The following is a 56,139-nucleotide window of genomic DNA, read 5'->3' on the forward strand; positions in this document are numbered from 1 at the left end:
GGAGCGTTCAGAATGCATCTGACACCGCGAGAACTCGACAAGCTGACAATCCTCATGTTGGCGGATGTCGCACTGAGGCGAAAGGCAAAGGGGCTCAAACTCAATCACCCGGAGTCCGTCGCAGTTATCACTGCAGCCGCCCTGGAGGGAGCTCGGGAGGGCAAGACTCTCGAGGAGGTCATGGCCGACGCATCGCACGCCTTGACGGTCGACGACGTGATGGACGGTGTCGCGGAGATGATTCCACGTGTGCAGGTCGAGGCGGTGTTCCTCGACGGTAGCCGGCTCGTCACCGTGCACTCTCCGATCCAGTAGCCCGACCGAGATGTCAGGAGCACTCCAAGATGGCAAGCAAATCGACGAAGAAGGATTCCGGCGGCGAGAAGAAAGTGCCGGTCGGCGGATACGTGTTGCGGGACGAGCCGATCGAACTCAACGAGGGCCGTCCACGTTTGAAGTTGCGAGTCCGAAACACCGGTGACCGTCCCATCCAGGTGGGTTCGCACTACCACTTCATGGAAGTCAATCGCGCGTTGTCCTTCGATCGTGAACAGTCCTTCGGCTGGCGCCTCGACATTCCCGCGGGCACGGCGGTCAGGTTCGAGCCGGGCGACGAGAAGGAAGTGACGTTGGTGCCGTTCGGCGGCAAGCAACGAGTGCAAGGCTTCAACGGACTTGTCGACGGTTGGGCGCCGACCCACGCCGCCTACCGGCCTCGGCTTCCCGGAGCCGTCCAGCGTGCCGAAGAACTCGGCTTTCTGTCCGAACCTCAAACCGACTGATTCTCGTTCACGGCGGACGAAGGAGAGCAACACCCATGACAAGCATTTCGAGACAAGAGTATTCGGGTCTGTTCGGGGTCACCACGGGTGACCAGATCAGACTGGGCAATACCGACCTGTACATCGAGGTCGAGGAAGATCTTCGAACGATCGGCGACGAGTCGATCTACGGCGGCGGCAAGACGCTGCGCGACGGCATGGGCCAGGATCCGGAGTCATGCAGCATCGACGGTGCCCTCGACCTCGTGATCACCAACGTGGTCATCGTCGATGCAACCATCGGCGTCGTCAAGGCAGACGTGGGAATCAAGGACGGCAAGATCGTTGGCTGGGGCAAGGCGGGAAACTCCAGCACGATGGAAGGCGTCACCCCGGGGCTGACCACCGGTCCGGCGACCGACGCGATTTCCGGTGAGCAGATGATCCTCACTGCCGCCGGCATCGATCCACACGTTCACCTCGTGTCACCACAGCAGGCGTACCACGCACTCAGTGGGGGAGTGACGACGCTGATCGGTGGTGGTATCGGCCCGACCGACGGAACCAACGGCACCACCATCACTTCCGGTATCTGGAACATGGAGATGATGCTCAAGGCCAACGAGGGTTTGCCGGTCAACGTCTGCATGTTGGGCAAGGGGAACTCGTCCGGGCATCAGTCGCTGGTCGAACAGATCAAGGCCGGTGCGGCCGGTCTGAAGGTCCACGAGGACTGGGGCGCGACACCGGCCACAATTCGTGAGTCTCTGCGGGTGGCAGACGAAATGGACGTTCAGGTCGCCATTCACACGGATACCCTCAACGAGGCCGGATACGTCGAGGACACCATCGCGGCCTTCGAAGGCCGTACGATTCACACCTATCACAGCGAGGGTGCGGGCGGCGGTCACGCACCCGACATCCTGCGAGTGACGGGCGAGGACAACGTACTTCCGGCGTCGACCAATCCGACGTTGCCGTACGGCATCAACACTCAGGCCGAGCTCTTCGACATGATCATGGTCTGTCACAACCTCAATCCCAAAGTGCCCTCGGATGTTTCGTTTGCCGAGTCCCGCGTTCGCGCCGAGACGATCGGTGCCGAGAACGTACTGCAGGACATGGGCGTCATCTCGATGTTCTCGAGTGACTCACAGGCGATGGGCCGGGTTGGAGAAAACTGGCTACGCGCGATCCAAACAGCGGACTGCATGAAGCGGTCCCGCGGAAAGCTGCCCGAGGATTCACCGACGCACGACAACTTCCGCGTGTTGCGCTACGTCGCGAAGGTCACGATCAATCCCGCGTTGACGTTTGGTCTTTCGCATGTGGTCGGGTCGATCGGTGTCGGGAAGATGGCGGATCTTGTTCTCTGGGAGCCCGCATTTTTCGGTGCGAAGCCGAAGACGATCATCAAGAACGGTCTGATCAGTTGGCATGCCATGGGAGATCCGAATGCTTCACTCCCGACACCACAACCGGTGATCTACCGGCCGATGTTCGGTGGATTCGGCAAGGCGTTGCCGCAGAGTTCGGTCTCGTTCGTCTCGCGAGCGGCACTCGACGACGGCATCAAGGACCGGCTCGGTCTCGAACGTCAGGTTGTTGCTGTCGAGGGGACCAGAACAGTCACCAAGCGTGATCTGGTTCGCAACTCGGCCACTCCGGAAATCAAGGTGGACCCGGAGACCTTCGCGGTGACTGCGGACGGCGTCCACGCATACGTCGAACCTGCCGAATCCATTCGCTTGAACCAACTTTACTTCTTCAGTTAGGGGTCTCCAGTGTCGGGAACAATCACACACACGCACGGCGCCGATGCGACGCCACACACGCACGGCGAGATGACCGCGCCGAGCGGAAAGCCGACGCGAGTCGACGCGCTGCTCGGGAAGGAGACCGACGAGGAGTGGGCCGGTCGACTCGACAATGCGGTAGTCGACGTCTTGTCGCTCGATCAGTGGGAAGCGCAGAAGAGTCGGTTACGACGCACCACGATCGGTGGCCGTGAATTGGCCGTCTCGCTCGATCGGGGTATTCAGTTGCAGGACGGCGACATTCTGCTGTGGGACGAGCAGGCGAACACCGTCGTCGTGGCGAGGATCAACCTCAAGGACGTGTTGGAGATCGACCTGAGCGCACTGGTCGAGGTGACGCCCGAGAAGATGATTCAGACGTGCTTGGAGTTGGGACATGCCGTGGGTAACCAGCACTGGCCTGCGGTGGTGAAGGGAATGAAGGTCTACGTTCCGTTGACGGTCGACAAGGCGGTCATGGGCTCGGTGATGCGGACACATGCTTTCGAGGGCATCGAGTACACCTTCATCCCGGGCGCCGAGGTAATTCCCTACATCGCTCCACACGAGGCACGCCGTTTGTTCGGTGCGGCCGCGCGTGAGGGCGAGGGGCATACCCATGACCCTCTCGTCTGAGGGATCCGGGCTCAGCATCAACCGCGCGATGCGGATGATGCAGTTTTCCGATTCCATGTTCCCGGTCGGTTCCTTCTCGTTCTCCAACGGTTTGGAATCGGCCGTGGCGCAGGGAATTGTCACGGGTGGTCCGTCGCTGCGGGAGTTTGTGCTCTCGGCCGCCCATCAGGGCGCGACGTGCGACGGTATCGCCGTACTCGCGGCGCACCGGGGTGCGGCAGCCGGTGATTTCTCGGCGATCCTCGCCGCTGATCATGCAGTGATCGAACGCAAACTCAACGAAGAAGCACGCACGATGAGTACCCGCATGGGTAAGAAGTTGGCCGAACTCGGCGGGCGCTTGGCCGGTGAGACCCTGTTCAACAAGTGGTTGGCCGCGATCGCATCGGGGGAGACGCCGGGTACCTACCCCGTCGGCCTCGGAATTGCTTTCGCGGAGATGGGTTCTCCGGAAGAGGACGCTTTCACGGTCAATCAGTACGGTGTCGCGATGACGTTGCTCGGCGCTGCCCTTCGTATCGTCCGAGTCGATCACCTCACGACGCAAGAGATTCTGTTCGAGGTCAATCAGAGCGCCGGCCGTGAGTACGCCGCAGTGCGTGACTACGGACTCGACGACATGTCCAATTTCGCCCCGATGATCGACATTCTGGCTGCGGTTCACGTCAAGGCGCACGTCCGAATGTTCATGAACTAGAAGGAGAACGATGAAGAAGACAACGCGCATCGGAATCGGCGGACCCGTGGGTTCGGGTAAGACCGCACTCATCGAGGCGATCACGCCGGAGTTCATCAAGCGGGGCACCAGCGTTCTGATCATCACCAATGACGTGGTCACCACCGAAGATGCCAAGCATGTGCGCAAGGCTCTCAAAGGTGTTCTCGTGGAGGAACGTATCGTCGGCGTGGAGACGGGAGCCTGCCCACACACCGCCGTCCGCGAAGACCCGAGTATGAATCTCGCGGCGGTCGAGGACATGGAGAAGACGTTCCCGGACACCGACGTGGTGTTCATCGAAAGTGGTGGCGACAACCTCACACTGACGTTCAGTCCAGCTCTGGTCGACTTCTTCATCTACGTCATCGACGTAGCCGCAGGCGACAAGATTCCGCGCAAGAACGGTCCGGGAATCTCGCAGTCCGACATCCTGGTCATCAACAAGACCGATCTCGCACCGTACGTCAACGCCGATCTCGGAGTCATGGATCGCGACTCCAAGGGGATGCGCGGCGACAAGCCGTTCGTCTTCACCAATTGCATGACCGGGGAAGGCATCAAGGAAGTGGTGGACCTCATCGTGCACGGAGTCCTCTTCGACGAAGAGGAAGTGGGAGCGAGCGCACCGTGAGCGCAACGTCCGTCCCGGGAGCATCGCGGTCGCTCCCGGGGCCGATCCCGACCATCCCGGAACTCGACCAGTACCAGGACCAGCCGAAGCAGGCCCCGGCCGGCAAGGTCGGGAAGACCGGCGTTCTCGAGATGCGATTTGTCGACCGTGGCGACAAGACGATTCTGCGGGACATGTACCGCAAAACACCGCTGCTCGTTCAGCAGGCGCTGTACTGGGACGAAGCGTTGCCGACCATGCCGTGCGTCTACATGATCTCGACGTCCGGCAGTGTGTTGCAAGGCGATCGACTGTTCCTGACCATCGAAATGGAGCCAGGTTCCCTTGCACACGTGACCACCCAGTCGGCTACCAAAGTCCACCGGATGGATGCCAATCACGCGTCACAACTCCAGAAAGTGGTGCTGGCCGAGAATTCGTATCTCGAACTGATGCCGGGAGTGACGATCCCACACCGCAGCGCGAGGTACTACGCGCGCACCGACATCACGGTGGATCCGACTGCAACGCTGTTGTTCTCGGAGATCGTGATGCCGGGTCGCAAGTACCACGACGGCGGAGAGATGTTCGTCTACGACCTGTACTCCACCTTGATCAAGGCGAAGCGCCCGGACGGGAAGAATCTCTTCACCGAGAAGTTGGTGATCGAACCGGCACGCTTCCCCGTGCGATACGGCGGAATCATGGGCGACCACGACGTCTTCGGCAATGTCATCCTACTGACACCGAAGGAGCACGCAGACGCCATTCTCGAGGAGATAGTTCCGGGCCGTGACGGCAAGGTCGTCTCCGGGGCGAGCCGGCTACCGAACGACGCCGGTCTCATCTTCAAAGTCCTCGGTCCGGAGAGCGAACCCGTCAAGGCGAAGGTCCGTGATTTCTGGTCTCTGGTACGAAAGGCAGTTCTGGACACCACCATTCCGCCCGTCCCGCTGTGGGGATGACGCGGATCGTCGGAGAAGGATCGAGGGACGTGCGATGACCACCATCACCAAACCCTGGGACGACGTCGCGGACAAGAACGTCGTGCTCAGATTCATCGACACCAATCTCAAAGGCTCCGGGCAGGTGATGTTCCAGGGCAATGCGCTGACGGGCCTGCTGTTTCTGGTCGGTATCTTCTGGGGAGCGATAGCCGCGGACACGATCACCGTCGCAATTGGTGCCGTGGTGGGTCTGGTGGTATCCACCGTCACCGGCATGATGCTGCACTCCGACGACGATTCGATGCGTATCGGCCTGTACGGATACAACGGAGTTCTTGTGGGAGCTGCCTTTCCGACGTTCCTTGCCGGCGGTGTGATGCTGTGGATCTACCTCGTGGTGGGAGCTGCCGCGTCGACGATCGCGTTCCTGGCCGTTGCCAATGTCTTCAAGACGTGGGGCGTACCGGCGCTGACCTTTCCGTTCAACCTCGTCAACTGGTTCTTCCTCCTCGCGGCGTTCCAGTTCCTGCGGATCGAAACGTCGGACCTCAGCGCCGGCCAGTTTCCCCAGCACATCGGGGACGCGTCGGTTCATGCCGACATCACTTTCAACTTCCTGTGGGACACGCTGTTTCGCAACGTCTCCCAGATCTTTCTGATCAACAACACTGTCACCGGCATTATCTTCGTGATCGCGCTGCTGGTCGCGTCGCGTTGGGCGGCGTTGTTCGCGCTCATCGGTTCCGCGATAGCGATGGGTTCGGTACTGGCGCTGGGCGCAAACACCGTCGACATCGGCAATGGTCTCTACGGGCTCAGTTCGGTGCTGACGGCAATTGCTCTCGGATCGGTGTTCTACAACCCGTCGTGGCGTGTGTTCGTCTACACCGTCTTCGGAGTACTGGTGACTGTTGTCATCCACGGCACGCTGGTGTCTGCCTTTGCTCCGATCAGCCTGCCGGCCGGAACGGGCCCGTTCGTCTTCGCGACGTGGCTGTTCCTGCTGCCGAAGAAGAAGTTCGTTCCCATCCAGCACGACACCATCGAGGGTGGAGCGGCCGAGGGCAAGGATTCGATCGCAAAGGCGAACGGATAGGGCTCGAACGGGCAGAAGTTCCTAGATCGTTCCGCTATGGCACCCTCGCGAACCGGTATCACTCGAGTATTGTCTGGCCTTCGGTAGTCGGGCATGGTCGAAGCATGACCGTGCAGGTAGTTGTGATGGGTGTGGCCGGTGCTGGAAAAAGCACCGTGGCAGTGGGTCTCGCCACGTCTCTCGGGGCAGACTTCGTCGACGGTGACGATCTGCACCCCGAGTCCAATGTCGCCAAAATGCGTTCGGGGACACCGTTGACCGACGAAGACCGTGTGCCGTGGCTCGACGCGATCGCGGCCTGGCTTTCCGAGCGTGCCGATGCGGGACGAACAGGCGTCGTTGCCTGTTCGGCTCTGCGAAAGGACTATCGGGGCCGGTTGCGCCCGGACGGTCTCGACGTGCAGTTCGTCCACCTGGCCGGTGATTTCGAGACTATCTCCGCACGTATGCGTTTCCGCGCCGGGCACTTCATGCCGGAGAGTCTGCTCATCTCCCAGTTCGAGGCTCTCGAACCGCTTACAGACGACGAGCGCGGCATCACGCTGAATGTCGTCTCCGAACCGAGCACACTGGTGGGCGAGGCAGTCGACTACATCCATACATCTCAGAGGAGCGTCACAGCGTGAGTAGCACCGCAAGCCCCGGCCCGTTCGACATATCCGGGAAGGTCGCGCTGGTGACGGGTTCGAGCCGAGGCATCGGCTCGGCCCTCGCGACTGGTCTCGCCGAGGCGGGTGCGGTGGTGGTGCTCAACAGCCGAAATTCCGACGTGCTCGAAGCCGAGGGTCGACGCATCGCCGACGCGACCGGCGCAACGGTGCACGCATACGCGTTCGACGTCACCGATTCGGCCGCCGTCCGGGATGCGGCGACACGCATCGAGGCGGAGGTCGGCCCGGTCGAGATCGTTGTCAACAACACCGGCGTGCAGCACCGCGCCCCGCTTCTCGAGTTCGGCGACGACGACTTCCGGCGTGTCATGGACACCAACCTGACCAGTGCGTTCTACGTCGGACGTGAATTCGCCCGCGGCATGGTCGAGCGCGGACACGGGAAGATCGTCAACATCTGCTCGGTGCAGAGCGAACTCGGCCGAGCGGGAATCGCACCGTACGCGGCCAGCAAGGGCGGGCTCAAGATGCTCACCCGCGGAATGTGCGCCGACTGGGCACCCTTCGGTTTGCAGATCAACGCGATCGCACCGGGATACTTCGACACCGAACTGACCTCTGCGCTGGTCAACGATCCGGAGTTCACCGCGTGGCTTGCCAAGCGGACACCCGCCGGACGTTGGGGCCGTACCGAGGAGCTGATCGGGTCGCTACTGTTCTTGGCCTCCCCGGCTTCGGATTTCGTCAACGGTCAGATCCTCTACGTCGACGGCGGAATGACGGCCGTCGTCTGATTGTCCGCTGTTAGATCGTCCGCTACTCGAACAGAAAGCACCCACATGACAGACGCCAGCGCCCCTCGCATCCACCTCGGTCCCGTCGAGGATCCTCACGTCGCCGACGGAATACGCCGAGCCGGTGGAGTTCTCGTTCCACTGGCAGACGCCGAGGGCGTCGTGTGGGTACACGGGCCGGAGACGTTCCCGTCGTCGCTACCCGATTCGGTTCGCTGGGTGCAGTTGCCGTTCGCCGGCATCGAGCCCTGGTTCGACGCCGGGGTGATCGACGACAAGCGGGTCTGGACGTCTGCTGCCGGAGCGTACGCGGGCAATGTTGCCGAACATACGATGATGCTTCTCCTCGCCGGAGTTCGTTCTCTCCCTGAACAATTGGCGGCGCAGTCGTGGCGCAAGGAAGAGTTCGACCCGCGGGTGGGCACTTTGCAGGGCTCGACAGTGGCGATCATCGGTTGCGGCGGAATCGGCCGTGCGTTGATCCCGTACCTCGCCGCGTCCAAAGTCAAGGTCATCGCGATCACCCGCTCCGGGACTCCTGTCGAGGGTGCTTCCGAAACGCTCTCGGCCGACCGCACCGGCGAAATCTGGTCCAAGGCAGATCACTTCGTGATCGCAGCACCGTCGACATCCGCGACGCGGCATCTGGTCGGCAAGGCCGAACTGGACCAGATGTCGGAGTCGAGCTGGATCGTGAACATCGCGCGTGGCACCCTCGTCGACACGGACGCATTGGTCGACGCACTGGAAGCCGGTTCGATCGGCGGGGCGGCACTGGACGTCACCGATCCCGAGCCGTTGCCGGACGGGCATCGGTTGTGGAAGCTGCCCAACGCGATCATCACTCCACACGTCGCCAACCCGGCTACGACGCTCACCCGCGTCCTGGCAGATCACGTTGCAGCCAACGTCGCCCGATTCGCCGCAGGTGAGGACCTCGCCGCCGTGATCGATCCGTCGGCGGGCTACTGACCGCTCGCGTTGGTTCCCTTCACGTAATCGGCAACGACGGTGCGCAGAACATCGCGCACCGCCTCGGCCGGTTTGGAGAGGGGCTGATTGGCCGGGGTGCCAAGGGAGACATGCACTTCGATGCCCGGCTCGATGCGTCGTAGCTCGAGCGCTTCGACGTCCATGACCCTGCGGGCCACCGACCACGGCAGAACCGTCGCGCCCAATCCGGTGCGTACGGCCTCGGACAGCGTCATCACCGATTCCACTTCGGCCACGACGTTCGGTTGCTGCTCTGCACGGTCGAAAGCCTGCTCCACCACCTTGCGGATGGTGTGCATCCGACCCGGAAGCAATAGTGGCAGTTCGGCGATCTCGGGCAGGGAGATGTCGGATCCCGATTCGCCTGCCAGTCCGGTACCGAACGGCGCAACCACCACCAGCTCCTCGGTGAGCAAGCGTTCGAACGTCACACCCTTGATCGGGCCGGCGTCGTACAACAACGCCAGATCCATGCGACCGGTCATCATCGCTTCGCTGAGCACGCCACCGAAGTTCTCGTTGATGTGCAACAAGATATTCGGGTGCTGCTCGCGCACACGGGCCAAGAGCGGCAAGGCGATTGCCGTCGCGGTGCTGTACGGGGCGAGGCCGACCGAGACGCCACCCGCCAGCGCCCGTCCGACCACGGACACCTCGGCCTGGGCACTCTCCACCTGACGCAGAATCACCTGAGCATGCCGATAGAGTGCGTGCCCCGCATCGGTCGGCTCGACACCCTGTTTGCTGCGGATCAGAAGTTGCTGACCGAACTGCGTTTCCAGCGACGTCATCTGTTGGCTCAGGGCGGGTTGTGCGATGTGCAGGATGTCGGCGGCTCGGGTGATGCTGCCGGCATCGACAATTCGTACGAACGAGTAGAGCCTTCTCGTGTCCATGCTGTGCAAACTACCAGCTCAACGGACATATCGAATTCCGATCACCCCAACGCGAAACGGTATTAACAACCCTTTGGCGTTCCTGAGTAGCGTCCCAGAAACACCGAAGTCGACACACAGAACTTCGACAGTCGGACCAACCACGGGCAACGGCGCCCGTACGAACAAGTAAACGAACCGGAAGGACCGAAATGGCAACCAGCATCGATCTTGTCGCCGATCTCGGCGAAGGTTTCGGCACGTGGACCATGGGCGCCGACGATGCTCTGCTCGACACGCTGACTTCGGCCAACATCGCTTGCGGATTCCATGCAGGCGATCCACGAACCATGGATGCGACCGTGCGGGGGTGCGTATCGCGCGGTATCGGCATCGGCGCGCATCCGAGTTTTCCGGACCTCGCCGGATTCGGACGTCGCGCGATGGATCTCAGTGAGAACGAGGTCCGAACCGACGTGCTGTTCCAACTCGGCGCCCTTCACGCCTTTGCGGTCGCGAGCGGAACGTCGTTGTCGCACATCGCTCCCCACGGCAAGCTCGGGAATCTTGTTGCCGTACGCCAGGATTACGCGCGCGCCGTCGTCGATGCGGTCGCGGCCTTCGATCCGTCGTTGATCGTGCTCGCCCAGGACGGGGCGTTGGCCGACGAGGCGACTGCCCGCGGATTGAGCGTCGGCATCGTCGGAATCGCGGATCGCGCATACAACTCCGACGGAACTCTCGTGCCCCGCAGCGAGCCGGGAGCGGTGATTCACGACGTCGACGTTCTGGTCGAGCGGACCGTTCGGATGGTGGTCGAGGAAGTCGTCGAAGCTGTGGACGGCACGTTGATCCCGGTTGTCGCCGATACGGTCCTCGTGCACGGTGACAACCCCGGTGCCGTCGCGAACGCGAAGGCGATTCGCGCCGCGCTCGAGGCCGCCGGTGTCACCATTGCGCCGCTGACCCGGGTCGTGGCGTCACGGCGGGCCCGTGATGTCGGGTGTTCCGCGTGAAGACCTACGTCGCCGACTGCGGTGACGCCGCCGTTCGCGTCAGTGTCAGCGGCGGGACCGCCGAGCAGAACTGGAACACCGTTCGATCGATCGCTGCACGTTTCGATCTCGGTGCCGACGGCATCGTCAGCGTCATCCCGACATACGACGCCCTGCTGGTCGAGTTCGACAACCTCCTCACCGACCACGACGCCGTCCGCGGCCTGGTTCGCGAAGCAACGACTATCCCCCGACCGCTGGAAGGTGAACCTAGGACGTTCGAGATCCCCGTCGTCTACGGGGGCGAACACGGCCCGGACCTGGGTGATACAGCGCGGTTTCTCGGCGTCACCGAAGCCGAAGTGGTGCGCCTTCACTCCGCAGCCCCGTTGGTCATGCGTTGCTACGGCTCACCCGGCGGCGCCCCGATGCTCGACGGCCCGGCGTTCGGCCTTCCCATCCCGCGCCGATCGAGCCCGCGACCGCACGTCGCGGCCGGTTCCGTTGCGGTGGCCGGACGTCAGGCAGTCGTTTCGGCCAGGCCTGCGCCCGGCGGTTGGGCAGTGATCGGCCGGACCCCGCTCATCTTGGTCGATCCGGCGTCGGAGCAGATTTCTGCCTACCGCCCGGGCGATCTGTTCGTCTTCCGTGCGATCGACGCCGATCGCTGGGACGACTTCGACGGACGCTCGCTCCTGCCCTTAGGGGGTGATCCCCATGGCTGAGACCGTCACCGTCCTGACTCCCGGAATCAGCTCCGTCCAGGATTTGGGGCGTGGATCGGCGTCACAGTTCGGTCAGGCGACGGGCGGCGCAGCCGACCAGATCAGCGCGGAGATCGCCAACGCGTTGGTGGGTAGTAGGCGCGAGGCCCCGCTACTGGAGTTGACGGCCCTCGACTTTTCAGCGTCGGCGTCCACGGATCTGCTGATCGCCGTCACGGGTGCACCCGCAACGGTGACGGTGGACGGACATCGGCAACCGCAGTGGGAACCGATCGTCTGGCGAGCCGGTCAGCGGCTTGCCGTCACCGGAATCCACGACGGATTGCGCGTCTACGTCGCCGTCCACGGAGAGCTGACGGCCGACTACCTCCTGGGCAGCTGCGCTCCCGACCAGGTCCTCGGATTCGGCCGTCACTTGACCGCGGGGGAGACGCTGGTCGTCGACACCGACTGCCCGCCGATCGACCACCCGGTCTTCCGGCTACCGCTGTTCCGGTTGTTGCCCGACCGACCGTCCTTCGGCAACGTGTGGACGCTCGACGTGACCGACGGCCCCGACATCGACGACTTCGGGGAGAGTGCAGCCGCGCTGTTCGGCACCGAATTCGTGGTGGGCGATCAGAGCAATCACATCGGGCTTCGGCTGGCATCTACCGATGAGCAGCCGGTCCCACAGCGCACCGGCACCGGCGAGGTCCTCTCGCGCGGCGTCCCCATCGGCGCCGTCGAAGTACCCGCTGGCAACGAACTTCTGGTCCTGCATCGAGGTAGAGGCGTCACCGCCGGTTATCCGGTGCTGGCAGTCGTCACCACCGTTTCACTCTCACAGCTGGGACAGGCCCGACCCGGGCACCGCGTCCGATTCCGGAACTGCAGCGTCGCAACGGCGGTTGCAGAGCACCGCGAACAGCAGCACCGCATCGCCTTGCTGAGGCGGCGTGTGGAGAACGTATTCACCACCCTCCGGATACCTCTTCACACCTCGGAAGCCCGAGTACCGAGCCACGTCGGCACCACACGCCCCGCGAGCGCTCCGCGCCGCGCGTCTATTTTGGAGACAGCATGACCAACACCATCGAAGCGGTAGACGGCCAGGTAGCCGACCCGCGCAAGGTCCGGAAAGTCGTCGCAGCGGGCTGCGTCGGCATCTTCGTCGAGCTCTACGACAACGGTGTCTTCGCGTTCATGGCGACGGCACTGGCCATCGTGTTCTTCGACGTATCGAAGTCGAGCGACGCGCTGATGCTGGTGTTCGCCGGCTACGCGGTCTCGTTCTTCGTTCGACCCCTCGGCGCGGTGGTCTGCGGCATCCTCGGCGACCGGATCGGTCGACAGAAGATGTTGGTGTTCGTCATCATGCTGATCAGCGTGGCGACCGCCGGTATCGGCTTGCTGCCCACCTACGCGGCCATCGGTATCGCGGCACCGGCACTGCTGATCTTTCTGCGGATCGTGCAGGGATTCTCCGTCGGTGGTGAAGCTGCCGGCGCCATGACGTTCCTCGCCGAACACGCCCCGGAAGGCAAGCGCGGCTTGATCACGAGCTACGCGCAGATCGCGTCGTTCCTCGCACTGCTGACCGGAACGATGATCGCGTTTGCCATGTCGCCGTGGCTCAACGCCGACGCGATCAACGGCGGCGGACTCGCATCGTGGGCGTGGCGCATCCCGTTCCTCATGGCCATTCCGATGGGAATCATCGGCTGGTACATCCGCCGCGCGATCTCCGATACCCCGAACTTCGAGCGGCTCAAGGAATCCGGCGGTTTGTCGCGCAATCCGCTCAAGGAAGCATTCTCCACTCCCGAACACCGTCGCGCCATGATCCTCGCCCTGTTCATCCCCTTGATGAATGGTTCCGGCTACTACGTTCTGTTCTCGTACATGCCCACGTTCCTCAAAGGCGATCAGATCGGATTCTCGACCGGGACAGCGCTTCTCGTCACCGCATCCAGCCTGGTCGCGATCTGCTTCGCGATTCCGTTCATGGGTGCTCTCTCCGACCGGATCGGTCGCAAGAAGGTCATCGCCGGTGCAGCTGCGGCAATGGCGATCGGAGCGATCCCCTGCCATGCCATGATCGTGACCGGCAACGTCGGCCTCGCCGTTCTCGGTGCCTGCCTCATGGCAGTGATCTTCGCCGGGCACACAGCCGTCATCCACATCCTGATCGTCGAACTGTTCCCCACGCGGGTTCGCTACTCCGCCTACGGTTTGGGTTACAACATCTCGTCCGCACTCTTCGGTGGTACCGCACCGTTGTTGATGACCTGGTTGATCCCCGAATTCGGTATCTACGTTCCCGCCTTCTACGCGGTCATCACTGCAATCGGCACGCTGATCGCGGTCAGCACCATCACCGATCGCGCCCACGTTCCGCTACGCGACACTCTGTGACTTCTCGCGTGAGTCACTCCTGATCCGGCCCGGTGGCCGCCTGCAGTCCGCGGCGGCCGCCGGGTCATACCAATTTCTTCCTGTAGGAGCACACAATGCCTTTCTCCGATTACCGCACAGCTCTCGTCACCGGCGCCAACACCGGAATGGGTGCCGCCGTCACCGAGATGTTCACCAAGCGCGGACTGACGGTCTACGGCGTCGCCCGCAATGCCGACAAGCTCGGTGAGGTTGCCGATCGCACCGGAATGATCCCTCTGCCCGTGGACATCACCGACACCGCCGCGCTCGCCGAAGCTGTCGGCGGACTGGAGATCGACATCCTCGTCAACAACGCGGGGGTGTCCGCAACCGGAAACATTCTCGACGCCGAAGAAGCATCGGTCGACGCGATGGTGGACGTGAATCTTCGTGCAGTGCTGCACCTGTGCCGCATTCTGCTGCCGGGAATGGTGGAGCGCGATCTAGGTCATGTCGTCAACATCAGCTCCATCGCCGGCCTGTACAACTTCTACGGCCACACTGCCTACCACGCGACCAAGGCTGCGGTGCACCAGATTTCGCGCCAGCTGCGAAACGACTGCATCGGCAAGCGGATTCGAGTGACCGAGATCTGCCCTGGCCGGGTCGAGACCGAGATCTTCGGTCGCAACCTCGGCGGCACGCCCGAAGCCATGAAGGAAGCGTGGGAGACCTTCTACGAAGGCTACGAATCCATCACTACCAAGGACATCGCGGATACCATCGAGTTCGCGATCGACGCCCCTGGCCACGTCAATCTTGGTCTCATCGAGGTGCTCCCCACCTTCCAGGTGCCCGGTGGCCTCGACTTCATCCGTCGCAACGACTGAGAGAGCGCATCATGAGTTTTGTACTACCGGAAACGACGCTCGGAGTGGTGGCCCATGCGGCAGGTGACCTGCGGGTCGAGCATGTTGCGTTGACTGCGCCGACCGCCGAGCAGGCAGTGATCGAGATCGCTTACGGCGGTGTGTGTGGATCAGATCTGCACTACTGGACGCACGGCGCGGCGGGGGAGTCGATTCTGAAGGCACCGATGCTGCTCGGTCACGAGGTGGTCGGCACGGTCGTGACGGCCGCGGCGGACGGAACGGGGCCGGCAGTTGGAACTTCCGTGGCCGTACACCCCGCAACGCCCGGTGGGACCGCGCCTCGGTTCCCGAGCGATCGGCCCAACCTCTCGCCCTGCTGCACATACCTGGGAAGTGCAGCGCAGTACCCACACACCGAGGGCGCCTTCGTGAAATACGCAGTGCTCCCGACACGCATGCTCCGGGAACTGCCCGAGGGGTTGGACCTGCGGACTGCGTCGGTAGCCGAACCGGCAAGCGTTGCCTGGCACGCTGTTTCGCGAGCGGGAGACGTACGCGGGAAGAAGGCGCTGGTCGTCGGCTGCGGACCCATCGGCGCACTGGTCGTGGCTGTGCTCAGACGAGCAGGCGCGCAGTCGATCACCGCGGTCGACGTGCACGACGTTCCGCTGCAGATCGCGTCGACGCTCGGTGCGGATCGGGTTCTCGAGGCCACCGACGCCCAGGCAGTCGCCGCATCCGATGCCGACGTGGTCGTCGAGTGCACCGGCAATCATCGCGGGCTCGAATCCGCTATTCGCGGGGCGACGCGCGGTGGACGGGTGGTCATGCTCGGGCTTCTTCCGTCCGGACCTCAACCGGTACACATTTCGCTGGCGATCACGCGAGAGTTGGAGTTGGTGGGCTCATTCCGCTTCAACGACGAAATCGACGAGGTGCTGCTCGCCCTCGCCGACGGTTCGCTTGCTGTCGATGCTGTTCTCACACACGAATATCCGGTCGAGGAAGCTCTGGAAGCCTTCGCAGTCGCCAAGGATGCTTCGGTGTCGGGGAAGGTGCTGTTGCGGTTCTGAGTCCTTCGACCCTGTGCGCCTTTATTAACCGCGGGCGGTTAATAAAGGCGCACAGCAGGTTATTCGACCACCAGGCCCTTGGCTTCCAGCAGGGCAGTCAGATTGCTCACCTCGAGTGGGGTCTCGCCTCGCTTGTAACGCTCGATGTACCCGGCTTCGGCTTCGTCACGGGCACGCGAGAGTTCGATTGCCTCGGCAACCTCCTCGCGGCGGACCACGACAACGCCGTCGCAGTCACCCTTGACGACGTCACCGGGATAAATGACCTGTTCTCCGAAGACCAGGGGATGGTTGATCGGGCCGAGAGATTCCTTGACGGTTCCCTCGATGTACACGTGCTTGGAGAAGACGGGGAATCCGAGTTCGCGGATCTCCCGGGTATCGCGCACTCCGCCGTCGGTGACCAGTGCGGTAATGCCGCGCGCAACACAGGCATTGGCCAGAACATCGCCGAACTGGCCGGCGGCTTGATCACCTGAAGAGACGATCAGGACGTCACCCGGCTGTGCGTAGCTGATCGCAACCTGCAGCATGAGGTTGTCGCGGGGATGGCACTTGACTGTGAAAGCGGAGCCGCAGAACTTCATGTCGCGGTCGATCGGCTTGATCGCCGGATGCAGCGAGCCCTTACGTCCCTGTGCCTCGTGAATCGTGGCCGCGGAGAACGTCCCCAGTTCGGCAATCAGGTCCTTGTCCGCGCGATCAATTTTCGTCTTGACGTGAATCATCTTGTACTCCAGAAAGTATGAAAGATCAGGAAAGGCGTTCGACTGCCGCGGCGATCTGTGCCGCGGCCTTTTCGAGGACAGCCTCGGAGGTGGCGAAGGAGATACGGAAGTACGGCGATGCGCCGTAAGCCGAACCCTGAATGGTGGCAACCGACGCCTCGTCGAGGAGATAGAGGACGAGATCCTGGTCGGACTCGATCACGGTGCCATCCGGGGTCTGCTTGCCGATCAAGCCGGCACAGTTGACGAACAGGTAGAACGCACCCTGCGGCACGACGGGCTCGAGCCCGGGGACAACACTGAGGAGGTGAGCCGAGAGGTCGCGTCGTCGTCGGTAACTTCGTACGGATTCGGTGAGGAAACTCTGGTCGCCGGTGAGGGCTTCCACGGCTGCGGCCTGGCTGATCGAGGACGGGCAGGAAGAACTCTGACCCTGCAGTTTGTTGACGGCGCCGATCAATCCGGAATTTCCGAGTCCGTATCCGAGTCGCCACCCGGTCATGGCATGAGACTTGGAGACTCCGTTGGTGACCAGTACCTGATCACGGAGGTGCGGAGCGACCTGCAGCAGACTCGGGATCGGAGCGTCACCGAAGTTGATCTCGTCGTAGATCTCGTCGACCAACACACTGACATGGGGATTGGCCTCGATCACTTCGGCGAGGGCCTGCAGCTGCTCGCGGGTGTACACAGATCCGGTGGGGTTGCCCGGGGCATTGAGGATGACCCACTTGGTGTTCGAAGTGATTGCAGCGGATAGTGCTTCGGCTGTGAGAAGAAAGTTGTCGGACTCCTCGCACTGAACGATCACCGGAGTTCCGTCGTGAGCGAGGACCATATCCGGGTACGAAACCCAGTAAGGGGCGGGAACGATAACCTCGACGCCGGCTTCGACCGTCGCCATGAGAGCGAGGAAGATCACCTGTTTCGCGCCGCCGCCGACGGTGATCTGGTTGTCCGCGTACTGGATTCCGGTTCGCGAAGCCGCGCGTGCTGCGATTGCCTCGCGTAGAGCCGGGATGCCGTTGACTGCGGTGTACTTGGTCTGACCCGTGTTGATCGCAGTGATCGCCGCAGACTTGATGTTGTCGGGTGTGTCGAAATCGGGCTCCCCGACGGTCAGGTCGAGTATTTCACGGCCCTGGGCCTTCAGCTCGCGCACTCGTTGTGCGGCAGCCACACTCGGCGACTCCCTGATTCTGTCGACGCGCGCAGCCGGAACGAAAGTCGCCATGATGGTCTGCTCCTGGGTCCGGGGTGAGCGTGGATTCCCGTCGTCGACGAGCCACAGTTCTCACTCGGTGATCCGTTCGACCATAGGGTCCTACCAGGGCATCTGACCAAGACCGAACCGTTGTGGCCCGATAAGCAAACGTGATGGAGCGGCGACGGAATCAGACCGACAGAACGCGCAGATCCTCGAGACCGTCCACGACGGGAACTCGCCACGACGCAAGCTCTTCCGGTCCCTGCTCGTCCCACAGCTCGAACAGTTCCGAATCGGTCGATGCGATGGTGCGCTCCACCATTTCGATCAGCCAGGTGAGCCGTTCACTGGTCAGAGCCGAGGTGAAGGAGTCGAGATCGAGGTCCTGGGCGGCGGGGTCGCGTTTGCGATCGGCGCGCACGATCAGCACCAATTCGAGCAAGGCGATGGCGATTTGGCCGCCGTCCACCTCGAGGTAGTCGTCCTCGAATGCCCACTCCACCGATTCGAAGGTGAAGTCACCGTGCCCGATGGACGCGATCAAATCCCCTGCACCGTCGTTCTCGAACGGTCCCGATCCCCACGCGCCCACTGTCTACTCTTTTCCGATTGCCGTCTCAGCGCGCTTCGAGCGCGATCTTCGCTCCGAATCCTAGAAGAACTGTTCCGGTTATGCGCTCGAGTGCCTGTCGCACTCGGGGCTTCTCGAAGGTGCTACGCGCTCGCGAGAGAAGGACCACGTAGCCACTGAGCCACACGATGGTGATGGCTGCGTGGATGAGCACCAGCAATGCAAGCGACGGTCCCGTCGGCCACCCGGCCGGAACCAACTGCGGCAACAGTCCGGTGTAGAAGACGGCGATCTTGGGGTTGAGCAGGTTGGTGGTGAAGCCCGTCTTCCATGTCCCGGCCTTCTGCGATCGTGGAGCGTCGGCATTGTGTTGCATCCGCGACGTCCGGCTCTCCCACAGTGCTCGCACACCGAGATAGATCAGGTAAGCCGCGCCGGCGAGCTTGACCACCGTGTACGCCTCGGCCGACGCGGCGAGGATCGCCGAAAGCCCGAGGACGGTCAACAGACCCCACACCAGAAGGCCCGAGACGATGCCGGCCGCTACCCGGAAACCGGCAGATCTGCCCGCGCCGAGAGCAGCCTGCGTCACGACGGCCATGTCGGGCCCGGGGACCAGAGTCAGTAGGGCGAGCACAGCTGTGGCGGCGAGCAGAGCGGTCAGCATGCAACAAGTATGAAGTCGGGGTGGGGAGCATTGTCGGCCGGTGGTGTCGGGCCTGTGAACAAAGAGTGGCGCGGCGGTGTGAACTGCATGGACACGCCCGGAAACCGGCGTCTCGCGAGCCCTGTTCGACAGAGTTATGCACACTGTGGGGAAACGAATCGTTGCAGGTAGGAGGAATAACTCTGTTGTAATTCATCCTTTTGTCCACAGGTTATGCACAACTGGGAAGCGGATGTGAATGAAGTTATCCACACCTGTGTGTGCATCGGTGGAGAACTGTCCAACTCCATTGGATACCCGCGAGTAATAAATCCCAACCAGTGGGTTGACCCCGGGACGTTCGTCCTGTCCAATCGAGGGTCAGCGGTAGTCGTGCGATGCTCAGGGGGCGCTTGACGGATGCGGAGATTTGGGTTTGTCGGGATTGTGTTGGTCGTGCTCGCGCTTGTCGTGGGCGGAGTGGCGTATGCCGAACCGGCACCTGAAAACCCACCAGGAGATTCGGCCGGTCAGGCCGGGGCTCACATCAATCGCATAGAGCAGTTGTCGCCCACACGCAGTGCCGTGTTCGTCGAGTCGCCGGCCATGCGGCGCGAGGTGCAAGTGCAGGTTCTGCATCCAGCGTCGAGTGCCGGTTCGCGTCCGTCCTTCTACCTACTCGACGGCGTCAGTGCCGGTTCGGAATCCGGATACTCCGAAAGCACCTGGACTCAAAAGACCGACATCGAAGCGTTTTTCGCCGACAAGAACGTCAACGTCGTTCTCCCTGTTGGCGGTACCGGCAGTTTCTACACCAACTGGAAGAACGACGATCCGAACCTCGGTGTGAACAAGTGGGAATCGTTTCTCGCTGAAGAGCTTCCGGCGTTGATCGATTCTGCGTTTTCCGGAAATGGGACGAACGTGGTCGGCGGGGTGTCCATGGGTGCGCTCGGCGCGGCCAACCTCATCACACATCACCCGACGCTCTACACCGGATTGGCCTCGTACAGTGGCTGTCTCGACAACTCCGAATCGTCCTCGCAGGACTCCGTACGGCTCACCGTGGCCAGCAAGGCGGGCGACGCCACCAACATGTGGGGCCCGGCGTCGGACCCCGACTGGCAAAAGCACGACCCGTCCACCAACGCGGAAACGCTGCGTGGGAAGACGATCTACGTGTCCTCCGGTACAGGTGCGCCCGGAGAATACGACAACGTCTTCACCCCGAGTGGACTGCAGACTGCCATCGAAGGCGGACCGCTCGAGGCGCTCGCTAATACGTGCACACAACTGTTCGAAGCGAGGTTGGGCGAGTTGTCGATTCCCGCAGTGTTCGCGTATCGGAACGACGGCACCCATTCGTGGCCGTACTGGCAAGACGCGCTTCACGATTCCTGGCCGACGGTGAAGACGGCGCTGGGAATGTGAGCTGAGAACTACTCGGCCAGTGCCAGTTCGAGCAATTGGAGGGCGCCGTCACGGGTCTGCGCAGCCGCGATGAACCCGGCCTTGTGGCAGAAGACCGAACTGTCGACGCCCGTCTGGGCGGCAAGATCCGAGCCGTTCAGGCCGCGCCACGGCTCCGGCAACAGCTTTCGTGAACCGAACTTGGAGTCAGCAGGCTTGACCGTCTGAATCGACCAGCCGCCGTTGGTGTTCGGGAAGATGGTGAACAGCAGCTCTGGCTGGGCCGACGCGGCGCGGCCGTGGGGAACGAAGCGTTCCAGCACGACGAAGCGCGGATCCGTTGCTTTTTCGTAGGTCTCGGTGAACTCGCGCTCGGCCGCCGCGTCGCCGGCATACTTGGCGCGCAGGCGAATCAAGACCTGGGTTGCGAGAACGACGGCCAGCTCGAACTGGGTGTCGAACTCCTCGTCGGTGGACGAGATCGGATTGAAAAGGTCCAGCACGGACGACAGATCAAAAGGCTTGGTGCCGTAGTCGTTGAGGGTGTAGATCTCTTGGCCGTTGTCGACGGCGTCGATGCCCTCGACCAGTCGGCTGTCGATACGGCGGAACACGGAGGCGTCGCCTTCACAGAACTGCAGGCCGTATTCCTGCCAGAGCAGACCGAAGGCGGAGTACAGGATGCCGTTGCTGCGCTCGCCGGCATCACGCTGGTGATGGTCGAAGCGCCCCTCGGCCGGGTTGTAGCGACCGCCGACGTCGAGCACGATGTCCGCGCTGCCCAGGACGGACTCGTCACGGCTGCGAACGACGGTGGCGTCGGGGTACAGCTGCTTGAGCAGCGATACGCCGAAGACGTCGTCTGCATGGAACTTGCCGTTATGGGTCGCGATGATCACCCGTCGAGACTAGGCAATCGAGCGCGGGGATGCCTAGTCAGCCGATGGTGCGGATGCGGTCGGTGGCAGGTGGCGAGACCGGTGACCCGGCTGCGAACAGGGCGGTCAAGGCGTCGAGGTCGTTGCCCGCACCGGTCATCTGGGTGGAGTTCTTCAGTGCGGTGAAACCGTCCCCGCCCTCGGCGAGGAACTTGTTCACCACGACGCTGTAGACGCCGTCGGGGGCGATGTCCTGCCCGTTCAAGCGCATTTCCGAGATTCGCGAGCCCGGCGCTGCTCGCCGGTCCAGGGCGTAGGTGAAGCCCGCGGACGGGGAGAGGATGCGCTCGGTAGCGGTGCCGTCGAGGTCGATCTGGAATTGCTGTTCGAGAGCGTCCTTCAGCACCGCTCCTGTGACGGAGAGCACCTCGAGACTGTTGCCGAAGGGTTGCACACCGTAGGCCTGGCGGTAGGTGATCTGGCCGGAAGTGCCGAAGTCCAAGTCCTCGCGCATGCCGCCGGGGTTCGTCAACGCGAGTTGAGCGCCTCGTGTCGATCCGGCGGCGAGTTGAGCGTCGGCGACCAGGTTGCCGAGTGTCGATTCGCCGCTGGGTACCCGGTCCCGTGTCAGATCGGCGGTGATGGTCCCCACCGGTCGCTGAGCGCTTTCCGATGCCTCCGACCAGGCTCGGTCGGCGAGCGCCTGAATATCGGGATCCGGCGAAATATCGTGTGTCACTATCTGATTGAACGCGGACGTCTGATCGCGAACGACCTCGCGGGTGTTGCGATCGATGGTGACGTCTGCGACGGACACGATCCGGCCGTGCGAAGCGCCCTGCATCACGACTCTGGGATTGCCTGCGGGATCAGGGAATTCGCAGTTGTACTGCTGGTGGCTGTCGGCGGTGAAGATGACGTCCACCTTCGGTGACGCACGAAGGGCGATGTCGCGGGCCGGCCCGGACTCGACGTTGCAGTCGTTGGGCCCACCTTCGACGGCCGGTTCGTCCCCACGGTGCAGGAGGACGGTGATGGCTTTGACGCCGAAGAAATCGAGGACGTCGGCGGTGCGGTTGATCGCTTCGACCTCGTCGCCGAACTGCAGATCGGCGATCCCACCCGGTGTCACGATCTGCGACGTGTTGGCGGGGGATATCGCGATGACTCCGAGCGGAATGCCGTCGACCATGTTCACGGTGAAGGGCAGCGTGGCCGGGGTGCCGTTGGTGTACGTCATGTTCGCGGCCATCAGCGGGAAGTTGGCGCCGCCGAAGGACGGACTGAACGTGCACGCATCGACGGCGGAGCAACCGCCGGACTGCATGCGTCGGAACTCGGCGAGCCCTTTGTCCAGTTCGTGGTTGCCGATCGCGGAAGCGTCGATCTTCATCCGGTTCAGGAGTTCGACCGTCGGTTCGTCGTTGAACATCGCCGACTCGAGCGCCGACGATCCCCAGTTGTCACCGACCGAATACAGCAGCGAGTTGGTGGCCTGGCTGCGAAGTTGCGTCACGTAGGCCGCGAGATACGCCGCGCCACCTGCGGGAGTGAGCGAGCCGTCGGCCTGCCTGATCTCGCTGCGAACACCTTCCGGCGGGCGGAGACTGCCGTGCAGATCGTTGAACGCCAACAGACGTACCGACACCGTGTCCTGGGACTCTGCGTTGGCGACGCCACTCAGGGAGGTCGCGGTGGTGGCGAGAAGGGTCGTTGCGAGCACGGCACACGTTCGTGTCATGCGTCGCGTCATGCGTCGTGCTCCCTCACTCGGACCGGCCTCGAACCTCCCTGAGTGTGCCCGTCTGCCGAAACGAATTCCAGTCCTCGGCGTAACAGTTATGTATCGAGTGTCACGCGGTGACGCCGATGCCCGCGGCCTGCTTCGCGACGTCGGTGTTCGCGAAAGCGAGGAATGCGTCGTTCTCGTGTGGATCGCCGATGGTCATCCGGACGCCCTCGACGCCGTACTGGCGGATCAGAATGCCCGCTTCGGTACTCGCCTCGGCAAAAGCGGGAGAGAGTTCTCCGAGGGGGAGATAGACGAAGTTCGCCGACGACTCGGGGACGGTGTACCCGGCTTCGATCAGAGCGGTTCGAACTCGCGTCCGCTCGGCGATGACACCTTCGGTGCGGGCAAGCAGTTCGTCTGCTGCAGCCAGGGAAGCGATTGCGGCGGCCTGCGCAACGGCGCTCACGGTGAACGGGGTGTGCACCTTGCCGAGGGCCACGATGATCTCCGGATCCGCGACCGCGTAACCCACGCGGATTCCCGCGAGGCCGTACGCCTTCGAGAAGGTGCGCAGAACAACCACGTTGGGGCGGCTGCGGAACAGCTCGATGCCGTCGGCGTCCGAGCGTGAGTATTCGAAGTACGCCTCGTCGAGTGCGACGACGACGTGCGCCGGGACCGCGTCGAGGAAGCTCTCGAGCTCTGCCTTCGACAGTGCATTGCCGGTCGGGTTGTTGGGGTTGCATACGAAGATCAACCGCGTGCGATCCGTGATCGCGGCCAGCATCGCGTCGAGGTCGTGGCCGAAGTCCTCGGTCAGCGGAACCTTGACCGAGACGGCATGGCCGACCTGGGTGACCACGGGGTACGCCTCGAACGAACGCCACGCGTAGATGACCTCGTCACCCTGATCGCACGTGATCTGCACGAGTTCCTGGCACAGCGTCACGGAGCCGCAACCAGCGGCGACGTTGGCCGGCTCGACTTTCAAGAAGCTGGCCAGCGCCTCGATGAGTGCAACCGCGGCATTGTCCGGGTAGCGGTTGGCATTGGCGACCGCGTCGGCGACGGCGTCACGCACACCGGGCAACGGCCCTACGGTCGTTTCGTTGCTCGCCAGCTTGATCGCACCCGGAAAATTGCGTCCGGGAACGTAGGCGGGGATGGAGGCGAGGTCAGGGCGAATGTGTGCGGTCACGAGTCGATTATGCGCGCACTGATTTGGTGCGTAGCGGCCGTCTGCGTGTCAGAGTTAGAAGATGTCGGAAATCTTCCGAGCCACCGCGTATCTGCGCGGAGCCGAAGGGGAGGTCGCCACGGCTGTTCCGCTGACCGTGGTGGAGCCGGACGGCCCGACGCGGGGCGGGATCGTCGTCCTGCATGAAGCCCGGAAGTTCAGCCCGGCTCTGCTGAATCTGATGTGCGCGCTTGCCGGCGAAGGGTGGGTGAGCGTCGCACCTCACCTGTTTCACCGCGAACCCGAACACATGCAGGGTGAGGTGTTCGGTGACAACCTCTTCGCCGACTTCGACGCGACCCTCGATTGGCTCGTCGGACGCGAAGTTCTCGCAGACACCATCGGGGTGCTCGGATTCGACGACGCCGGTACCGCCGCGATGCTCGTGGCCACCAGCCGTCCCGTCGGCGCCGCGGTGAGCGTCGCCGCCCGGGGAATCGTCGAAGCCTTGTCGGTGGATGCTCAGGCGCTTGTCGACGCGGCCACTTCCCTGCAGGCGCCGTGGCTGGCGCTGTACGGCGAGGACGATCCCAGCACGCCTCGCGAACACGTGACTCTGCTCCGGGAAGCGACCGCGAAGGCCGACGTCGCGACACTGGTGGTCAGCTACGCCGGACTGGCTCACCGGGCGGACGAGCCGCCACAGCTGTCCGAGGACGCTGACCTCGACGACCCTGATTCGGCCTCGATCATCGAAGCTCAGACCCGGATCTTCGACTGGTTCGACAGCCACCTGCGGTAAGTCCACAAAACAGCCCGCTGACCACACGTTTTGCCTTTGGTGGCGAAGGGTGTGTAATCTTTCGATCCGGCGGTCCGAAAGGATCGGAACCCCCAGGGAGGCGTGCCAGAGCGGCCGAATGGGACTCACTGCTAATGAGTTGTCCCTTTTACGAGGGACCGGAGGTTCAAATCCTCTCGCCTCCGCCAAGCCGGTGATTTTGACCGGCGGGTTAGAAATGATAGAAATTACGACGGTAAGACACGCAAGACCAGCAAGACAACAGAACATGCGCCCGTAGCTCAACGGATAGAGCACTTGACTACGGATCAAGAGGTTAGGGGTTCGAATCCCTTCGGGCGCACAAGAAAGAAGGTCACAGACTTCAGGTCTGTGACCTTCTTTTTGTTGTGGTGCATACGCAATTCTTGAATGTGTGTGAGGTCACCTCGGCGATTTCGGGCGGTGATCCTCGCGATCGTGGGAACCGACAACCGATCCCCGCGACCTATGCTTTCTGCGGAGCAGCCACGCGAACCGAGGAGAACCCGTTGGAGACCGTCGACAGTCGGACGCTCCCGGTCTACTCGGCGGGGGCGGTCGAGGTGCCCTTTGTAATTGCGGGCATGGACGAACTTGTCTCCCGCGAGACCCGGTGGGATGCGCACTCGCACCCGACTCACGAATTGTTGTGGAACGAGCGGGGAGCGTCGAGCGCCACGGTGGGATCGCGCACGTGGACCATTACGCCGACCGTCGGTCTGTGGATGCCCGCCGGCGTCCTGCACTCGGCGATCGCGCCGGCTGGCACCTGGTATCGGGCCGCTCAGCTCGACATCGCGTCAGTTCCTTCTCTGTCCGACGTGCCGGTGGCGATCGAGGTCACTCCGCTGCTGCGGAACCTCCTCGAGCGACTGGCAGACGATTCACTCGGAGCTCCTTCGCGCTCGCTCACGGAGCAGATGGTGATCGACGTGCTGGCACCGTCGCCGAACGAGTTGCTGGTGCTGGTGCCGGACTCGCCACTTCTGCAACCCATCGTCGATGCGATCGGTGACGATCCGAGTGACATGCGAACGCTGTCCGACTGGGCAAGGCTCCTCGGTGCCAGCCCGCGAACCATCACCCGGGTATTTCGGTCGGAGACCGGGATGAGTTTCGGGCAGTGGGTCTCGGCTGTGCGCGCCCAACGAGCGGTGACCCTTCTTGCCCACGGCTTGGATCTACAAGAGGTTGCCGAGCGTGTGGGCTACCACTCGACCAGCGCATTCGGGGCGGCATTCCGACGCACTACAGGCGCTACGCCAGGGATGTTTCGGGCTAGCTAATCGGTCATCTCGCTCTGACTCGATCGCTACACGGGGTGTCCCAAACACGCGATTGCGCCACAATGCCCTCCCGTATACGGTTTAGGCAAACCTCACCTAAGTGCCTGATTGAGCCGGGTTGAGAGCCGTACCCCTTCTCGAGAGAGTTCTGTTTTCATGCGTTCAAAACGCTTCTTGGCGGTGGCCGCAGCAGCGGTCGCAGTCGCCCTCGGCATGACAGCTTGCAGTTCCGACTCCTCGGAGACCGCCGACGGCGGCAGCGCCGGAAGCGGATCCAGCTCCTTCCCTGTCACGATCGAGCACGCTTTCGGAACTACGACGATCGACGCCAAGCCGGAGCGAGTTGCCACTGTTGCCTGGGCCAATCACGAAGTGCCCCTTGCTCTCGGCGTGGTTCCCGTCGGAATGGCAGCGGCGACTTTCGGTGACGACAACGGCAACGGAATGCTGCCGTGGGTCGAGGAAAAGCTCGACGACCTCGGCGCGAAGCCGCCGGTGCTCTTCGACGAGACCGACGGCATCGACTTCGAAGCCGTCTCCGATACGAACCCTGACGTCATTCTTGCCGCATACTCCGGATTGACGCAGGAGGACTACGACACTCTCAGTGAGATCGCTCCGGTTGTGGCGTATCCCGAGGGGCCGTGGGCGACGTCGTGGCGTGACGTCATCAAGTTCAACAGCATGGGCCTCGGCATGGAATCCGAAGGGCAGGAACTGATCTCCACCATCGAGAAGGAGATCGCCGACGAGGTTGCCGCGCATCCGCAGCTTGCAGGCAAGGTAACCATGTTCCTGACGCACGTCGACACCGCTGATCTGAGCCAGGTCAGCTTCTACACGGCGAACGACACGCGCGCCGCGTTCTTCGAGGACCTCGGACTTTCGACGCCGAAGAGCGTTGCCGACGCCTCGACGGGTGGTGAGTTCTCGAAGAAGGTCAGTGCGGAGCGTGTGGACGTCTTCGACGACGTCGAACTGATCGTCACCTACGGTGACCAGGCACTTGTCGACGCACTCAAGGCTGACCCATTGCTCTCACAGATGCCTGCCGTCGCCAATAACGCGATCGTGTTCCTCAATGGAACCGGGCCGATGGGAACGGCGGCCAACCCGACTCCACTCGCAATTTCGTGGGTACTCGGCGACTACGTCGATCTGCTCGCCGGGGCCGCTGGAAAGTCGGAGTGACTGTAACCTCGCAGGATTCGACGTCGGGCGCTCGCGATACGCGGCGCCCGACGTTCGGCAATTCGCTGTGGCTGATCGCCCTTCTCGTTGTCCTCGCGGTGCTCATGTGCGCTTCGATCGTCATCGGCTCTCGTGACGTCGACTGGTCCGATATCTTTGCCGCACTGAGTGGTTCAACGGACAACATCGGTCAGGGCGCGATTGCCAAGCGCATTCCGCGGACGGTGCTCGCGATAATCGTGGGAGCTGCGCTCGGTCTTGCCGGCGCAGTGATGCAGGGGATCACCCGAAACCCTTTGGCGGATCCCGGAATCCTGGGCGTCAACATGGGCGCTTCGCTCGCCGTGGTGATCGGAATGGCGTGGTTCGGACTGTGGACCCAGACCAGCATGATCTGGGTGGCCGTACTCGGTGCAGCCGGGGCGGCGTTGTTCGTCTACGTGGTCGGGTCACTCGGGCGAGGTGGAGCCACGCCACTCAAGTTGGCTCTTGCCGGGGCCGCAACATCGGCTGCGTTTGCTTCGTTCATCACTGCGATCATGCTGCCGCGAAACGATATTGCGGGCAACATTCGTTCGTGGCAGATCGGCGGCGTCGGTGGCGCGAGTTTCGAGGTGATCCGGCAGGGTCTGCCTTTCCTCATTGTCGGCTTCGTGATCTGTCTGCTGTCAGCGCGCAGTCTCAACTCTCTTGCGCTCGGCGACGAGGTTGCATCAGGTCTCGGCGAACGCGTCGCGGTGGTTCGTGCAGTGGCAGCGCTCGGTGCAGTGTTGCTCTGCGGTGCAGCCACTGCCATTGCCGGACCGATCGGCTTCGTCGGTTTGGTTGTCCCGCATCTGTGCCGGTTGCTGATCGGGATTGACAACCGTTGGCTACTACCGTTTTCTGCGCTGACAGGTGCCGGCCTTCTCGTCGCCGCCGACATTCTCGGACGAATTGTCGCCCGGCCGAGCGAAATCGACGTCGGCATCATCACCGCGCTCATCGGAGCGCCCTTCTTCATTTACATAGTCCGCCGTCAGAAAATACGTGAGCTGTGACCACTACATTCGTTACTCCCGAAGTCGAGGTCGACCCAGTCGGAGCAAGCCGTATCCGACGAGGTAGACGCCGCCGCATCGTGATTGCCGTGCTGACGGTCCTCGCCGTCGCCTCTTTCGCGGTCACTCTGATGGTGGGAAAAACCTTCTACCCGCCGTCAGATGTGCTTCGCGTCGTGCTGGGGGAGAACGTGCCTGGTGCCTCGTTCACCGTCGGCCGCCTCCGTCTGCCCCGCGCTGTCCTCGCTGTGGTCGCCGGAATCTGTTTCGGCTTGGGCGGCATCACGTTCCAGACGATGCTGCGCAATCCGCTCGCGAGCCCCGACATCATCGGAATCAGCTCCGGTGCAAGCGCTGCAGCAGCTTTCGCGATCATCTCGCTTTCACTGGGCGGTTCACAGGTATCGGTTTTTGCTATCGCTGTCGGTCTGGGCGTCGCAGTCTTGATCTACGTTCTGTCTTTCCGGGACGGTGTGGCGGGCACTCGGCTGATCCTGATCGGTATCGGCATCGCCGCGATGCTCGACAGCGTCACCGCCTACCTGCTCAGTACCGCCGCCGCGTGGGATCTGCAGGAGACGATGCGTTGGCTCACCGGCAGTCTCAACGGTGCCAACTGGGGTTCGACGGTTCCCGTGGTCCTGGCGCTGGTTGTCCTCGGACCGGTGCTGCTGAGCCAATCGCGCAACCTTTCGACCATCCAGCTCGGTGACGACGCAGCACAAGCGCTCGGCGTCAGAGTGGAACGAATGCGCATTCTGTCGATCATTGCGGCCGTCGGACTCATCGCCTTTGCCACTGCCGCTGCGGGGCCCATCGCCTTCGTCGCATTTCTGTCAGGGCCCATCGCCGCCCGCATCGTCGGTCCGGGAACATCACTTTTGATTCCGTCGGCGCTGGTCGGAGCGCTGCTGGTGCTAGTTGCCGATTTCTGCGGACAGTACGCCTTCGGCACCCGCTACCCCGTTGGCGTGGTGACTGGCGCGCTGGGAGCGCCGTATCTCGTCTACCTCATCATTCGCTCCAACCGAACGGGAGGTTCGCTGTGACCGAATCCCATACTCTGACTGCCGAAAACCTCGAACTCGGTTACGGAGGACGGACCGTCGTCGAATCGCTCGACCTCGCGGTGCCGCCGGGAAAGATCACGACCATCGTGGGCGCCAACGCGTGCGGCAAATCGACACTGCTGCGGTCGATGTCGCGGCTACTCAGTCCCCGAAGCGGTCATGTTCTGTTGGACGGCAAGGATGTTCATCGCCTGCCTGCGAAGAAGCTCGCTCGCACGCTCGGTCTGCTGCCGCAGTCACCGATCGCACCGGAAGGGATAGTTGTCGCCGATCTCGTCGGCCGTGGTCGTCATCCACATCAGCGGGTGCTGTCGAGGTGGAGCCGCGAGGATGACGCAGCTGTCGCCGAGGCGCTTGCGGCCACGGACACAACCGGATTGGCCGAACGATCGGTGGACGAGCTTTCCGGTGGTCAGCGCCAACGTGTGTGGATTGCGATGGCGCTCGCCCAACAAACCGATCTGCTTCTACTCGACGAGCCGACCACCTTCTTGGACGTGAGCCACCAGGTTGAGGTCTTGGACCTGCTCACCGACCTGAACCGGACTCGGGGTACAACGATTGTCATGGTTCTGCACGATCTCAATCTCGCCGCCCGCTACGCCGACTACCTCGTCGCCATGGCCGATCGCCGGGTCTACGCGGCGGGTGATCCTGCCGAGGTGCTCACGAGCGACAACGTCCGCACCGTGTTCGGTCTCGAGAGCCGAATCATCCCCGACCCCATGTCGGGTAAGCCGTTGGTGTTGCCGCTCGGGCGCCACCACGTGCTCGACGACGTGTCGACGTGACGGCGTCGAACGCCCCGGGCGGGCGGATCGAATCCGTGGAACAACTCAATGCGATTCTCGGACAGCCCCATCCGACGATCATGGAGAAGCAGACCGCTCACACGACTCCGTTGATCCGTGAATTCATCGAGCAGGCACGGTTTTTTGTGCTCGCGACATCCGATGCGGCCGGAAATTGCGATTGCTCGCCGCGCGGAGACCTGGTCAGTCAGGTTCTGTTTCCCGACGAGAAGACGCTCGTGCTCCCGGATCGTCCGGGCAACCGGCGCGCTGACTCATACCGGAACATGATCGAGAATCCTCACGTGGGGATCCTCTTTCTCGCGCCCGGGCACGACGAGATCGTGCGCGTCAACGGCACGGCGACTCTGTCCACCGATCCTGATCTGTTGGATTCGATGGCGATGAACGGCAAGCCTGCACAGCTTGCGGTGATCGTGCAGATCGACGAGGCGTATCTGCATTGCGCGAGAGCAATTCTGCGGGCGAAGCTGTGGGATCCGTCGACGTGGCCCGCATCCGATGACGTACCGAGTCTGCGCGACATGATGGCCGAGCAGCACAGCCTGCTGGTCGAGGATCTGGAGCCGGCTCGGCAGGAGGCGTACCGCAAGTACCTGTACTGAGCGCAGATCCGTCACCTATGTCCGATAATGATCCGTGCCTTCAATTGCCTCCTCGCTGTTCTGGATTGCGCTGATCGCGGCCATTGCGCCGATAGTCGCGGGCCTGATCCCGCGTCGACTGGTTCCCGAAGTGGTGTTGCTACTGGTCGCGGGCGCAGTGGTCGGGCCGTTCGCCCTCAACATCGCAGCTGACAGCGAAGCGGTCGGCATCCTGCGCGAACTCGGCCTCGGCATGCTGTTCCTGCTCGCCGGCTACGAGATCGACCGACAGGAACTCAGTGGGCGCGGCGGACGTCGAGCGCTCTACACGTGGCTGTTCTGCCTCGCGCTGGCGTTCACGGTGGTCGCGCTGCTTGGCATGAGGAACGTGATCTCCGCCGAAGCCGCTGTTGCCATCGCGATGACGTCGACCGCTCTGGGCACGCTGCTGCCGATCCTCAAGGACAACAAACTCCTCGACACACGCTTGGGTAAGACCGTCCTCAACCACGGGGCCGTCGGCGAGCTCGGGCCGGTCGTCGCGATGGCGGTGCTGCTGAGTGCCCGTGGTGCCGTACTGTCGCTGATCGTTCTTGCCGTCTTCGCCTTGATCGCTGTCATCGTTGCGGTGCTGCCCGGCAAGCTGATTCACGAAGGCTCGTGGACACATCGCCTGGTGCGGGCAGGGGCGGACACGACGGCGCAGACGACGGTCCGCCTCACCGTTCTGTTGTTGGTCAGCCTCGGAGTGCTGTCGGCCGTGTTCTCACTCGACGTCATTCTCGGTGCATTTGCGGCCGGCTTCATCCTGCGGCGATTGATGCCAGAGGGCGACGAGCGCCTCGAGATCAAGCTCGACGGGATCGCCTTCGGGTTCCTCATCCCGATTTTCTTCATCACTTCAGGCATGGCGATCGACGTCTCGGCGGTCGCCGCCAGTCCCGGCATACTGATTGCGTTTTTGATCCTGATCGTTGTAGTCCGCGGCGTGCCGGTGTTCTTCGTGACCAAGTTCGAGAAGGTCGAACCACCCTTCACCACGCGCGAAAGTGCGCAAGTCGCGTTGTACGGGGCTACCGGCCTGCCCATGATCGTGGCGGTCACGGGCGCGGCCGTCGACGCGCATCAGATGTCCTCGGACAACGCGTCGATTCTTGTCGCGGCCGGGGCGATCACGGTTCTATTGCTGCCGATGCTCGCCACTCTCTTGACGAAAAAGGAGAAAGTGTCCTGATTCAGAGATCCAACTGCTCGTCGAGCCAGTCGAACATCCGCTGATCAGTCAGACGCCTCGCCATGGGCTGGCAGTGGAAGTTCGCGCCCTCGGCAGCGGTGAAGGGAACCACCGTCGTCGGTCCGCCGGATAGGGCGGCAAGCCGCTTGGATTGACCGGGCCAGAATTGCTCGTCTTCCGGATCGGTGATGAGCAGGGGAGTGGAGATCGAGCCGGCGACGTGTTCGAGGTGGTACTTCCGAACCTCGGCGAGAGTGTTGTAGTAGCCGTCGGCGAGGTACGGACGCGCTCGGAAACGCCAGATTCGGGCGCTGTCCTTGGAGAATTTCATTCCCAGCCCTATCGCCATGTCGCGGTCGAAGGCCTCCGACTTTCCCTCGTCGAGTAGCTTCTGCATGTTCTTGGGGATATGGGCGAGCCACGACGCGGCCACGTCCACGACCCCCGGATCGGCGATCGCTGCCGCGATCCGATGCTCGAACGCCAACGACTGGGGCACCCAGTACCCGCCCTGACTGATCCCGTACATCGCCAGCTTCGACGCATCGACGTCCGGCCGGTCCACGAGATAGTCGACGACGGGCGTGATGACGGCTTCCCAGTCGTGACGGAACGGGATGTTGCGCTCGAAGAGCATCGACTGCTGACCGGGACCGTCGAACATCAACACGTTGTAGCCCCGCTCGAGCGCCCCGGCACCGCCGCTGCCCCACAGCCCGCTGATCGGGCCGTCGCTACCGTTCACCATGATCAAAGTCGGCCGTCGCACGTCCCCGGGCGGCCGGAAGAAGTACCCGGGCAGGTAGGTGTCCTCGTAAGGGATCCGGACGCGTTCGACGGGCTGGGCGGTGGTGTCGACGAAGCGGTCCCACGCCTGTCGGTGACGTTTGAAAGTGGGGACCAGAACCGAATCGTCGCTGAGACCGTCGACGGCGTTGATCGCCACACCGAAGTACGACGCCGCCCGCAGGTACGCGTTGGACGCGCTTCGCGAATGCCCGGCCTCGGCTGCCTCATCGGCCTGCCCGAATACCCGTGTGCCGAGGTCGAACCAGGCCTCGTACCAGCCTTCGAGGTCCTTCTCGCCGACGTGAGCGATGGCCGAGAGCACTTCGCCGGTATCTGCCGCGCCGAAGGTGGCTTGCCCGAGAACGACTCGTAGCTCGAAGTCGAAGGACTCGTTGCGATAGAAACCAGCAGTGAACGCCTGGTGCGGATGGGCGAAGAACGACGACGCGAGAGACATGGGCACACCTTCGCTAGTTCGGGGCAGCCATTTTCAGTTGTAGTTCCAGGATCGCCCGAATCGCTTGCCGGAAAACCTGTCAGCGCGGCGACGCCGGGAGCCCGGTGGATGGCGGCCTCGACATCGCAAATGCCAGGGTGCACAACCACAACGACATTCCCAGCACCTGCGCACGTTGAGCGATACCCAGTCCGAGATTACCGCCGCCGGAGACTTCGATGCTGTTGGTCGTCAACATCCACACCGTCGCAAGGGAAGTCAGGATCAGAATGGTCAGACCCGTCGTCCGCAAAGAAGGGTGCTCGCGATACCTGAGCGCTCCCACGGTGAATGCGATCATCGCGGTGAAGATCGCGAAGACCGCCACGCTGCTCGTCAACGCGTGAACATGGTGGAGCTGCGGAAGTAGACCGTCGGGTGCGCTCGACGGGCAACCCTCGCCCGAGCATTCGAGGGGGAACGACGCGTCGGCGATGGTCGCGATGCCGAACACCGCCAGCGCAATCCAGCCCGTGACGTAGAGCCTTCGCCGGGGCGTGATCAGCAGGCCCAGCGCTCCGGAGATCAACATCAAGATTGCGGACAGGACATCGGCGTTACCGAAGACATCGCGGTATTTCTGGTTCTCGGCATCGAGTTCGCTGAGGAACGATGTCACCGGGTCGAGGCCGGTGTCCAGGAAGAATTCGAGAATCCACGACGAGTAGACGATTCCGCCCAGAGCCAGCGCAGCCACCAAACCCCACCGCGCAACGTTGCGTTCCTTCACGAAATCGAGCTTACGGACCTAGCAGGGCTTTCTGGACGCGTTCGGCCGCTACCAGCGGATCTTCGTGCTCCCAGATGCGGATGACGGTCCAACCCTGCTCTGCCAGACGTGCATCGGTGTCGCGGTCTCGAACCACGTTGGCGGCCAACTTGTCCGTCCACCACTGCGCGTTGTTCTTGGGAAACGTCGCATGCTGCGGGCAGCTGTGCCAGAAGCATCCGTCCACGAACACCGCGACTTTGCGGCGTGGAAATACCAGATCGGCCCGTCGGCGAACACCTTTGACAGGCGCTCGGTCCACGAAGTACCGGAGTCCGCGTCGATGCAGCTCGCGTCGAAGTGCGATTTCGGGTTTGGTGTCGCGCCGACGCTGAGCGCTCATCCGAGCGCTGGTGGCAGGATCCGTCGCAGGCACCGTGGTTCCCTCAGCCGTCGGAATCTTCGCTGTCTTCGGGATCGGACCAGGTGGGCGCAAACCTGTTGCGACGCTCCACTTCACCGTGCACGACGGTCACGAAGTCGGTGAACGAGAGCGTCTGAGCTTCGGTGGGGCGTCCGTTGCGCGGCGGCGGCTCGTCGACGTCGAAGAACCGGACTGCACCATCGGGTTCGTAGAGTCCGATGTAGACCTTCTCGAAGAGGTCGTAGCGCGTGTCTTCGGCGCCGAGATCCACCCAGGCCTTTCCCGGAACGCCGACCACCGCGCGCTTGCCTCGGCCCGAGCGCTTCGAGAGCGTCGTGACGTGGTGCGCAAAAGAGGATTTGCCGGTGTCGCTGGTCTTGGTCGGGTCGCCGTCGTCGCACGTGGCGTACGGCTCGAACATGACGGCGACCAACACGCTGTACGGCTGACGTTGATGCAGAACCATTGCCTCGCCACGCAATTCGTGGTCGTTGCGGACGATGTTCTTGGTCCACCGTCCCAGCTTGCCGCTGCGGGGACTGTAGTCCTGGAAGTTGTACGTCTTGATGGAGACGCAGAGGATCAGGCCGAGAGTGGGGTCGAGTGCCTTGACGTCCAAGCGCTTTCGGCCCTTGGCGACATCGACTGTTGCCTCCTGGCCTTCACCGGACGCCGTCGGGGTGATGTTGGGATACAGCGGACGCAGAGCGTCGGCCACCGTCTGTGCCAGTTGATTGGACAGTCGCTGGGCGTAGTTCTTCTTCTCGCCGCGATCGGCGTCGGCCGGGGGCTTGTCGCCCGCGAGTTGCAGTGCACTCCACAGTGGTTGGTGTTCCGGCTCGGAAAACAGCGTTTCAGGTTCGGGGAACAGCGAGTCCGTCATGCTGCGGCCTCGGGGTATCCGCCCATCCGCTCGAGATGGCTTTCGACGTCCTCGATGAAACCGGGGATGAACCGAAGATTACCCATGCGTGCGCGCTTGAGGAAGCCGGCGGTGGCCCGAGCCGACAGCAACCGCGTGTCTTCGAGGAAGCCGCTCAGATCCTCGTAGTCGTACTGGACCGGCCAGGTCGAGGTATGGACGCGGAAGGCCTGGCGGTTACGGCCCCAGGCCGCACTCGGCCAGGCGTCGCCCGGTTCGAGTGGCGTCTCGCCCGCGGCGTCGTATTCGATGGGATCGCTCAACCGGCCACCGACCCACGACGCCATCCGCACGCTCACGGCATTGCCGACGAGCTTCCAGCGATGGCTGTGGCGTAGGCCGGGAACCTCGACGGACGGCAGCGTCCAGTCGGGATCGAAACCCTGCAGTCGCTCGGCATCGACTAGACCGGGAGTGACGATCTCACCTGACGGCAACCGGACTGCCGGCTGACTGGGGATGCCGACGGACGAGCCGCCCTTGAGCGTCGGCACGGCATTGACGGCCCATCCGAGACCGCGAGTGCCTTCGGTCCAGTAGAAGCCGCAGGGGTAGTCCGCGGGATCGCCACCCAGGCGCTCGCCGGCGTCCTGGCCGAACAGGATTTCGCGGGGATCATCTGTGCGCGAGGCAAGCATGATGACTCGCTGGCGACGCTGGGGGAGTCCGAAGGCGCGGGCGTCGACCACCCGGTACGCCCAGGTGTATCCGAGGTCTTCGAGGGCGTCGGTGATGTGCCGCATGGCGGCGCCCTTGCCGAGCTGGAGCATGAACGGAACGTTCTCGATCAACAGCCAGCGCGGGCCCTTCTTACGCTTGACCAGACGGAACACCTCGTCCACCAGGCCTGAGCGTGCGCCGGTGATGCCTGCCGTTTTGCCGGCCTGAGAGAGGTCCTGGCAGGGGAAACCGGCGGCCACCAATTCGATGTCACTGGGCAGCGCGCGAAGTTTGGTGACGTCACCGTGCAACGGCACGTCGGCGAAACGCGAACGGAGAACTGCCTGCGCGCCCGGATCGATTTCGCACAGCAGTTCGGTGTTCCACCCATGTTCCGAGAGCCCCAACTCGAGACCACCGATACCGGCAAACAAACCCACCATGCTCCGCGACGACGTCACAGCACCCTTCCTCACGAACCGACCTAGAAGCACGGTACTCGAGAACTCCGACACCGTTTGCCAACTATTCGGTCCGCGGCGTGCTCCTTACGGAAGAACCGTTGTGAAACGCCTTACATCGAGATCTTCGGGGCCGATCGAAGTCCCTAAAAGGTCCCTGATCGAAGCAATAACCCGAACCAGCGGTGCTCCGTGCCCGTTCGTCCATTACCGTGGTCGGGTGAGCATCCAACCTTCCGGTGACGCGTCCTGGCCCGCGGTATTGACCTGGCAGGCCCACAACGCTCCTCGTATGGAGTCTGTTCGTGTGCAGCTGAACGGAAATCGCATCAAGGCTTCCGGCCGGATCATCGGTGGAGCCTGCAGTGAGCACCCGGCATTCAGCGCGTCGTACGACCTGGTCACCGACGAGGCCGGCATCACCCGCCGGTTGTCCGTGCGGACCGCCCTGGCCGCCGGTGAGCGTCAGATGTCGATCAGCCGGGACGAAGAAGGCACCTGGATGGTCGAGAACGGCGCCAGTCACCAGCGCTCTGCGTTCGATGGCGCACTCGATGTCGACGTGATCCTCAGCCCGTTCTTCAACACGCTGCCCATCCGTCGCGTCGGTCTGCAGAACGACATCGAAGACGCCGAGGTGCCGGTCGTCTACGTAAACCTTCTCGACCTGCGCGTCGAGGGTGCGACCATCACCTACAGCTCCGGCGCCGACGGAATCAGTGTGCTGTCCCCGGTGTCCAGCTCGACGTTGTCCGTCGATACCGAAGGCTTTGTCCTCGACTACCCGGGTCTGGCAACTCGTATCTAGGTTTCGTATCTCCAGGTTGCGTAGTTCTAGGTTGCGGATCGCCGGATGACGCCGCCGCGTCGACCGGCGTCTCGCATCCGGTTGATCCAGTCGGGTTCTCCGGCCTGAACGTCTTCGATGTCCCACCGCTCGTGCGACTCGTAGGCGCCGCGCGCCGCGAACCCTGCGTCCACCAATCGTGCCGTCGAGCCGTTGTCGAGCAGATCGGTACGTGCACCCTGCAAAAGGTCGAGCGCCTCGTCCAGCGCGACCAGCAGGGCGTCGCGGTTGCCCTCGCACATCGCCCGCACCAGGCCAGGAGCGCTCCCGGCCACGCGAGTGCCGTCGCGAAATGATCCGGCAGCCAGCCCGAGAGCCAGTTCGCCTCCGGCAGCTCCGGTGATCGCAAGCGTTTCCGCGAGCAGGTGAGGCAGATGCGAGATTCGCGCGACTGCTCGATCGTGCTCGAGAGATTCGGCCGGCACGACGACCGAGCCGCAGTCGAGTGCAAGGTCGGCGACCTGCGACCACACGTCTGCGTCGACGCCCTCGTCGGTGGCAACGACCCACACCGCGTCGACGAACAGATCGGCATCCCCGACCGCCCAACCCGAAGCTGACGTCCCCGCCATCGGATGACCGCCCACGAACTTGGCGCTCAAGCCCGCTCGTTCGACCGCGGCCTTCACTTCACCCTTGACGCTGACGACGTCCGTGATCGGATTGTCGGGCGCATGCGCGGCGATTGCCTCCAAGGTGGCGTCGACGGCAGGCATCGGCACGGCGACCACGATGATCGCGCCGCTTTCGTTTGCTCTCTGCAGCACTGAAACCAGATCGGTGTCGGCGTCGAAACCGTCGGCTCGGGCCGCGTCGGCGGACTCGCTGGAACGGTTGTAACCCCACGCCCGGCGGCCGGATCGGACGGCGGCGCGAAGTAGCGAACCGCCGATCAATCCGAGGCCGAGAACGCAGACTGGTGGGGCGGAATCGATCGCAGACACGAGTTCAGGTTGGCACATCGATGCTCGGACTTCACTCACTGGCACCAGGCGGGCTACCGTTGCGCCATGGGTGCACAGCGCGCGGGTAACAAGAGCGCCTCTTCGAACCAGTCGGAGGAGCTTGAAGGCTTCGGTGTCGCGGTGGTCCGTGAAGAGGGGCGTTGGACGGTCAAGGCACTGACGCCCGACGCGTTGACCTCGCTCTCGGCCGCCGAAACGCAGCTGCGTGAGCTGCGAAGTTCGGGTGCCGTCTTCGGTCTTCTCGACGTCGACGACGAGTTCTTCATCGTGTTGCGTCCGGCGCCGTCGGGCACGCAGTTGCTGATTTCCGACGCGACCGCCGCCATCGACTACGACATCGCAGCCGACGTCCTCGACGCCTTGCACATCGAGATCCCCGACATCGACCCGGACGACCTCGACGATGTCGAACCCTGGGAAGAGGGCGATCTGTCCGTGCTGGCCGATCTGGGCCTGCCGGAACCCGTGCTCGCCGTCATCGCGGCCGAGACCGATCTCTATCCGGACGAGCAGTTGGGGATGATCGCGCAGCGACTCGGGTTCGCATCCGAGTTCGGCGCAGCGCTCGACAAGCTCCCGCGCTAGATGACTCTCGCTGACGATCAGCGCATGATCCGTGCGGCCATCGTGGCCGCACGTTCCGCCTCCGACGCAGACGTCCCGGTCGGGGCAGTGGTGTTCGACGCAGACGGCGTCGAAGTTGCTCGGGCCTCCAATGCCAGGGAAGCGTCGTCCGATCCGACCGCGCACGCCGAAATCCTCGCGTTGCGTGCTGCCGCAAAAACCTACGGTGACGGCTGGCGCCTGGAAGGTGCGACGCTTGCCGTGACCCTCGAGCCATGCACGATGTGTGCGGGCGCTCTGGTCCTCGCCCGGGTTTCTCGGGTCGTTTTCGGGGCGTGGGAGCCGAAAACCGGAGCCGTCGGATCATTATGGGACGTAGTTCGAGATAAAAGATTGACCTATCGGCCGCAGGTGCGCGGCGGGGTCCTCGAGGACGAATGCGCTGGGCTTTTGGAAGATTTCTTCCGCGAGCAGCGGGCCTGAATTCGGTATTCCCCATCGAGAGTGATCGCACACTCGGGTAGCCGGATCCATCAATCGAGGGCATGGTGGAGGCAGATGCCGTCAGGGCATCGGCGGATCGTCGGAAGGCGATTCGTTCGCGTTCACAGAGGAGTACTCATGGGAATCGCAGACAAGGCTCAGAACAAGGCCGAAGACCTCGGGGGCAAGGCCAAGGAAGCTGCTGGCAGCGCTACCGGTGACCGGGACCTCGAAAACGAAGGCAAGGGCGACCAGGTGAAATCGGCCGTCAAGGATGCAGGCGAGAAGGTCAAGGACGCCGCGTCCAGCATCAAGGACAAGCTCACGTAATACCGCTCCACCTGGCGATTTCAGCCACGGGCACTCCATCCGGTAAAGTCACCAACGGTGGCGTGTCCGAGCGGCCTAAGGAGCACGCCTCGAAAGCGTGTGACGGGTAACCCCCGTCCGAGGGTTCAAATCCCTCCGCCACCGCCAAAGCTCCCCACCTGTTCACGCAGGTGGGGAGCTTTTTTGTGCTTGGTGGCGCCTATAGTCCCGTTGCTCGGACGACGTCAGGGAATCGGTAGGTTTCATCGAGGACTGATTTGTCGGGGACATAGCTGCGAATGATCAGTCGAAATTCGTCGTGCGGAGCGGGTAGCCAGTTGGCACGAGCATCCGGATCGGTCGGCTCGTCGTGAGACAGGTGCAAGGTGAGCTTCCCGTCACGAAAGACGAGATCGCCCGCGTCGAGATTGACGGTGCCGAGGTTGACGCGGTTACCCGGTGCGTCGGCGAGCATAAATGCGTCCTTGTCGTACATGGTCAGAGACCAGAAGCCGCCGCGACTGCGGTCGACGGGTGGGAGTGCGTCTTCTGTGAAGGTCATGGTGTACCGCTCGCGGCCGTGGAGTAACGCTCCGTCGTGGTCGGTACCCCGGATGAGGTAGACAGCCTCGTGAAAGTCGTTGACGTAAATGTAGATGACGGCCGCGAGCGCCCGTCCGAACCAGTCGGTGCCCCACAGGCCACTGTTGCGTTGCCGTTGCCATCCGTTGCCTGCGTCGACCCCGGTTTGGACGTAGCTCGCCGATTGATGGAGGGCGACGTCGGCGCGGAGCGCGGCGCGGTCGAGCAGCGCTCGGTACGACTTGTCCGAACGATACAGTGCGACAAGCGTCTTGGCTTGATCAGCCATCGGGGTGTCTGCTGCGCCCATGGTCGGGTTGAAATCGAGCATTGCTGCAAGATCGGTCCAGAAAGATTCCGGCTTCACCCATTGAGGTCGACTGGCGTCGGGATCGACCGCCAACATTTCGGCGGTGACGCCCTGAGGGTAGATCGAGTTCGCGGCGTGGGCCTCGTAGCCGAAGGACCGCGGGCCGGGTCGATCCTCGCTGAAGGGGTACATGCCGATCTGGTCGAGTACCGACCGCGCCTGCTGCTTGGACGCCTCGGAACGTGCTGCGAAACTGCGAGGGAAGACACCAGCCACGTTCGTCGGTGATCGAAGCACATCGAGGAAGTCTTCCGGCAACTCGCCATCCCAATCAGGTCCGACCAGAAGGAACTTTCCGCCGGGAGTGCCTGTCGCCGAACCAAGTTGGTGAGTCACATTGGTCAGCACGTCGACGATCTGGATAGTCCAGTAATGGCCGTCGGGTACCTCGGTCGGGGTCTGTATCACTGCGGTTTCGTCGGTGAGATCGGCGAATCCTGCGCCGTAGATCGTGTCGTTGTTGGGTGAGACGACCCACCGCTGCGCCGGGCTCATGTAGTCGGTGAGGGCACCTGTGTAATTCTTGGCGGCGCCTGGCAGAAGACCGAGTTGGAGTCCGGTCTTGCCATCCATGATCTCCCACATGTTTGTACGGCCGAAGGTGTCCACAGCTGGATAGCCCCAGTAATAGACGATCCGGGCGAGGGCTTCCACGTAACTCTCAGCGGCGAGCGTTGCTGGAACTCCGGCCGATCTCGCCAGTTGAGCGTGTGCCGGCGTGAAACCTTGTGCGATTGAGTCGGTCGGGGAGTCCATGAAGTCATGGTGCCGGTGACCGTCCGCTGCATCATCACCCTTGCGGGGTGAACCGGTGAGGAAATCGAAAACCGGTTCTGTGTGCGCAATTCGAACGTTCAGGAGCGGCGGGCGATCCACTCTGCAGCGGCGGCATCGATGTCCTGCTTCAGCTTCTCGAAGAACGAGGGTGGCGGGGTGGGGATCAAATCTGCTGCGGTAGTGAGGGATCGACTGAGGGCGATCCGACGCTCGCGTAACTCGTCGTCGGTCAGGAGCGTCAGGTCCGCCATCGCGAGCTCCCTCGATCGGTGTGATTCGTGTTTCGGGCAGACCGTGCGCATCGGGATCGATGCATGATTCGATGCGCACGGCCCAGGCATTCCAGGCTGGGGGCCGGAATGCACAGTCGACTTTACCAAATGATTACTAATGGCTGTAGACGCGGCTCACCCTTCGGTGTTCGTGGAGCACTTTCACAGGGTTCTCCCAGGTCGTAAGTCCTGACAACTGTTGAAGCTGCAACTATCGTCGAGCCCATGAAAAAGATCTGGTGGATCGGCGGAGCAGTAGTTGTGGTCGTACTCGCCCTGCTCGTGGGGCCGTGGGCGTACGGGAAGTTCATCGCTGAAGACGATGCACCGGCGGCCGTGGTGTCCACTGAGGGCGCGGAGGCGGCGTCCGGATCGATCGACGGGCAATGGACCGTCGTCGCCGGGCAGGGGGACAACCAGACGGCAGCTGGGTACACCGTGCACGAGATTCTCAACGGATCGAGTGTGACCGTCGTCGGAACCACTGGCGAGGTGAGCGGAAACGCGGTTGTCGAGGGTGAAAAGCTCACTTCCGGCGAAGTAACGGTGCAGGTGGCAAGCATCAAGACCGACTCGGATCGGCGCGACGGCCAGTTCACGGGCAATGTGATGGATACCAGCACGTATCAGACGGCGACGTTCACGATCGACTCGCCGGTGGACTTGTCTGCTGTACCGACGGACGGAACAACGGCGACGGTCACGGTGTCAGGAACGCTGACGCTCAAGGGTCAGTCCAAGCCGGTGTCGGTCGACATGACCGTGCTGCATTCGGGTGATTCGCTGATCGCATCGGGCTCGATTCCGGTCACCTGGACCGATTTCGGAGTCGAGCCTCCGTCCCTCGGTTTCGTCACCGTCGACGGCAGCGGCTCGGTGGACTTCCTGGTCTCACTCGCCGCGAGCTGAATTACGTCCACCCGATTCGCACTGCTTCGGGGCGGGCAGGGAAGATTAAGGACATGACCTTCCTTTCTTCTTGTCCGTTCCGAAGGCAGTGTGCGATCTCTGCCCGGACGGAATGAACAGGTGATGCCCCGGTGGAGACCGTTCCGAACGGGCGAAGACCCCGATCCACGGTTCACGCTCGCCAATGAGCGGACATATCTGGCTTGGATCCGCACTGCAACGGCCTTCGTCGCGTCGGGCGTCGGACTCGAAGCGTTCGGCGGCGACATTCTCAACCCGACGGTTCGTTCCGGCTTGGCCGCGTTGTTGCTCGTCGGCGGTGCTCTGATCGCCATCACTTCCTTTGTCCACTGGATCAGCGCCGAGCGTGCACTGCGAACTGAGCGCTCGTTGCCGGTGCCGCTCATGGCGCCGGTCGTCGGCATCGTGCTGGTGATCTGCGCGACCGTCCTGGTGGTCGAGGTCGTGAACTGATTGACCGCGCTGGAACCGTCGGAAGGTGTCAAGCCTCCGGACAAGGGCTTGCAGTCCGAGCGCACATCGCTCTCGTTCGTGCGTACGAGTCTGTCGATCCTCGGCTTGTCTGCCGCCTGTCTGAGATGGTTGCCGCAGTTCGGGTCGGTGGCCCTGATCGGCCCGTCCGTCGCTGCCGTGCTCGTCGTCGCGGTGACGGTCTACGAACGTCGGTCGCGGCCCAGGCGGTTGGCCCAGTTTTCGGCCGAAAAGGCAACGCCCGCTTTGGGTATGGGAGCAACTCTCGCGGTCGCTCTGCTCCTGCTCAGTGCGACGGGGCTTTGGATTCTGCTGAAGTGACCTCGGCTTTCGGCGCCCAGCCGGGCGGGCCGAACACGTAGCCGGCTCGCTGCCGCCACGATGTCGACGCCTTCCAATCACGAGCAATGGCAGCATATTCGCGCGTTTGGAGCTTCCAGATGTTGTACGTTCCGACCGGCGTCGTGAGTCCGTAGGTGGGCCGGTGGGTTTCGGCTGCGAAGGTTCCGAACATCCGGTCCCAGATGATGAGGATTCCGGCGTAGTTGCGGTCGAGGTACTCGGCGTCGGAGCCGTGGTGTACGCGATGGTGTGACGGCGTGTTGAAGATGAATTCGATGGGCCGCCAGAGTTTTCCGACACGTTCGGTGTGGACGAAGAACTGGTAGACGAGGCTGACGGAGAAGCCGACGAACACCATCCACGGCGGGATCCCGAGGAACGGCAACGGCAGCCACATGATGATCTCACCGCTGTTGTTCCACTTCTGCCGCAGTGCGGTGCTGAAATTGAAGTACTCGCTCGAATGGTGAGCCTGGTGTGTGGCCCAGATGACTCGAACTCGGTGTGCGATGCGGTGATACGCGTAATAGAGGACGTCGATTCCGAGCAGCAGGATCACCCAGGTGTACCAGGCAGTCGGCGAGAGGTGCCACGGAGCGAGATACACCCAGATTGCGGAATAGCCGATCAGCGCCAGCACTTTCCAGAAGGTGCTCGTTGCGATCGACACGAGTCCGAGTAGAACGCTGGTTCTGGCGTCGGCGCTTCGGTAGCCGCCCTGTGCCGGCCGTGCGCGTCCGTCGGCGTCGTCGGGATGATCTTCGAGCGCACGGGCCGCGAACCATTCGATTGCGAGGAAGATGACAAACGCGGGGATTGCGAGCGTAACGGGATCATGGAGCGGTTCGAGCAGTGACTTCCATGATTCGAGAAGGGTTTCCCACACGTGATTTGTCCTGTTCTTTAGCTCCGATCGTTACATCATGCATTAAAATGTAACGTCAGGGAACCCTTTGCGGCGAAGAACTCGCAGGTTTGTTGCGACTATTCATAGAACGATGGTAGGAATTGCCGGTGCATATCACCGCGAAGGTGGACTACGCCGTGCGGACTCTGGTCGAGCTCGCGGCAGTTGGTCCTGACCCGGCCAAGGCCGAGTTTCTCGCCAAATCCCAGGTAATACCCCACAAGTTCCTGGAAGCGGTGCTCTCGGACCTGCGGCGCGGCGGCTTGGTCAACAGCCGTCGAGGCCCGGACGGGGGATACTGGCTCGCTCGGTCCGCGGACGAGATCACGATTGCCGACGTCATACGAGCTGTCGAGGGACCGCTGGCTTCGATTCGGGGTCAGCGACCGGAAGACGTCGACTACGGGGGACCGGCAACGCCCCTCAAGGAGGTGTGGATTGCAGTGCGAGTCAACCTCCGTGCTGTGCTCGAAAATGTCACACTCACCGATGTTGCAGGTGGAGAGTTGCCCGAGTTCATTCACGAACTGACGGCAGATCCCGAGGCGTGGAATCGGCGCTGATACAGCCCGGTTTCAGTGTGCCCGTCGACGCGGAACTGCCATAGGAGCAGTGTTCGCGGTGTTGCCTCCCGCGGATTTTGCGTCGTACATCAGATGATCGGCCGCAACGATTGCTCGGGAGAACTCATTGTAATCGAACTCTTCCTGATGTGGGATGAAAGGTAGCGTCGCTGCGCCGACGCTGACCGTGGCCAGGGGGTCGTCGGAGGCGTTCACCACGGCTTTGGGGAGCGTCGCGATTCGTTTGCGAAGTCCGTACGGAGTACCGATCATCACAACGGTGAACTCCTCGCCGCCGGTGCGCGCGGCGTAACCGAAACCGTTCACATGCGCCTGCAGGCGCGTTCCGGTCCGGATGATGACGGCGTCACCGACTTCGTGGCCGAACGTGTCGTTCACCGCCTTGAACTTGTCGATGTCGACGACGGCAACAGCAATGTCGGCACGATTTGCCGACGCGACCGACCAGATGCGCTCCGACATGTCCCACAGTCCTCGTCGGTTCAACAGGCCGGTAAGCGCATCCACTTTGGATCCCGTTGCGCGCGCGAGTAATTGCCGCCAAGTGAACTGAATTGTGGCCGGAATGAAGATCACGGCACACAGGACGACGTCCGTGCGTGCGATCACGCTGGTTGTCGAGTAGTCGCCGTTCGTCAGGCCGAGCACCGTCAGGGCGATGACAAATGTCGTGGCAAAGGCGAGATGGAAGGCCAACCAGCGGTAATCGAGAAAATAGGTGAAGTAGGCGCCGGTGGCGACAAAGAGTGCCGCGCCGAAGAGGGCGGCGTTATGGCTGGTGAAGGTGATGAGAACCGAGGCAGTTCCGAGATCCGCCCACAGTCCGTAGAGCTTGAGCATGCGTGAACCTCTGATTCGGCCGACAAACCAGAGAATCGTAGGGATCAGGTTGACGGCCGCAATGCCGACGAGCCAACTGCGCGCAAACGGTCCGTCCGGGCCCTCTCCGCTGAGGAGAAACAGGAACGCCACGATCGAGAAATTGAGTGAGCAGAACCCGATGGTGAGACGGACGAGACGTAGTACGGAGCCTCGTCCGGACTTTGATCCCCACAGCATCACCGTGGACGAAACCGGCCAGGTGTGCAGGAGCGGGTCCATCAGATTCCTTCGCCGAGCAAATTGCGGTTAATTCACCGCAAAGTATGTCAGGCCATGTTGATTCACGCGTCAACTTGGCAGGGGGCGTCAGGCGGTGGAGTTGCTCGCAACCCTCTCTGTCGCGCTGTTCAGGCATTTGCCGTGCGTGAGTGTGAGGTACGCCTCGAGTTTCCGTGCCGTGTGTTCGATCGCACAATATTGCAGACCTCTGCAAAGTTGCAGAGCTCTGCAAGTTCGGTACCGTGTTGGGGTGATCATCGAACAAGGCCTTCGTGACCGCAAGAAGGCAGCAACCCGTGCCGCACTCAGCGGCGCGGCAGCACGGCTCGCTCGTGCGCTGGGGATCGAATGCGTCACCGCTGACGCAATCGCCTCCGAGGCCGGAGTGTCGACGAGGACGTTCCACAACTACTTCTCCAGCAAGGAGGAGGCAGTGCTCGCCAGTTTCGAGGAATCGGTGAACCTGTGGATCGAGGCGCTTGCGTCACGGCCCGCGGACGAACCAATTCTCGACGTCCTCGAAGAACTTGTGGTCGAAATCGTGAACGACTCAGGTCCGAGTGGGAGTGAGAAGGCAAGTATCTGGCTGCTGTCGGATTCGAGTCCCGCGCTCTACCGGGATGCCGCAGACATGCATCAGCGGATCAACCGTGCAGTCGTTCAGGCATTGGCGGAGCGCACCGGTACCGACGCCGAGAAGGACCTGTACCCGACGCTCCTCCTGGGAGCGGTGGGCGGAGCCGCTAAGTCGGTGATCGACGTCTGGACTGGCGGAAAGTCGGAGGCTTCCAGTCCGGAAGAGTTGGTTCACGACGCTTTTCGGCAGATTCGTGCCGGGTTGCCCGCGCCGCCGCCTGCCCCTGAGATGTCGCGTCCCTGAGATGTCTCGTCTCTGAGCCCCACACGTAATACCTGTCCACGTACACGCACCGAAACAGCAAGGAGCCCGTCGTGGCCACCTATCTTTATCGGATCGGCAAGTTCGCCTACCGGCGAAAAGGCGCGGTCCTCAGCGTTTGGCTGATAATCCTGGTCCTGATGGGCGTCGGGGCAGCGACTCTGTCCGGCCCCACCAAGGATTCGTTCTCCATTCCGGGAACCCCGGCGCAGCAGGCGCAAGACCTGATGGCGGAGCGTTTTCCCGACGCGCCCAATCCTATGGATTCGCTGAGCGCACGATACGTAGTGCAAGCTCCGGCAGGCACGACGCTGGCCGATCCGGCGAACGTCAAAGCCATGGACGACATGCTCGCGAGTATTCGTGGCATCGACAAGGTCGCCGACTCTGCCAAGGTGGACCCGGCGACTGCCACTCCGGAACAGGCCGCGAAGGCGTTGGTCAATCCGGTTACCGGCAACGACTCCATGGTTGCGATGTTCAAGGAAAAGGCTGCTGCGGCTGGAACTTCCGAGACACAGGCCGTGGACGACGCGCGTGCGTTGTCGCCGCTCAGTGCCGACGGCACAGTCGGGTACGTCGAGGTTCCGTTCAGCGGTGACTTCGCCGATCTCGATCAGGCGTTGCGTGATTCGATCAACTCCGCAGCCGATGTCGGTCGGGCCGAGGGACTCAACGTCCAGGTCAGTGGTTCTGCTGCTCAGGAAGCGGAGATGCCCGGTGGTGTCACCGAGCTGATCGGTATCGCCGTTGCCGCAGTCGTTCTGGCCATCACGTTCGGTTCGCTTGTGGCCGCGGGGCTTCCGCTCCTCACCGCGATCATCGGTATCGCTATCGGCAGCCTCGGAATCACGGTTGCCACCGGATTCATGGATCTCAGTTCGATGACTCCGACGCTGGCGATCATGATCGGTCTGGCTGTGGCGATCGACTACTCGCTGTTCATCATGTCCAGGTTCAGGCATGAGCTCACCCTTACCGACAACCGTGCCGAAGCAGCAGGTCGCGCCGTCGGAACCGCCGGTTCCGCAGTGGTATTCGCTGGTTTGACGGTCATCATCGCGCTGGTTGCATTGCGCGTCGTCGGCATCCCGTTCCTCTCCGATATGGGTGCGGCAGCGGCCTTTACCGTGCTGATCGCGGTTCTGATCGCCTTGACCTTGCTGCCTGCGATCCTGGGTATGTTCGGACGCAAGGCTTTTGCCGGCAAGATTCCCTTCCTCAGCAAGCGCGCTGAGGAGTCCGAAGACGAAGATTCGGGCAAGCCGAAGTTGGCTCTGCGCTTCATCAGTGCCGTCGTCCGTCGTCCGCTCGTGCCGCTGATCGGTGGAGTAGTGCTTCTGGGCGCATTGGCTCTGCCCGCAACGGGATTGAGCCTGGCACTGCCGTCGGAGGCCACCGGTGACCCGGCGACCAGTGCGCGTCAGGCATACGACCTGATCGACGAGGGCTTCGGTGACGGTCGCAACGGACCGCTCATCGCCGTTGTCGACGCCAAGGATGCCAGCGTTCCCGCCGGGGAGGCCTTTGCGGAGGTCGTCTCGACCATCTCGGGCTTCGATGACGTCCAGAACGCACAGGTCGTCGGGGTCAACGAGGCCGGTGACACCGCGCAGGTACTGATCACTCCGAAGAGTGGTCCGACCGACCCCGCCACGATGGATCTGGTGTCCAGCCTTCGTGGAGCCGAAGGCGGACTCAACGATTCGATCGGCGTCAGCTACGGCATCACCGGTCAGACCGCACTCGAAGGCGACGTCTCGGACACGCTGAAGGATGCATTGGTGCCCTACCTGGCCGTCGTCGTCGGCCTTGCATTCATCTTGTTGCTCTTGGTGTTCCGTTCGATCCTGGTTCCGCTGACGGCGACGCTCGGCTTCCTGCTCAGCGTGCTCGCGACCTTCGGTGCGACGGTGGCGATCTTCCAGCACGGTTGGTTGGGCATCATCTCGAACCCGCAACCACTCGTGAGTTTCATGCCGATCTTCCTGATCGGTGTGGTGTTCGGACTCGCGATGGACTACCAGGTGTTCCTCGTGACGCGTATGCGTGAGGAGTACGTCCACGGCGCGAGCGCGAAGGAGGCCGTGACCATCGGCTTCAACCATGGCGCCCGGGTCGTCAGTGCGGCCGCGGTCATCATGATCTCCGTGTTCGGTGCCTTCATCGCGGAACCGAACTCGTTCATCAAGTCGATCGGCTTCGCGCTTGCCGCGGCGGTGTTCTTCGACGCCTTCATCGTGCGCATGGTGATCATCCCGTCCGTCATGGCACTGCTCGGCGACAAGGCGTGGTGGTTGCCGAAGTGGCTGGACAAGATTCTGCCGAACGTCGACATCGAGGGTGAGAAGCTCAGCAAGGCCCTCCGTGAAGAAAAGGAAGCGGAGCTTCAGTCCGCATCTGCTTGATCTCTGCTGTGCGCCTTTATTAACCCCCCGCGGTTAATAAAGGCGCACAGCAGTTTTTGTGTATCGAAATATCCAGCGGCACATGTCGGCCAGGATTGGTAACCTTCGCTCACTATGCTGATCAGGCTGCTGCGCACTTATCTGATGCCGTACCGGGGTGAACTCACGGGCGTTGTCGTCCTGCAGTTTATTTCGACTATGGCGGCCCTTTACCTTCCGAGTCTCAACGCCGACATCATCGACAACGGCGTGACGAAAGGCGACACCGGCTACATCCTCTCCACCGGCGGGATGATGCTGATGGTCACGCTCACGCAGATCCTGTGCTCGGTGGGGGCCGTCTTCTTCGGTGCGCGAGTCGCCATGGGCGTCGGACGCGATCTCCGGGCTTCGGTGCTGCATCAGGTCGGGACGTTCTCGGCCCGAGAGGTCGGGCACTTCGGTGCGCCTTCGCTGATCACCCGCAACACCAACGACGTCCAGCAAGTGCAGATGATGGTCGTGATGAGTTGCACCATCCTCGTCATGGCGCCGATCATGTGCGTCGGCGGCATCATCATGGCTCTGCGCCAGGACCTGAATCTGTCCTGGATCCTGGGGATCAGCGTCCCGCTGCTCGTAGTCTCGATGGGTTTCCTGATTGCCCGGATGGTCCCCGGATTCAGGGTCATGCAGGGCCGCCTCGACGCCGTCAACCGTGTTCTTCGCGAACAGATCACGGGCATCCGCGTCGTCCGAGCGTTTGTACGGGAACCGTACGAGGTAGAGCGTTTCGGCGATGCCAACCGTGAGCTGACGGAGACTGCACTCGGCGTCGGCCGCCTCATGGCACTGATGTTCCCGCTCGTGATGCTGATCAGCAATGTCACCAGCGTCGCGGTCATCTGGTTCGGTGGCCATCAGATCAACGAGGGCTCGATGCAGATCGGCTCGCTCACCGCGATGCTCAGCTACATCATGCAGATCCTGATGGCCGTCATGATGGCCACCTTCATGGCGGTGATGCTGCCGCGTGCGTCGGTGTGCGCCGAACGTATCTCCGAGGTGCTCGACACGGATTCGTCGGTGATTCCGCCCGAGAACCCGGTCCGAGAACTGAAGGACCCGGGAGTCGTCGAACTTCGTGGCGCTCAGTTCCAGTTCCCCGGAGCCGAGGAACCTGTATTGCGCGACATCACGTTCCGTGCCGAACCCGGCAAGACGACGGCGATCATCGGCGGCACCGGATCGGGAAAGACCACTCTGCTTAACCTGATTCCGCGTTTGATCGACTCCACCTCCGGATCGGTATCGGTGGGAGGAGTCGACGTCCGCGACATCGACACGGAACTGCTCTGCTCGGTGATCGGTCTCGTCCCGCAGAAGCCGTATCTGTTCTCGGGCACTGTCGCCACCAATCTCCGCTACGGAAACCCCGAAGCTACCGACGAATGGCTGTGGGAGTGCCTCGAGATCGCCCAAGCTGCCGACTTCGTCCGCGCCATGCCTGAAGGCCTGGACACACCGGTGGCACAAGGCGGTACGACGGTATCGGGCGGTCAGCGTCAGAGACTCGCCATCGCCAGAGCGTTGGTGCGTAAGCCACAGATCTATCTGTTCGACGATTCCTTCTCGGCACTCGACCTCACTACTGATGCGAGGCTGCGTGCGGCGCTCCGGCCGGTCACGCAAGACGCCTGCATCGTCGTTGTCGCGCAGCGCATTTCCACCATCGTGGAAGCCGATCAGATCATCGTGCTCGACGACGGCGCCATCGTGGGGATCGGCACGCACGACGAACTCGTGGTCAGTTGTCCCACCTACGGCGAAATCGTCGCCTCTCAGCTAGCCGTACAGGACGCATCATGAGCAATCGACCGACTTCCTCGCCTCCCATCGGCCCGCCCGGCGGCGGCGATCCCACAAAGAAGGCCATGAACTTCGGCCCTTCGCTCAAACGTCTCCTCGGTCGCTTGAGCCCCGACAAGCCGATCGTCGTCCTGATCTTCGCTTTGGTGACCGCAAGCGTCGTACTTTCCTCGATCGCGCCGAAGATCCTGGGAAACGCCACCAACCTGATCTTCGACGGCATCGTCAGCAAGCAACTCCAGCCGGGGACGACCAAGGAACAGGCTGTCGAAGGATTGCGCGCTTCGGGGCAGGGTCAGCTCGCCGACATGGTGTCCGGCATGGCAGTTGTGCCTGGAACCGGAATCGATTTCGACGCCGTCGGCAAGGTCTTGATGATCGTGCTGCTGCTGTTCGTCTGCGCGTCGCTGTTCAGTTGGCTGCAGGCGTATCTGCTCAACATCGTGGTCCAGCGAACCGTTCGTCGTCTGCGTGAGGACGTCGAGCAGAAGATTCACCGACTTCCCTTGCGGTACTTCGATACCCATGCCCGCGGTGATGTTCTCTCACGCGTGACCAATGATATCGACAACGTCGCGCAGAGCTTGCAGCAGACGCTCAGCCAGTTGGTCATGTCGGTGATGACCGTCCTGGGCATTCTGGTGATGATGCTGTGGATCTCACCTCTGCTCGCCTTGATCGCGGTGGCAACTGTTCCGCTGTCGATCATGGTGACGGCGTTTATCGCGAAGCGTTCACAGAAGCACTTCGTGGCGCAGTGGAAGAGCACCGGCGGAATCAACGCGCAGGTCGAGGAAGCATTCAGCGGCCACGAGTTGGTCAAGGTGTTCGGTCGCCAGCAGGAGGTCGAGGAGCGCTTCCGCAAGCAGAACGAGGATCTGTACGAGTCGAGTTTCAAGGCGCAGTTCATCTCCGGTCTGGTCATGCCGGCCGTGATGTTCCTGGGCAACCTCAACTACGTCGCCATCGCAGTGGTGGGTGGCATGCGCGTCGCATCCGGAACGATGACGCTCGGCGATGTGCAAGCGTTCATCCAGTACTCGCGGCAGTTCACCCAGCCGCTCACGCAGATAGCGTCGATGACCAATCTGCTGCAGTCCGGCGTCGCTTCGGCCGAGCGGGTCTTCGCGCTGCTCGACCAAGAGGAGCAGTCGGAGGACCCGAAGAGTGCGAAGTCGCCCACTGTCGACAAGGGTCGCGTCAAGTTCGAGAACGTCACCTTCAGTTACAAGCCGGAACAGCCGCTGATCGAGGATCTGTCCCTGACTGCCGAGCCGGGTCAGATGGTTGCGATCGTCGGACCCACCGGCGCAGGCAAGACCACCCTCGTCAACCTCATCCTGCGGTTCTACGAACTCAATTCGGGCCGAATCACTTTGGACGGCATCGACATCGCCGACATGACGCGAGACGATCTGCGCTCACGGATCGGCATGGTTCTGCAGGACGCATGGCTGTTCGGTGGAACCATCCGCGAGAACATCGCCTACGGCAAGCCTGGTGCCACCGACGAGGAGATTCGTCGTGCGGCCGAGATGAGCTACGTCGACAAGTTCGTGCACTCTCTGCCTGAGGGTTACGACACGGTCATCGACGAGGAAGGCAGCAACGTCAGTGCGGGCGAGAAGCAGCTCATCACTATCGCCCGCGCCTTCATCTCGCAGCCGTCCATCCTGATCCTCGACGAGGCGACCAGTTCGGTGGACACACGCACCGAACTGCTGGTCCAGAGCGCCACCGCGGTTCTGCGCAACGACCGCACCAGCTTTGTCATCGCGCACCGTCTTTCGACAATTCGTGATGCGAACCTGATCGTGGTGATGGAGGAAGGCCGGATCGTGGAGCAGGGGAGCCATGAGGCTCTGCTCGAATCCCGCGGCGCGTACTTCCGTCTGTACAACAGCCAATTCGTGGGCGCGGAGAACTGATGCCTCAGTAGACTGGAGCAGACTTGGTCCGCTGGGTGGACCACATTCTGTGTACTGGAGGCGCTCGGCGATGCATTCGTTGCTGGGGAAAGCGCGCCTGATACTCGATTCCTTCGATGCGGATTCGGGTGCGCTGTCGCTGACCGAACTTGCGAATCGGAGTGGTGTTGCGAAGGCGACGGTGCATCGAATAGCCGGTGAACTGGTGTCTCTTGGTCTACTGGAACGGGTCGGAACCAAGTACAGGTTGGGGTTACGGCTCTTCGAACTGGGGCAGTTGGTTCCTCGTCAACGTATTCTGCGCGAGGTGTCCTTGACGTATGTGCAGGATCTTCACGCGGCGACCCGGGAGACGGTTCACCTCGCGATTCGCGACGGCCTCGATGTTCTGTACATCGACAAGATCTCCGGTCATCACGGGGTGGACCTGCCGTCGCGGGTGGCTGGCCGGCTGCCGATGTATGCCACGGCAACCGGCAAAGCGATACTCGCGTACTCACCGGATTCCGTTTTTCGAGCGGTGACAGGCAACGGATTTGTCGAGTTCACCGATCGGACGGTGAACTCGGAAGACGGGTTACGTAGGCAACTCGACGCTGTTCGTTCGCAGCAGTTGGCGGTCGAGACCGAGGAGGTTCGCCTGGGAACATCGAGTATCGCTGCCCCGATCTTCGGTGGACTTGGTGAAGCAGTTGCCGCGATCGGTGTGTCGAGTCCGCGGTATCGAATGGATACCGAGCGTTTTGCCGAACCGTTGCGCGCGGCGGCCGAAGGGATCAGCCGGAAGGTATCGGTCCTCGAACGCTCGGCATAACCGTTTTATCGACGCACGCAGAGCAGCGCGATCACGCCGAGAACCGAAGCCCCGGTCATGGAGATGGCCACGGCAAGACTGGTGTTGCCGAGAAGGCCGACGATGGGCGCAACCACAGCTGCAGCGCCGAACTGCGCAAATCCGATCAGCGCGGCTGCTGAGCCTGCGGCTTCTCCGTGACGGGACAGTGCAACCGCCGGTGCGTTGGGCATGACAAAACCCGTTGCGCAGAGCATCAGCAGGATGGGGACGGCAAACCCGACGAATCCCCACGAGTCGGTGGCGGCAACAACAACAAATGCAGCGCCGACGGCACTACTGCCCCACATTGCCCAGATCGTGATGGAATTCGGCGACCACCGGCCGAGAAGCACGACGTTGAGCTGGGACGAACCGATCAGAACGACGGCGCCGCCGGCAAAGGCAAATCCGTATGCGGTGGCGCTCAGTCCGAACTGTTCCTGCATCACGTAGGACGACGCGGCGATGTACGACCACAAAACGCCGCGGCCGAGACCGCACACGAGCACCAACACCATGAAGTGGGCATCCTTGCCGAGCGCAATGTAGTTTCGCGCGATGGCGCCGATGCCCTTGCCCGACCGATTCTCGGGTGGAAGTGTTTCCGGCAGCGATACTGCCGCGAGTGCGATCATCGCGATGCCCAGGATGAAGAGAGCGAGAAAGACTCCGCGCCACTGTGTTACGGACATCAGTGCCCCGCCGATGGAGGGGGCCAGGATGGGCGCTACGCCCATGACCAACATCAGCCGCGAAAGTACAACTGCCGCATCGTGTCCGGTGAATAGATCACGAACGATTGCCATCGCGATCACGCCTGTCGCGGCGGCGCCGAAACCTTGAAGGGTTCGCAGCGCAGTGAGGACTTCGATGGACGGAGCAAAGAAGCAGGCCAACGACGCGCCGACGTGAATTACTGTGCCCACGAGCAGGGGACGTCGACGTCCGTAGATGTCGGACAGTGGGCCGATGAGCAACTGGCCGAAAGCCAGACCCAGCAGTGTGCCCGTCAGGGTCAGCTGAACCATCGTGTCCGACGTGCCGAATTCCTGCGTGATCTGTGGCAGCGCAGGAAGATACATGTCGACGGTGAACGGCCCGAGGGCGGTGAGAATTCCGAGAAGCAGTACCAATCGGATCCGTGCACCGCCCGTCGGGGCGATCACCGTTCGTTCAGTTGTGCTGTTGGTCAAGGAAACCCGAAACTACACTGTAGTAGTCGTATGGTCGTTCTTCCTGAAGATGATGCGACGCCTTGTCCATGATGTAGAGATGGCCATGGGGAATCATCCGCGCAAGCATGAGCGGGTAGTCCGGGGTGAGGAATGCGTCGTGCATGCCCCAGGCGAAGAGCGTCGGCGCCTGGATCTGGCCGAGTTCAGCTGTGAGATCCTGCCAATCGCCACGAGGTGAGTCCGCCGAGGCAGCCAGGGCCATTTCTTCGGGGTCGAGACTTTGCTCGTATCGCATCTGGAGGGTTTCGGCGGGCAACTTCGATCCGTCGAACCATTCGAGACTGGTGATCAAGGTGCGGAGTTTTTCGAGGGTGGGGCCGGTGCCGCCGTAGTAGACGTCGCGGGCGTTGCGGCCACGACGGCCATCCTCGGGGAGCGGCGCGAGTGGACCGTAGAAGACGGGCATGCTGCCCGTGATCACCAGGGAGCGAACGCGTTCCGGGTACTTTGCCGCAAGATTGAGCGCTATGGTGCCGCCCCACGAGTTGCAGACGAAGTCTGCGCGTTCGATTCCGAGTTCGTCGAGCAGGGCAACCACCTTGGCGGCGTGGAAGTCCCACATTGGGCCGGCGATGGTGCACTTGTCGGACCGACCGTATTGCAGCAGATCAACGAGAATCGCTCGTCGATCCGAGGCGAAGAGCGGTGCCACTGGCCCGAAGTCGGACCACGCAGTGCAGCCGGGGCCGCCTCCGTGCAGGAAAATCGTGGGGTCGCCCTCGCCGAGGTCGTAGTAATGGAATGTGACGCCATCTGCTTTGGCGTACAAGCTC

Annotated in this window: 59 protein-coding genes and 3 tRNA genes (1 of these 62 only partly in view); 42 read left to right on the forward strand and 20 right to left on the reverse strand. The window is 62.5% G+C overall.

Annotation, left to right across the window (positions count from 1 at the left end; genetic code table 11):
- Nucleotides 1-12: 12 nt before the first annotated feature.
- From RHP72_RS01595 to RHP72_RS01645, 11 genes are all read left to right on the forward strand, one after another.
- Nucleotides 13-315, forward strand: coding sequence for an urease subunit gamma (locus RHP72_RS01595; RefSeq protein ID WP_007731718.1), 303 nt, complete (start codon nt 13-15; stop codon nt 313-315).
- Between the two features lie 29 nt (nt 316-344).
- Entirely contained in the window at nt 345-782 is a 438-nt protein-coding gene (locus tag RHP72_RS01600; RefSeq protein ID WP_003943812.1) for an urease subunit beta, read from the forward strand.
- A 35-nt stretch (nt 783-817) separates the two neighbouring features.
- The gene (locus tag RHP72_RS01605) at nt 818-2,536 is read left to right on the forward strand and encodes an urease subunit alpha (RefSeq protein ID WP_003943847.1); all 1,719 of its coding nucleotides are present in this window, start codon (nt 818-820) and stop codon (nt 2,534-2,536) included.
- A 9-nt stretch (nt 2,537-2,545) separates the two neighbouring features.
- Nucleotides 2,546-3,193, forward strand: coding sequence for an urease accessory protein UreE (ureE, locus tag RHP72_RS01610; protein WP_050655600.1), 648 nt, complete (start codon nt 2,546-2,548; stop codon nt 3,191-3,193).
- Nucleotides 3,177-3,890, forward strand: coding sequence for an urease accessory protein UreF (locus RHP72_RS01615; RefSeq protein ID WP_047271507.1), 714 nt, complete (start codon nt 3,177-3,179; stop codon nt 3,888-3,890). Before ureE ends, RHP72_RS01615 begins: the two co-directional genes overlap by 17 nt.
- 10 nt (nt 3,891-3,900) lie before the next feature.
- A complete protein-coding gene (gene ureG, locus RHP72_RS01620; RefSeq protein WP_007731713.1) occupies nt 3,901-4,542 on the forward strand; it encodes an urease accessory protein UreG in 642 nt (213 codons plus the stop codon).
- Complete coding sequence (locus RHP72_RS01625; protein WP_058038192.1) at nt 4,539-5,486, forward strand: urease accessory protein UreD; 948 nt, start codon at nt 4,539-4,541, stop codon at nt 5,484-5,486. Before ureG ends, RHP72_RS01625 begins: the two co-directional genes overlap by 4 nt.
- Before the next feature lie 34 nt (nt 5,487-5,520).
- The gene (gene yut / locus RHP72_RS01630) at nt 5,521-6,564 is read left to right on the forward strand and encodes an urea transporter (protein ID WP_064687971.1); all 1,044 of its coding nucleotides are present in this window, start codon (nt 5,521-5,523) and stop codon (nt 6,562-6,564) included.
- A 104-nt stretch (nt 6,565-6,668) separates the two neighbouring features.
- A complete protein-coding gene (locus RHP72_RS01635; RefSeq protein ID WP_030535782.1) occupies nt 6,669-7,190 on the forward strand; it encodes a gluconokinase in 522 nt (173 codons plus the stop codon).
- Nucleotides 7,187-7,969, forward strand: a complete 783-nt coding sequence (locus RHP72_RS01640) for an SDR family oxidoreductase (protein WP_064687970.1) — start codon at nt 7,187-7,189, stop codon at nt 7,967-7,969. The genes RHP72_RS01635 and RHP72_RS01640 overlap by 4 nt, the downstream gene beginning before the upstream one ends.
- A 45-nt stretch (nt 7,970-8,014) precedes the next feature.
- Nucleotides 8,015-8,941, forward strand: a complete 927-nt coding sequence (locus tag RHP72_RS01645; RefSeq protein WP_007731707.1) for a D-isomer specific 2-hydroxyacid dehydrogenase family protein — start codon at nt 8,015-8,017, stop codon at nt 8,939-8,941.
- On the opposite strand, the gene nac is transcribed toward RHP72_RS01645, so the two are convergent.
- The gene (nac, locus tag RHP72_RS01650; protein WP_030535780.1) at nt 8,935-9,858 is read right to left on the reverse strand and encodes a nitrogen assimilation transcriptional regulator NAC; all 924 of its coding nucleotides are present in this window, start codon (nt 9,856-9,858) and stop codon (nt 8,935-8,937) included. The genes RHP72_RS01645 and nac overlap by 7 nt on opposite strands.
- A gap of 191 nt (nt 9,859-10,049) precedes the next feature.
- Here nac and RHP72_RS01655 point away from each other — a divergent pair, with 191 nt between their 5' ends.
- The 6 genes from RHP72_RS01655 to RHP72_RS01680 all read left to right on the forward strand — a co-directional run bounded on the left by RHP72_RS01655 (nt 10,050) and on the right by RHP72_RS01680 (nt 15,860).
- Nucleotides 10,050-10,853 carry a LamB/YcsF family protein gene (locus RHP72_RS01655; protein WP_007731705.1) on the forward strand — a complete coding sequence of 268 codons (804 nt, stop codon included), beginning with the start codon at nt 10,050-10,052 and terminating at the stop codon, nt 10,851-10,853.
- Nucleotides 10,850-11,557 (forward strand): allophanate hydrolase subunit 1, encoded by a 708-nt coding sequence (locus tag RHP72_RS01660; RefSeq protein ID WP_244993216.1) that lies wholly within the window; start codon nt 10,850-10,852, stop codon nt 11,555-11,557. Before RHP72_RS01655 ends, RHP72_RS01660 begins: the two co-directional genes overlap by 4 nt.
- A complete protein-coding gene (locus tag RHP72_RS01665; protein WP_311094229.1) occupies nt 11,550-12,623 on the forward strand; it encodes an allophanate hydrolase in 1,074 nt (357 codons plus the stop codon). The genes RHP72_RS01660 and RHP72_RS01665 overlap by 8 nt, the downstream gene beginning before the upstream one ends.
- The gene (locus tag RHP72_RS01670; protein ID WP_311094230.1) at nt 12,620-13,954 is read left to right on the forward strand and encodes an MFS transporter; all 1,335 of its coding nucleotides are present in this window, start codon (nt 12,620-12,622) and stop codon (nt 13,952-13,954) included. Before RHP72_RS01665 ends, RHP72_RS01670 begins: the two co-directional genes overlap by 4 nt.
- Before the next feature lie 95 nt (nt 13,955-14,049).
- Complete coding sequence (locus tag RHP72_RS01675) at nt 14,050-14,805, forward strand: SDR family oxidoreductase (protein ID WP_007731698.1); 756 nt, start codon at nt 14,050-14,052, stop codon at nt 14,803-14,805.
- Nucleotides 14,806-14,816: 11 nt separating this feature from the next.
- Nucleotides 14,817-15,860, forward strand: coding sequence for an L-idonate 5-dehydrogenase (locus tag RHP72_RS01680; protein WP_054188639.1), 1,044 nt, complete (start codon nt 14,817-14,819; stop codon nt 15,858-15,860).
- A gap of 59 nt (nt 15,861-15,919) precedes the next feature.
- Here RHP72_RS01680 and RHP72_RS01685 read toward each other — a convergent pair whose 3' ends face one another.
- From RHP72_RS01685 to RHP72_RS01700, 4 genes are all read right to left on the reverse strand, one after another.
- On the reverse strand, nt 15,920-16,588 hold the full coding sequence (locus tag RHP72_RS01685; RefSeq protein ID WP_007731695.1) for a 4-carboxy-4-hydroxy-2-oxoadipate aldolase/oxaloacetate decarboxylase: 669 nt from the start codon (nt 16,586-16,588) through the stop codon (nt 15,920-15,922).
- A gap of 25 nt (nt 16,589-16,613) precedes the next feature.
- The gene (locus RHP72_RS01690; RefSeq protein ID WP_007731694.1) at nt 16,614-17,822 is read right to left on the reverse strand and encodes an aspartate transaminase; all 1,209 of its coding nucleotides are present in this window, start codon (nt 17,820-17,822) and stop codon (nt 16,614-16,616) included.
- Between the two features lie 160 nt (nt 17,823-17,982).
- A complete protein-coding gene (locus tag RHP72_RS01695; RefSeq protein WP_063315240.1) occupies nt 17,983-18,387 on the reverse strand; it encodes a DUF4259 domain-containing protein in 405 nt (134 codons plus the stop codon).
- Nucleotides 18,388-18,412: 25 nt separating this feature from the next.
- A complete protein-coding gene (locus tag RHP72_RS01700) occupies nt 18,413-19,033 on the reverse strand; it encodes a LysE family translocator (protein WP_007731691.1) in 621 nt (206 codons plus the stop codon).
- A gap of 399 nt (nt 19,034-19,432) precedes the next feature.
- Here RHP72_RS01700 and RHP72_RS01705 point away from each other — a divergent pair, with 399 nt between their 5' ends.
- Entirely contained in the window at nt 19,433-20,443 is a 1,011-nt protein-coding gene (locus tag RHP72_RS01705) for an alpha/beta hydrolase family protein (RefSeq protein WP_256933304.1), read from the forward strand.
- 8 nt (nt 20,444-20,451) lie between these two features.
- Here the strand turns inward: RHP72_RS01705 and RHP72_RS01710 are convergent, their stop codons facing one another.
- From RHP72_RS01710 to hisC, 3 genes are all read right to left on the reverse strand, one after another.
- Nucleotides 20,452-21,321 (reverse strand): MYG1 family protein, encoded by an 870-nt coding sequence (locus RHP72_RS01710; RefSeq protein ID WP_047271521.1) that lies wholly within the window; start codon nt 21,319-21,321, stop codon nt 20,452-20,454.
- 37 nt (nt 21,322-21,358) lie between these two features.
- Nucleotides 21,359-23,053: a bifunctional UDP-sugar hydrolase/5'-nucleotidase gene (locus RHP72_RS01715; RefSeq protein WP_218695374.1), complete on the reverse strand. Its 1,695-nt coding sequence runs from the start codon at nt 23,051-23,053 to the stop codon at nt 21,359-21,361.
- 100 nt (nt 23,054-23,153) lie between these two features.
- Nucleotides 23,154-24,230 carry a histidinol-phosphate transaminase gene (gene hisC / locus RHP72_RS01720; protein WP_007731684.1) on the reverse strand — a complete coding sequence of 359 codons (1,077 nt, stop codon included), beginning with the start codon at nt 24,228-24,230 and terminating at the stop codon, nt 23,154-23,156.
- Between the two features lie 61 nt (nt 24,231-24,291).
- Between hisC and RHP72_RS01725 the strand changes: the two genes are divergently transcribed.
- The 10 genes from RHP72_RS01725 (at nt 24,292) to RHP72_RS01770 (ending at nt 32,249) form a co-directional block, all read left to right on the forward strand.
- Entirely contained in the window at nt 24,292-25,011 is a 720-nt protein-coding gene (locus RHP72_RS01725; protein ID WP_003943860.1) for a dienelactone hydrolase family protein, read from the forward strand.
- Nucleotides 25,012-25,107: 96 nt separating this feature from the next.
- Nucleotides 25,108-25,199, forward strand: a tRNA-Ser gene (locus tag RHP72_RS01730).
- A gap of 82 nt (nt 25,200-25,281) precedes the next feature.
- Nucleotides 25,282-25,354: transfer RNA gene (locus RHP72_RS01735), tRNA-Arg, on the forward strand.
- Nucleotides 25,355-25,400: 46 nt separating this feature from the next.
- Nucleotides 25,401-26,318: an AraC family transcriptional regulator gene (locus RHP72_RS01740; protein ID WP_311094231.1), complete on the forward strand. Its 918-nt coding sequence runs from the start codon at nt 25,401-25,403 to the stop codon at nt 26,316-26,318.
- A gap of 156 nt (nt 26,319-26,474) precedes the next feature.
- Nucleotides 26,475-27,509 (forward strand): iron-siderophore ABC transporter substrate-binding protein, encoded by a 1,035-nt coding sequence (locus RHP72_RS01745; RefSeq protein ID WP_311094232.1) that lies wholly within the window; start codon nt 26,475-26,477, stop codon nt 27,507-27,509.
- A complete protein-coding gene (locus RHP72_RS01750; protein WP_003943862.1) occupies nt 27,506-28,549 on the forward strand; it encodes an iron ABC transporter permease in 1,044 nt (347 codons plus the stop codon). Before RHP72_RS01745 ends, RHP72_RS01750 begins: the two co-directional genes overlap by 4 nt.
- A complete protein-coding gene (locus RHP72_RS01755; RefSeq protein ID WP_311094233.1) occupies nt 28,546-29,598 on the forward strand; it encodes an iron chelate uptake ABC transporter family permease subunit in 1,053 nt (350 codons plus the stop codon). The genes RHP72_RS01750 and RHP72_RS01755 overlap by 4 nt, the downstream gene beginning before the upstream one ends.
- Nucleotides 29,595-30,410 carry an ABC transporter ATP-binding protein gene (locus tag RHP72_RS01760; protein ID WP_050655593.1) on the forward strand — a complete coding sequence of 272 codons (816 nt, stop codon included), beginning with the start codon at nt 29,595-29,597 and terminating at the stop codon, nt 30,408-30,410. The genes RHP72_RS01755 and RHP72_RS01760 overlap by 4 nt, the downstream gene beginning before the upstream one ends.
- Nucleotides 30,407-31,036, forward strand: a complete 630-nt coding sequence (locus RHP72_RS01765) for a pyridoxamine 5'-phosphate oxidase family protein (protein ID WP_311094234.1) — start codon at nt 30,407-30,409, stop codon at nt 31,034-31,036. The genes RHP72_RS01760 and RHP72_RS01765 overlap by 4 nt, the downstream gene beginning before the upstream one ends.
- A gap of 34 nt (nt 31,037-31,070) precedes the next feature.
- Nucleotides 31,071-32,249 (forward strand): cation:proton antiporter, encoded by a 1,179-nt coding sequence (locus RHP72_RS01770; RefSeq protein ID WP_073512856.1) that lies wholly within the window; start codon nt 31,071-31,073, stop codon nt 32,247-32,249.
- A gap of 1 nt (nt 32,250) precedes the next feature.
- On the opposite strand, the gene RHP72_RS01775 is transcribed toward RHP72_RS01770, so the two are convergent.
- The 5 genes from RHP72_RS01775 to RHP72_RS01795 form a co-directional block, all read right to left on the reverse strand.
- A complete protein-coding gene (locus tag RHP72_RS01775) occupies nt 32,251-33,495 on the reverse strand; it encodes a S9 family peptidase (RefSeq protein WP_064442991.1) in 1,245 nt (414 codons plus the stop codon).
- A 79-nt stretch (nt 33,496-33,574) separates the two neighbouring features.
- Nucleotides 33,575-34,264, reverse strand: a complete 690-nt coding sequence (locus RHP72_RS01780; protein ID WP_311094235.1) for a DUF998 domain-containing protein — start codon at nt 34,262-34,264, stop codon at nt 33,575-33,577.
- 10 nt (nt 34,265-34,274) lie between these two features.
- Complete coding sequence (locus RHP72_RS01785; RefSeq protein ID WP_019746481.1) at nt 34,275-34,679, reverse strand: very short patch repair endonuclease; 405 nt, start codon at nt 34,677-34,679, stop codon at nt 34,275-34,277.
- Nucleotides 34,680-34,689: 10 nt separating this feature from the next.
- On the reverse strand, nt 34,690-35,550 hold the full coding sequence (locus RHP72_RS01790; RefSeq protein WP_065455092.1) for a hypothetical protein: 861 nt from the start codon (nt 35,548-35,550) through the stop codon (nt 34,690-34,692).
- A complete protein-coding gene (locus RHP72_RS01795; protein ID WP_030535749.1) occupies nt 35,547-36,692 on the reverse strand; it encodes a DNA cytosine methyltransferase in 1,146 nt (381 codons plus the stop codon). The genes RHP72_RS01790 and RHP72_RS01795 overlap by 4 nt, the downstream gene beginning before the upstream one ends.
- Before the next feature lie 238 nt (nt 36,693-36,930).
- Here RHP72_RS01795 and RHP72_RS01800 point away from each other — a divergent pair, with 238 nt between their 5' ends.
- Nucleotides 36,931-37,518 carry a putative glycolipid-binding domain-containing protein gene (locus RHP72_RS01800; protein WP_073512852.1) on the forward strand — a complete coding sequence of 196 codons (588 nt, stop codon included), beginning with the start codon at nt 36,931-36,933 and terminating at the stop codon, nt 37,516-37,518.
- A gap of 26 nt (nt 37,519-37,544) precedes the next feature.
- Here RHP72_RS01800 and RHP72_RS01805 read toward each other — a convergent pair whose 3' ends face one another.
- Nucleotides 37,545-38,519: a prephenate dehydrogenase gene (locus RHP72_RS01805; RefSeq protein ID WP_054827397.1), complete on the reverse strand. Its 975-nt coding sequence runs from the start codon at nt 38,517-38,519 to the stop codon at nt 37,545-37,547.
- A 48-nt stretch (nt 38,520-38,567) separates the two neighbouring features.
- Between RHP72_RS01805 and RHP72_RS01810 the strand changes: the two genes are divergently transcribed.
- From RHP72_RS01810 to RHP72_RS01825, 4 genes are all read left to right on the forward strand, one after another.
- The gene (locus tag RHP72_RS01810) at nt 38,568-39,107 is read left to right on the forward strand and encodes a tRNA adenosine deaminase-associated protein (RefSeq protein ID WP_003943823.1); all 540 of its coding nucleotides are present in this window, start codon (nt 38,568-38,570) and stop codon (nt 39,105-39,107) included.
- Nucleotides 39,108-39,569 (forward strand): nucleoside deaminase, encoded by a 462-nt coding sequence (locus RHP72_RS01815; RefSeq protein WP_003943976.1) that lies wholly within the window; start codon nt 39,108-39,110, stop codon nt 39,567-39,569.
- Nucleotides 39,570-39,707: 138 nt separating this feature from the next.
- Nucleotides 39,708-39,899, forward strand: a complete 192-nt coding sequence (locus RHP72_RS01820) for a CsbD family protein (RefSeq protein WP_003943869.1) — start codon at nt 39,708-39,710, stop codon at nt 39,897-39,899.
- Nucleotides 39,900-39,955: 56 nt separating this feature from the next.
- Nucleotides 39,956-40,046 (forward strand) — tRNA-Ser (locus RHP72_RS01825).
- Between the two features lie 52 nt (nt 40,047-40,098).
- On the opposite strand, the gene RHP72_RS01830 is transcribed toward RHP72_RS01825, so the two are convergent.
- Nucleotides 40,099-41,586, reverse strand: coding sequence for a DUF1254 domain-containing protein (locus tag RHP72_RS01830; RefSeq protein WP_231915696.1), 1,488 nt, complete (start codon nt 41,584-41,586; stop codon nt 40,099-40,101).
- Nucleotides 41,587-41,684: 98 nt separating this feature from the next.
- Complete coding sequence (locus RHP72_RS01835; RefSeq protein ID WP_003943953.1) at nt 41,685-41,858, reverse strand: hypothetical protein; 174 nt, start codon at nt 41,856-41,858, stop codon at nt 41,685-41,687.
- 246 nt (nt 41,859-42,104) lie between these two features.
- Here RHP72_RS01835 and RHP72_RS01840 point away from each other — a divergent pair, with 246 nt between their 5' ends.
- From RHP72_RS01840 to RHP72_RS01850, 3 genes are all read left to right on the forward strand, one after another.
- Nucleotides 42,105-42,788, forward strand: coding sequence for a YceI family protein (locus tag RHP72_RS01840; protein WP_064073560.1), 684 nt, complete (start codon nt 42,105-42,107; stop codon nt 42,786-42,788).
- 123 nt (nt 42,789-42,911) lie between these two features.
- A complete protein-coding gene (locus RHP72_RS01845) occupies nt 42,912-43,262 on the forward strand; it encodes a YidH family protein (protein WP_003943804.1) in 351 nt (116 codons plus the stop codon).
- Nucleotides 43,263-43,601 carry a DUF202 domain-containing protein gene (locus RHP72_RS01850; RefSeq protein ID WP_050655588.1) on the forward strand — a complete coding sequence of 113 codons (339 nt, stop codon included), beginning with the start codon at nt 43,263-43,265 and terminating at the stop codon, nt 43,599-43,601.
- Here the strand turns inward: RHP72_RS01850 and RHP72_RS01855 are convergent.
- Nucleotides 43,567-44,508 carry a sterol desaturase family protein gene (locus tag RHP72_RS01855; RefSeq protein ID WP_042921124.1) on the reverse strand — a complete coding sequence of 314 codons (942 nt, stop codon included), beginning with the start codon at nt 44,506-44,508 and terminating at the stop codon, nt 43,567-43,569. The two genes, RHP72_RS01850 and RHP72_RS01855, sit on opposite strands and share 35 nt — an antisense overlap.
- Nucleotides 44,509-44,636: 128 nt before the next feature.
- On the opposite strand from RHP72_RS01855, the gene RHP72_RS01860 reads away from it, so the two are divergent.
- Nucleotides 44,637-45,092, forward strand: a complete 456-nt coding sequence (locus RHP72_RS01860) for an Rrf2 family transcriptional regulator (RefSeq protein WP_003943908.1) — start codon at nt 44,637-44,639, stop codon at nt 45,090-45,092.
- Between the two features lie 12 nt (nt 45,093-45,104).
- Here the strand turns inward: RHP72_RS01860 and RHP72_RS01865 are convergent, their stop codons facing one another.
- The gene (locus RHP72_RS01865; protein ID WP_020968182.1) at nt 45,105-46,214 is read right to left on the reverse strand and encodes a GGDEF domain-containing protein; all 1,110 of its coding nucleotides are present in this window, start codon (nt 46,212-46,214) and stop codon (nt 45,105-45,107) included.
- Between the two features lie 250 nt (nt 46,215-46,464).
- Between RHP72_RS01865 and RHP72_RS01870 the strand changes: the two genes are divergently transcribed.
- The 5 genes from RHP72_RS01870 (at nt 46,465) to RHP72_RS01890 (ending at nt 54,110) form a co-directional block, all read left to right on the forward strand.
- Nucleotides 46,465-47,094, forward strand: a complete 630-nt coding sequence (locus tag RHP72_RS01870; protein WP_007731646.1) for a TetR/AcrR family transcriptional regulator — start codon at nt 46,465-46,467, stop codon at nt 47,092-47,094.
- Nucleotides 47,095-47,165: 71 nt separating this feature from the next.
- Entirely contained in the window at nt 47,166-49,520 is a 2,355-nt protein-coding gene (locus tag RHP72_RS01875; RefSeq protein ID WP_042447716.1) for an MMPL family transporter, read from the forward strand.
- Between the two features lie 114 nt (nt 49,521-49,634).
- Nucleotides 49,635-51,368, forward strand: a complete 1,734-nt coding sequence (locus tag RHP72_RS01880) for an ABC transporter ATP-binding protein (protein WP_054188631.1) — start codon at nt 49,635-49,637, stop codon at nt 51,366-51,368.
- A complete protein-coding gene (locus tag RHP72_RS01885) occupies nt 51,365-53,296 on the forward strand; it encodes an ABC transporter ATP-binding protein (RefSeq protein WP_165638734.1) in 1,932 nt (643 codons plus the stop codon). Before RHP72_RS01880 ends, RHP72_RS01885 begins: the two co-directional genes overlap by 4 nt.
- 70 nt (nt 53,297-53,366) lie before the next feature.
- Entirely contained in the window at nt 53,367-54,110 is a 744-nt protein-coding gene (locus RHP72_RS01890) for an IclR family transcriptional regulator (protein ID WP_007731643.1), read from the forward strand.
- A 5-nt stretch (nt 54,111-54,115) separates the two neighbouring features.
- On the opposite strand, the gene RHP72_RS01895 is transcribed toward RHP72_RS01890, so the two are convergent.
- Both RHP72_RS01895 and RHP72_RS01900 read right to left on the reverse strand, forming a co-directional pair.
- On the reverse strand, nt 54,116-55,297 hold the full coding sequence (locus RHP72_RS01895; protein ID WP_058038203.1) for a multidrug effflux MFS transporter: 1,182 nt from the start codon (nt 55,295-55,297) through the stop codon (nt 54,116-54,118).
- A 7-nt stretch (nt 55,298-55,304) separates the two neighbouring features.
- Nucleotides 55,305-56,139: the 3' portion of an alpha/beta fold hydrolase gene (locus tag RHP72_RS01900; RefSeq protein WP_007731641.1), read on the reverse strand. It continues 17 nt past the right edge of the window; only the last 835 of its 852 coding nucleotides appear in the window; its start codon lies beyond the right edge, outside the window — the gene reads right to left on this strand; it ends in the stop codon at nt 55,305-55,307.

It is taken from the genome of Rhodococcus sp. SG20037 (genome assembly GCF_031763325.1).
GTDB classification, from domain to species: Bacteria; Actinomycetota; Actinomycetes; order Mycobacteriales; family Mycobacteriaceae; genus Rhodococcus_F; species Rhodococcus_F qingshengii.

What these genes read in the sequence shown, in the direction of transcription:
- RHP72_RS01595 (WP_007731718.1), top strand. Translation starts at nt 13, where the DNA reads ATGCATCTGACACCGCGAGAACTCGACAAGCTGACAATCCTCATGTTG.
- RHP72_RS01600 (WP_003943812.1), top strand. Translation starts at nt 345, where the DNA reads ATGGCAAGCAAATCGACGAAGAAGGATTCCGGCGGCGAGAAGAAAGTG.
- RHP72_RS01605 (WP_003943847.1), top strand. Translation starts at nt 818, where the DNA reads ATGACAAGCATTTCGAGACAAGAGTATTCGGGTCTGTTCGGGGTCACC.
- RHP72_RS01615 (WP_047271507.1), top strand. Translation starts at nt 3,177, where the DNA reads ATGACCCTCTCGTCTGAGGGATCCGGGCTCAGCATCAACCGCGCGATG.
- ureG (WP_007731713.1), top strand. Translation starts at nt 3,901, where the DNA reads ATGAAGAAGACAACGCGCATCGGAATCGGCGGACCCGTGGGTTCGGGT.
- yut (WP_064687971.1), top strand. Translation starts at nt 5,521, where the DNA reads ATGACCACCATCACCAAACCCTGGGACGACGTCGCGGACAAGAACGTC.
- RHP72_RS01635 (WP_030535782.1), top strand. Translation starts at nt 6,669, where the DNA reads ATGACCGTGCAGGTAGTTGTGATGGGTGTGGCCGGTGCTGGAAAAAGC.
- RHP72_RS01645 (WP_007731707.1), top strand. Translation starts at nt 8,015, where the DNA reads ATGACAGACGCCAGCGCCCCTCGCATCCACCTCGGTCCCGTCGAGGAT.
- nac (WP_030535780.1), bottom strand. Translation starts at nt 9,858, where the DNA reads ATGGACACGAGAAGGCTCTACTCGTTCGTACGAATTGTCGATGCCGGC.
- RHP72_RS01655 (WP_007731705.1), top strand. Translation starts at nt 10,050, where the DNA reads ATGGCAACCAGCATCGATCTTGTCGCCGATCTCGGCGAAGGTTTCGGC.
- RHP72_RS01665 (WP_311094229.1), top strand. Translation starts at nt 11,550, where the DNA reads ATGGCTGAGACCGTCACCGTCCTGACTCCCGGAATCAGCTCCGTCCAG.
- RHP72_RS01670 (WP_311094230.1), top strand. Translation starts at nt 12,620, where the DNA reads ATGACCAACACCATCGAAGCGGTAGACGGCCAGGTAGCCGACCCGCGC.
- RHP72_RS01675 (WP_007731698.1), top strand. Translation starts at nt 14,050, where the DNA reads ATGCCTTTCTCCGATTACCGCACAGCTCTCGTCACCGGCGCCAACACC.
- RHP72_RS01680 (WP_054188639.1), top strand. Translation starts at nt 14,817, where the DNA reads ATGAGTTTTGTACTACCGGAAACGACGCTCGGAGTGGTGGCCCATGCG.
- RHP72_RS01685 (WP_007731695.1), bottom strand. Translation starts at nt 16,588, where the DNA reads ATGATTCACGTCAAGACGAAAATTGATCGCGCGGACAAGGACCTGATT.
- RHP72_RS01690 (WP_007731694.1), bottom strand. Translation starts at nt 17,822, where the DNA reads ATGGCGACTTTCGTTCCGGCTGCGCGCGTCGACAGAATCAGGGAGTCG.
- RHP72_RS01700 (WP_007731691.1), bottom strand. Translation starts at nt 19,033, where the DNA reads ATGCTGACCGCTCTGCTCGCCGCCACAGCTGTGCTCGCCCTACTGACT.
- RHP72_RS01705 (WP_256933304.1), top strand. Translation starts at nt 19,433, where the DNA reads ATGCGGAGATTTGGGTTTGTCGGGATTGTGTTGGTCGTGCTCGCGCTT.
- RHP72_RS01715 (WP_218695374.1), bottom strand. Translation starts at nt 23,053, where the DNA reads ATGACGCGACGCATGACACGAACGTGTGCCGTGCTCGCAACGACCCTT.
- RHP72_RS01725 (WP_003943860.1), top strand. Translation starts at nt 24,292, where the DNA reads ATGTCGGAAATCTTCCGAGCCACCGCGTATCTGCGCGGAGCCGAAGGG.
- RHP72_RS01745 (WP_311094232.1), top strand. Translation starts at nt 26,475, where the DNA reads ATGCGTTCAAAACGCTTCTTGGCGGTGGCCGCAGCAGCGGTCGCAGTC.
- RHP72_RS01775 (WP_064442991.1), bottom strand. Translation starts at nt 33,495, where the DNA reads ATGTCTCTCGCGTCGTCGTTCTTCGCCCATCCGCACCAGGCGTTCACT.
- RHP72_RS01790 (WP_065455092.1), bottom strand. Translation starts at nt 35,550, where the DNA reads ATGACGGACTCGCTGTTCCCCGAACCTGAAACGCTGTTTTCCGAGCCG.
- RHP72_RS01795 (WP_030535749.1), bottom strand. Translation starts at nt 36,692, where the DNA reads ATGGTGGGTTTGTTTGCCGGTATCGGTGGTCTCGAGTTGGGGCTCTCG.
- RHP72_RS01805 (WP_054827397.1), bottom strand. Translation starts at nt 38,519, where the DNA reads ATGTGCCAACCTGAACTCGTGTCTGCGATCGATTCCGCCCCACCAGTC.
- RHP72_RS01810 (WP_003943823.1), top strand. Translation starts at nt 38,568, where the DNA reads ATGGGTGCACAGCGCGCGGGTAACAAGAGCGCCTCTTCGAACCAGTCG.
- RHP72_RS01815 (WP_003943976.1), top strand. Translation starts at nt 39,108, where the DNA reads ATGACTCTCGCTGACGATCAGCGCATGATCCGTGCGGCCATCGTGGCC.
- RHP72_RS01820 (WP_003943869.1), top strand. Translation starts at nt 39,708, where the DNA reads ATGGGAATCGCAGACAAGGCTCAGAACAAGGCCGAAGACCTCGGGGGC.
- RHP72_RS01830 (WP_231915696.1), bottom strand. Translation starts at nt 41,586, where the DNA reads ATGGACTCCCCGACCGACTCAATCGCACAAGGTTTCACGCCGGCACAC.
- RHP72_RS01835 (WP_003943953.1), bottom strand. Translation starts at nt 41,858, where the DNA reads ATGGCGGACCTGACGCTCCTGACCGACGACGAGTTACGCGAGCGTCGG.
- RHP72_RS01840 (WP_064073560.1), top strand. Translation starts at nt 42,105, where the DNA reads ATGAAAAAGATCTGGTGGATCGGCGGAGCAGTAGTTGTGGTCGTACTC.
- RHP72_RS01845 (WP_003943804.1), top strand. Translation starts at nt 42,912, where the DNA reads ATGCCCCGGTGGAGACCGTTCCGAACGGGCGAAGACCCCGATCCACGG.
- RHP72_RS01865 (WP_020968182.1), bottom strand. Translation starts at nt 46,214, where the DNA reads ATGGACCCGCTCCTGCACACCTGGCCGGTTTCGTCCACGGTGATGCTG.
- RHP72_RS01880 (WP_054188631.1), top strand. Translation starts at nt 49,635, where the DNA reads ATGCTGATCAGGCTGCTGCGCACTTATCTGATGCCGTACCGGGGTGAA.
- RHP72_RS01885 (WP_165638734.1), top strand. Translation starts at nt 51,365, where the DNA reads ATGAGCAATCGACCGACTTCCTCGCCTCCCATCGGCCCGCCCGGCGGC.
- RHP72_RS01890 (WP_007731643.1), top strand. Translation starts at nt 53,367, where the DNA reads ATGCATTCGTTGCTGGGGAAAGCGCGCCTGATACTCGATTCCTTCGAT.